This is a genomic window from Paraburkholderia sartisoli, assembly GCF_900107685.1.
GTDB classification, from domain to species: domain Bacteria; phylum Pseudomonadota; class Gammaproteobacteria; order Burkholderiales; family Burkholderiaceae; genus Paraburkholderia; species Paraburkholderia sartisoli.
Genome location: NZ_FNRQ01000011.1, coordinates 1 through 57,671, shown reverse-complemented (window position 1 = coordinate 57,671; position 57,671 = coordinate 1). Strand labels below are relative to the sequence as shown.

Annotated in this window: 50 protein-coding genes and 4 pseudogenes (1 of these 54 running past the window's edge); 20 read left to right on the top strand and 34 right to left on the bottom strand. The window is 63.0% G+C overall.

Annotation, left to right across the window (positions count from 1 at the left end; all coding sequences use genetic code 11):
* Both BLV45_RS24600 and BLV45_RS24595 read left to right on the top strand, forming a co-directional pair.
* On the top strand, positions 1–1,897 hold the 3' portion of the coding sequence (locus tag BLV45_RS24600) for an efflux RND transporter permease subunit (RefSeq protein ID WP_245753525.1). The gene continues 1,274 nt to the left of window position 1, outside the view; 1,897 of the gene's 3,171 nt are visible here — the last part of the coding sequence; its start codon lies off the left edge, out of view; its stop codon occupies positions 1,895–1,897.
* Positions 1,898–1,899: 2 nt separating this feature from the next.
* Positions 1,900–3,387 carry an efflux transporter outer membrane subunit gene (locus tag BLV45_RS24595; RefSeq protein WP_090537531.1) on the top strand — a complete coding sequence of 496 codons (1,488 nt, stop codon included), beginning with the start codon at positions 1,900–1,902 and terminating at the stop codon, positions 3,385–3,387.
* Between the two features lie 410 nt (positions 3,388–3,797).
* Here the strand turns inward: BLV45_RS24595 and BLV45_RS24590 are convergent, their stop codons facing one another.
* A complete protein-coding gene (locus tag BLV45_RS24590) occupies positions 3,798–4,676 on the bottom strand; it encodes a lipid A biosynthesis lauroyl acyltransferase (RefSeq protein WP_090537529.1) in 879 nt (292 codons plus the stop codon).
* A gap of 299 nt (positions 4,677–4,975) precedes the next feature.
* On the bottom strand, positions 4,976–7,450 hold the full coding sequence (locus BLV45_RS24585; protein WP_090537527.1) for a penicillin-binding protein 1A: 2,475 nt from the start codon (positions 7,448–7,450) through the stop codon (positions 4,976–4,978).
* A gap of 610 nt (positions 7,451–8,060) precedes the next feature.
* Here BLV45_RS24585 and BLV45_RS24580 point away from each other — a divergent pair.
* From BLV45_RS24580 to BLV45_RS24570, 3 genes are all read left to right on the top strand, one after another.
* Complete coding sequence (locus BLV45_RS24580) at positions 8,061–8,651, top strand: hypothetical protein (RefSeq protein WP_090537525.1); 591 nt, start codon at positions 8,061–8,063, stop codon at positions 8,649–8,651.
* A gap of 404 nt (positions 8,652–9,055) precedes the next feature.
* On the top strand, positions 9,056–9,739 hold the full coding sequence (locus BLV45_RS24575; protein WP_090537523.1) for a PspA/IM30 family protein: 684 nt from the start codon (positions 9,056–9,058) through the stop codon (positions 9,737–9,739).
* Between the two features lie 158 nt (positions 9,740–9,897).
* Complete coding sequence (locus BLV45_RS24570) at positions 9,898–11,109, top strand: tetratricopeptide repeat protein (protein ID WP_090537663.1); 1,212 nt, start codon at positions 9,898–9,900, stop codon at positions 11,107–11,109.
* 120 nt (positions 11,110–11,229) lie between these two features.
* On the opposite strand, the gene BLV45_RS24565 is transcribed toward BLV45_RS24570, so the two are convergent.
* Positions 11,230–12,000: a class I SAM-dependent methyltransferase gene (locus BLV45_RS24565; protein ID WP_090537661.1), complete on the bottom strand. Its 771-nt coding sequence runs from the start codon at positions 11,998–12,000 to the stop codon at positions 11,230–11,232.
* 403 nt (positions 12,001–12,403) lie between these two features.
* On the opposite strand from BLV45_RS24565, the gene BLV45_RS24560 reads away from it, so the two are divergent.
* A complete protein-coding gene (locus BLV45_RS24560; protein ID WP_090537521.1) occupies positions 12,404–13,807 on the top strand; it encodes a methyl-accepting chemotaxis protein in 1,404 nt (467 codons plus the stop codon).
* Positions 13,808–14,619: 812 nt separating this feature from the next.
* Here BLV45_RS24560 and BLV45_RS24555 read toward each other — a convergent pair.
* The 4 genes from BLV45_RS24555 to BLV45_RS24540 form a co-directional block, all read right to left on the bottom strand.
* Positions 14,620–15,438: an ABC transporter permease subunit gene (locus BLV45_RS24555; protein ID WP_090537519.1), complete on the bottom strand. Its 819-nt coding sequence runs from the start codon at positions 15,436–15,438 to the stop codon at positions 14,620–14,622.
* The gene (locus BLV45_RS24550; RefSeq protein WP_090537517.1) at positions 15,438–16,367 is read right to left on the bottom strand and encodes an ABC transporter permease subunit; all 930 of its coding nucleotides are present in this window, start codon (positions 16,365–16,367) and stop codon (positions 15,438–15,440) included. The genes BLV45_RS24555 and BLV45_RS24550 overlap by 1 nt, the downstream gene beginning before the upstream one ends.
* Positions 16,364–17,527 (bottom strand): ABC transporter ATP-binding protein, encoded by a 1,164-nt coding sequence (locus BLV45_RS24545; RefSeq protein ID WP_176954242.1) that lies wholly within the window; start codon positions 17,525–17,527, stop codon positions 16,364–16,366. The genes BLV45_RS24550 and BLV45_RS24545 overlap by 4 nt, the downstream gene beginning before the upstream one ends.
* Before the next feature lie 102 nt (positions 17,528–17,629).
* Positions 17,630–18,730 carry a polyamine ABC transporter substrate-binding protein gene (locus tag BLV45_RS24540; RefSeq protein ID WP_090537515.1) on the bottom strand — a complete coding sequence of 367 codons (1,101 nt, stop codon included), beginning with the start codon at positions 18,728–18,730 and terminating at the stop codon, positions 17,630–17,632.
* 589 nt (positions 18,731–19,319) lie between these two features.
* Between BLV45_RS24540 and BLV45_RS24535 the strand changes: the two genes are divergently transcribed.
* From BLV45_RS24535 to BLV45_RS24525, 3 genes are all read left to right on the top strand, one after another.
* Positions 19,320–20,630, top strand: a complete 1,311-nt coding sequence (locus tag BLV45_RS24535) for an Nramp family divalent metal transporter (protein ID WP_090537657.1) — start codon at positions 19,320–19,322, stop codon at positions 20,628–20,630.
* A 195-nt stretch (positions 20,631–20,825) separates the two neighbouring features.
* Entirely contained in the window at positions 20,826–22,193 is a 1,368-nt protein-coding gene (locus BLV45_RS24530) for a phospholipase A (RefSeq protein WP_090537513.1), read from the top strand.
* Between the two features lie 180 nt (positions 22,194–22,373).
* The gene (locus tag BLV45_RS24525) at positions 22,374–22,577 is read left to right on the top strand and encodes a DUF1289 domain-containing protein (RefSeq protein WP_090537655.1); all 204 of its coding nucleotides are present in this window, start codon (positions 22,374–22,376) and stop codon (positions 22,575–22,577) included.
* A gap of 76 nt (positions 22,578–22,653) precedes the next feature.
* On the opposite strand, the gene BLV45_RS24520 is transcribed toward BLV45_RS24525, so the two are convergent.
* Together BLV45_RS24520 and BLV45_RS24515 are read right to left on the bottom strand one after the other, a co-directional pair.
* Complete coding sequence (locus BLV45_RS24520; RefSeq protein ID WP_090537511.1) at positions 22,654–23,310, bottom strand: OmpW/AlkL family protein; 657 nt, start codon at positions 23,308–23,310, stop codon at positions 22,654–22,656.
* 69 nt (positions 23,311–23,379) lie between these two features.
* Positions 23,380–24,570, bottom strand: a complete 1,191-nt coding sequence (locus BLV45_RS24515) for an NAD(P)H-dependent flavin oxidoreductase (RefSeq protein ID WP_090537509.1) — start codon at positions 24,568–24,570, stop codon at positions 23,380–23,382.
* Here BLV45_RS24515 and BLV45_RS27305 point away from each other — a divergent pair.
* The gene (locus tag BLV45_RS27305) at positions 24,569–24,748 is read left to right on the top strand and encodes a hypothetical protein (RefSeq protein ID WP_143130471.1); all 180 of its coding nucleotides are present in this window, start codon (positions 24,569–24,571) and stop codon (positions 24,746–24,748) included. The two genes, BLV45_RS24515 and BLV45_RS27305, sit on opposite strands and share 2 nt — an antisense overlap.
* A gap of 35 nt (positions 24,749–24,783) precedes the next feature.
* On the opposite strand, the gene BLV45_RS24510 is transcribed toward BLV45_RS27305, so the two are convergent.
* Both BLV45_RS24510 and BLV45_RS24505 read right to left on the bottom strand, forming a co-directional pair.
* Complete coding sequence (locus tag BLV45_RS24510) at positions 24,784–26,376, bottom strand: ABC-F family ATPase (protein ID WP_090537507.1); 1,593 nt, start codon at positions 26,374–26,376, stop codon at positions 24,784–24,786.
* Positions 26,377–26,468: 92 nt separating this feature from the next.
* A complete protein-coding gene (locus BLV45_RS24505) occupies positions 26,469–27,422 on the bottom strand; it encodes an NAD(P)-dependent oxidoreductase (protein ID WP_245753523.1) in 954 nt (317 codons plus the stop codon).
* Positions 27,423–27,589: 167 nt separating this feature from the next.
* Here BLV45_RS24505 and BLV45_RS24500 point away from each other — a divergent pair, with 167 nt between their 5' ends.
* Positions 27,590–27,799 (top strand): dodecin, encoded by a 210-nt coding sequence (locus BLV45_RS24500; RefSeq protein WP_090537503.1) that lies wholly within the window; start codon positions 27,590–27,592, stop codon positions 27,797–27,799.
* 126 nt (positions 27,800–27,925) lie between these two features.
* Here BLV45_RS24500 and BLV45_RS24495 read toward each other — a convergent pair whose 3' ends face one another.
* The 4 genes from BLV45_RS24495 to BLV45_RS24480 form a co-directional block, all read right to left on the bottom strand.
* A complete protein-coding gene (locus tag BLV45_RS24495; RefSeq protein WP_090537499.1) occupies positions 27,926–29,017 on the bottom strand; it encodes a BMP family ABC transporter substrate-binding protein in 1,092 nt (363 codons plus the stop codon).
* Between the two features lie 69 nt (positions 29,018–29,086).
* Entirely contained in the window at positions 29,087–30,016 is a 930-nt protein-coding gene (locus BLV45_RS24490) for an ABC transporter permease (protein ID WP_090537497.1), read from the bottom strand.
* 26 nt (positions 30,017–30,042) lie between these two features.
* A complete protein-coding gene (locus BLV45_RS24485) occupies positions 30,043–31,149 on the bottom strand; it encodes an ABC transporter permease (RefSeq protein ID WP_090537495.1) in 1,107 nt (368 codons plus the stop codon).
* Positions 31,150–31,218: 69 nt separating this feature from the next.
* Entirely contained in the window at positions 31,219–32,841 is a 1,623-nt protein-coding gene (locus BLV45_RS24480; protein WP_090537493.1) for an ABC transporter ATP-binding protein, read from the bottom strand.
* Positions 32,842–33,095: 254 nt separating this feature from the next.
* Between BLV45_RS24480 and BLV45_RS24475 the strand changes: the two genes are divergently transcribed.
* Positions 33,096–34,028 (top strand): LysR substrate-binding domain-containing protein, encoded by a 933-nt coding sequence (locus BLV45_RS24475; protein WP_090537491.1) that lies wholly within the window; start codon positions 33,096–33,098, stop codon positions 34,026–34,028.
* Between the two features lie 80 nt (positions 34,029–34,108).
* Here BLV45_RS24475 and BLV45_RS24470 read toward each other — a convergent pair whose 3' ends face one another.
* Positions 34,109–35,458 (bottom strand): 8-oxoguanine deaminase, encoded by a 1,350-nt coding sequence (locus BLV45_RS24470; protein WP_407671056.1) that lies wholly within the window; start codon positions 35,456–35,458, stop codon positions 34,109–34,111.
* Positions 35,459–36,012: 554 nt separating this feature from the next.
* Here BLV45_RS24470 and uraH point away from each other — a divergent pair.
* From uraH to BLV45_RS27300, 4 genes and pseudogenes are all read left to right on the top strand, one after another.
* Positions 36,013–36,366: a hydroxyisourate hydrolase gene (gene uraH, locus BLV45_RS24465; protein ID WP_090537486.1), complete on the top strand. Its 354-nt coding sequence runs from the start codon at positions 36,013–36,015 to the stop codon at positions 36,364–36,366.
* A 215-nt stretch (positions 36,367–36,581) separates the two neighbouring features.
* Positions 36,582–37,775 carry a urate hydroxylase PuuD gene (locus BLV45_RS24460; protein ID WP_090537485.1) on the top strand — a complete coding sequence of 398 codons (1,194 nt, stop codon included), beginning with the start codon at positions 36,582–36,584 and terminating at the stop codon, positions 37,773–37,775.
* Positions 37,776–37,834: 59 nt separating this feature from the next.
* A pseudogene (locus BLV45_RS24455) lies at positions 37,835–38,059 on the top strand (transcriptional regulator); the annotation flags it as partial.
* A gap of 18 nt (positions 38,060–38,077) precedes the next feature.
* Positions 38,078–38,227 (top strand): annotated as a pseudogene (locus tag BLV45_RS27300) (HipA N-terminal domain-containing protein); the annotation flags it as partial.
* 98 nt (positions 38,228–38,325) lie between these two features.
* Here the strand turns inward: BLV45_RS27300 and BLV45_RS24450 are convergent.
* The 10 genes from BLV45_RS24450 to BLV45_RS24405 form a co-directional block, all read right to left on the bottom strand.
* A complete protein-coding gene (locus tag BLV45_RS24450; protein WP_090537483.1) occupies positions 38,326–38,838 on the bottom strand; it encodes an ureidoglycolate lyase in 513 nt (170 codons plus the stop codon).
* Positions 38,835–39,848, bottom strand: a complete 1,014-nt coding sequence (gene alc, locus BLV45_RS24445; protein ID WP_090537481.1) for an allantoicase — start codon at positions 39,846–39,848, stop codon at positions 38,835–38,837. Before alc ends, BLV45_RS24450 begins: the two co-directional genes overlap by 4 nt.
* A 99-nt stretch (positions 39,849–39,947) precedes the next feature.
* Positions 39,948–40,469: a 2-oxo-4-hydroxy-4-carboxy-5-ureidoimidazoline decarboxylase gene (gene uraD, locus BLV45_RS24440; protein WP_090537480.1), complete on the bottom strand. Its 522-nt coding sequence runs from the start codon at positions 40,467–40,469 to the stop codon at positions 39,948–39,950.
* Positions 40,466–41,416 (bottom strand): allantoinase PuuE, encoded by a 951-nt coding sequence (puuE, locus tag BLV45_RS24435; protein WP_090537478.1) that lies wholly within the window; start codon positions 41,414–41,416, stop codon positions 40,466–40,468. Before puuE ends, uraD begins: the two co-directional genes overlap by 4 nt.
* Positions 41,417–41,572: 156 nt before the next feature.
* Positions 41,573–42,436, bottom strand: a complete 864-nt coding sequence (locus BLV45_RS24430; RefSeq protein WP_090537477.1) for an aspartate/glutamate racemase family protein — start codon at positions 42,434–42,436, stop codon at positions 41,573–41,575.
* Between the two features lie 24 nt (positions 42,437–42,460).
* Positions 42,461–43,945, bottom strand: a complete 1,485-nt coding sequence (locus BLV45_RS24425) for an NCS1 family nucleobase:cation symporter-1 (RefSeq protein WP_090537475.1) — start codon at positions 43,943–43,945, stop codon at positions 42,461–42,463.
* Between the two features lie 296 nt (positions 43,946–44,241).
* Positions 44,242–44,952: a GntR family transcriptional regulator gene (locus BLV45_RS24420; protein ID WP_090537473.1), complete on the bottom strand. Its 711-nt coding sequence runs from the start codon at positions 44,950–44,952 to the stop codon at positions 44,242–44,244.
* Between the two features lie 319 nt (positions 44,953–45,271).
* A complete protein-coding gene (gene ldcA / locus BLV45_RS24415) occupies positions 45,272–46,198 on the bottom strand; it encodes a muramoyltetrapeptide carboxypeptidase (RefSeq protein WP_090537471.1) in 927 nt (308 codons plus the stop codon).
* 39 nt (positions 46,199–46,237) lie between these two features.
* Positions 46,238–46,801, bottom strand: coding sequence for a tRNA adenosine(34) deaminase TadA (gene tadA / locus BLV45_RS24410; protein ID WP_090537469.1), 564 nt, complete (start codon positions 46,799–46,801; stop codon positions 46,238–46,240).
* The gene (locus BLV45_RS24405; protein ID WP_090537467.1) at positions 46,798–47,199 is read right to left on the bottom strand and encodes a DnaJ family domain-containing protein; all 402 of its coding nucleotides are present in this window, start codon (positions 47,197–47,199) and stop codon (positions 46,798–46,800) included. The genes tadA and BLV45_RS24405 overlap by 4 nt, the downstream gene beginning before the upstream one ends.
* A 280-nt stretch (positions 47,200–47,479) precedes the next feature.
* Here BLV45_RS24405 and BLV45_RS27660 point away from each other — a divergent pair, with 280 nt between their 5' ends.
* Positions 47,480–47,638, top strand: a complete 159-nt coding sequence (locus BLV45_RS27660) for a hypothetical protein (protein WP_176954241.1) — start codon at positions 47,480–47,482, stop codon at positions 47,636–47,638.
* Between the two features lie 105 nt (positions 47,639–47,743).
* Here the strand turns inward: BLV45_RS27660 and BLV45_RS28015 are convergent.
* Together BLV45_RS28015 and BLV45_RS24400 are read right to left on the bottom strand one after the other, a co-directional pair.
* Positions 47,744–47,899, bottom strand: a pseudogene (locus tag BLV45_RS28015) (LysR family transcriptional regulator); the annotation flags it as partial.
* Between the two features lie 425 nt (positions 47,900–48,324).
* Positions 48,325–48,748, bottom strand: a pseudogene (locus BLV45_RS24400) (SbcC/MukB-like Walker B domain-containing protein); the annotation flags it as partial.
* A gap of 509 nt (positions 48,749–49,257) precedes the next feature.
* On the opposite strand from BLV45_RS24400, the gene BLV45_RS24395 reads away from it, so the two are divergent.
* The 3 genes from BLV45_RS24395 to BLV45_RS24385 all read left to right on the top strand — a co-directional run bounded on the left by BLV45_RS24395 (position 49,258) and on the right by BLV45_RS24385 (position 52,005).
* Positions 49,258–50,112, top strand: a complete 855-nt coding sequence (locus BLV45_RS24395; protein WP_090537466.1) for an ABC transporter permease — start codon at positions 49,258–49,260, stop codon at positions 50,110–50,112.
* Between the two features lie 123 nt (positions 50,113–50,235).
* Entirely contained in the window at positions 50,236–51,213 is a 978-nt protein-coding gene (locus tag BLV45_RS24390; protein ID WP_090537464.1) for an ABC transporter substrate-binding protein, read from the top strand.
* A gap of 90 nt (positions 51,214–51,303) precedes the next feature.
* Positions 51,304–52,005 (top strand): ABC transporter ATP-binding protein, encoded by a 702-nt coding sequence (locus BLV45_RS24385; RefSeq protein ID WP_245753521.1) that lies wholly within the window; start codon positions 51,304–51,306, stop codon positions 52,003–52,005.
* Positions 52,006–52,296: 291 nt separating this feature from the next.
* Here the strand turns inward: BLV45_RS24385 and BLV45_RS24380 are convergent, their stop codons facing one another.
* The 6 genes from BLV45_RS24380 to BLV45_RS24355 all read right to left on the bottom strand — a co-directional run.
* A complete protein-coding gene (locus tag BLV45_RS24380) occupies positions 52,297–53,079 on the bottom strand; it encodes an SDR family NAD(P)-dependent oxidoreductase (protein WP_245753519.1) in 783 nt (260 codons plus the stop codon).
* Positions 53,079–54,200, bottom strand: coding sequence for a glycerol dehydrogenase (locus BLV45_RS24375; protein WP_090537458.1), 1,122 nt, complete (start codon positions 54,198–54,200; stop codon positions 53,079–53,081). Before BLV45_RS24375 ends, BLV45_RS24380 begins: the two co-directional genes overlap by 1 nt.
* Positions 54,201–54,207: 7 nt before the next feature.
* Entirely contained in the window at positions 54,208–54,879 is a 672-nt protein-coding gene (locus BLV45_RS24370; RefSeq protein ID WP_090537457.1) for an HAD family hydrolase, read from the bottom strand.
* On the bottom strand, positions 54,876–56,381 hold the full coding sequence (locus BLV45_RS24365; protein ID WP_090537455.1) for a xylulokinase: 1,506 nt from the start codon (positions 56,379–56,381) through the stop codon (positions 54,876–54,878). Before BLV45_RS24365 ends, BLV45_RS24370 begins: the two co-directional genes overlap by 4 nt.
* A 65-nt stretch (positions 56,382–56,446) precedes the next feature.
* On the bottom strand, positions 56,447–57,394 hold the full coding sequence (locus BLV45_RS24360) for an electron transfer flavoprotein subunit alpha/FixB family protein (RefSeq protein WP_090537453.1): 948 nt from the start codon (positions 57,392–57,394) through the stop codon (positions 56,447–56,449).
* Positions 57,395–57,407: 13 nt separating this feature from the next.
* The coding region (locus tag BLV45_RS24355) for an electron transfer flavoprotein subunit beta/FixA family protein (RefSeq protein ID WP_407671055.1) at positions 57,408–57,671 on the bottom strand (264 nt) is incomplete at its 5' end.

Here is a 57,671-nt window from a genome sequence, read left to right as displayed (position 1 = left end):
CGACGACGCGATCATCGCCGTCGAAATGATGGCGGTGAAGCTCGAACAGGGATGGAACCGCACGCGTGCCGCGGCGTACGCGTACACGAACACGGCGTTTCCGATGCTGACGGGCACGCTCGTCACCGTCTCCGGCTTTCTGCCGATCGCGCTCGCGAAATCCAGCACGGGTGAATACACGCGCTCGATTTTCGAGGTGTCGGCGATTGCGCTGATCGCGTCGTGGCTCGCGGCCGTCGTGCTGATTCCAATGCTCGGCTATCACCTGCTGCCGGAGCGCAAGCGTCAGGTACACGAAGCGCACGATCATGAACACGATATTTACGACACGCGCTTCTACCGGCGCCTGCGCGGCTGGATCGGCTGGTGTGTCGAGCGGCGCTTCGTCGTGCTGATCGTGACGGTGGTGCTCTTTGTCGTCGCGATGGCCGCCTTCACGCTCGTGCCGCAGCAGTTCTTCCCGAGCTCCGACCGGCCGGAACTGCTCGTCGACGTGCGTCTGCCAGAAGGCGCTTCGTTCGAGGCGACGCTGCGTCAGGCGCAACGCCTCGAAAAAGCACTCGAAGGACGGCCGGAAATCGATCACACGGTCGACTTCGTCGGCACGGGGGCGCCGCGTTTCTATCTGCCGCTCGACCAGCAGCTGCCGCAGCCGAATTTCGCACAGTTCGTGATCACGGCGAAGTCGGTGGAAGATCGCGAGAAGCTCGCACGCTGGCTGGAACCGAAACTGCGCAACGAGTTTCCGGCGATCCGCACGCGCCTGTCGCGGCTCGAAAACGGCCCGCCTGTCGGCTACCCGGTGCAGTTCCGCGTGAGCGGCGACGACATCGCGACCGTGCGCTCGATCGCCGAGCGCGTGGCCGCGACGATGCGCGCCGATCGCCGCACGAGCAACGTCCAGTTCGACTGGGATGAACCGGCCGAGCGTTCGGTGCGCTTCGAAGTGGACCAGAAAAAGGCCCGCGAACTCGGCGTGACGTCGGAGGACATTTCGAGCTTCCTCGCGATGACGCTCTCCGGTTACACCGTCACGCAGTATCGCGAGCGCGACAAGCTGATCAGCGTCGACCTGCGCGCGCCGAAGAGCGAACGCGTCGATCCGGCGAACCTGCTTACGCTTGCGATGCCGACGCCAAACGGCGCGGTGCCGCTCGGCACACTGGGTCATCTGCGCGACGATCTCGAATACGGCGTGATCTGGGAACGCGACCGGCAACCGACGATCACCGTGCAATCCGATGTCGCGCCCGGCGCTCAGGGCATCGACGTCACGCACAGCGTCGACAAAACGCTCTCGCAGATCCGGGCCACGCTGCCCGTCGGTTATCGCATCGAGGTCGGCGGTTCCGTCGAGGAAAGCGGCAAGGGCCAGACGTCGATCAACGCGCAGATGCCGATCATGGTCATCGCCGTGCTGACGCTGCTGATGATCCAGCTGCAAAGCATCGCGCGCGTGCTGATGGTCGTGCTGACCGCCCCGCTCGGGCTGATCGGCGTGGCCGCGACGCTGCTGCTGTTCGGCAAGCCGTTCGGCTTCGTCGCGATGCTCGGCGTGATCGCGATGTTCGGCATCATCATGCGCAACTCGGTGATTCTCGTCGATCAGATCGAGCAGGATATCGCCGCCGGATACAAGCGTTTCGACGCGATCGTCGGCGCGACCGTGCGCCGTTTCCGGCCCATCACACTGACCGCCGCCGCTGCCGTGCTCGCGCTGATTCCGCTGTTGCGGTCGAACTTCTTCGGGCCGATGGCAACCGCGCTGATGGGCGGGATCACGAGCGCCACGGTGTTGACGCTCTTCTATCTGCCGGCGCTCTATGCGACGTCGTTCAGGGTACGCAACGACGAGCGCGAGCCGGAGCATCCCTCGTCCGCGCAATTGGGAGTCTGATCATGGCCCATGTTTTTTCCACGTATGGCATCACGCGGACGGCGGCCGGCGCGCTCACCCTGTTCGCGCTCGCGGCCTGCTCGTTCGGCCCCAATGGCGAACCGCCTGCGATGCCCGAGCCGGCGCATTACGGCGCCGAAGCGCAGCCAACCCAGACCGTGCCCGCCCAGGGCATCACGCAGCAGTTCGTGGTCGGCGCGAAGGCCGTGCCCGAATGGTGGAAGCAGTTTCAGTCGGACGATCTGAACGCGCTCGTCGACGAAGGCCTGCGCAACAGTCCGACGCTCGCCGCCACGGACCGCAGTCTGGCCGCCGCGCGCGAGCAGTTGCGCGCGCAGATCGGCAGCTCGCTGCTGCCGTCCATCGACGCTGGCGGCCAGGCGACGCGTCAACGCGCGCTGGCGATTCCCGAAGCCGGCCCGAACACGTTTCTGTACAACACGTTTGTCGGCCAGGTTCAGGCGCATTACACGTTCGATATTTTCGGCGCCGCACGGCTCGAAAACGCGGCGCTCGCCGCGCGCGTGGACGTGCAGGCGTACCAGTTCGACGCGGCGCGGCGGGCGCTGGCGGCCAATATCGTGTCCGCGGCGATTGCATCGGCGACGCTGCACGCACAGATCGACGCCACGGTGCGGCTCGTGACGCTCGCCAACGAACAGGCACGCGATACCGTGCGCCGCTACGATCTCGGCGCGGTGTCGCACAGCGATGCGCTCGGTGCGCAGCAAAGCGCGGCGTCGCTCGCGGCGAGCCTTCCGGGCCTGCGCCAGCAATGGACGACGACGCGTCACGCGCTCGCCGTGCTGCTCGGCCGCACGCCCGATGCCGCGCCACCCGATCTCGACCTCGCGCGTATTCACGTGCCCGAACAGGTGCCGGTTTCGGTGCCGTCGGATCTGCTGAAGTCGCGGCCGGACATCCAGGCCGCGGATGCCACGTTGAAGGCCGCCGCTGCCGATGTCGGCGTGGCCACCGCGCAGATGTTCCCGAGTTTGTCGCTTACGGCGTCCATGGGCCAGGGCGGGTTCAGCTGGCCGGTGGCGCTGTCGGGCGCGGGCGCGATCTGGAGCATCGGCGCGTCGCTGTCGCAACCGATCTTCCACGGTGGCGCATTGCTCGCGCAGCGTCGCGCGGCGGTCGATTCTTACGACGCCGCGACCGCGCAATACAAGCAGACGGTGCTCGCCGCATTCCAGAACGTCGCTGATACGCTCGCAGCGCTCGAACACGACGCGCAGGCACTCGATGCGGCGAATTTCGCGGCGCGCTCGGCTCGTGGGATCTTCGATGAAACGTCGGCGCGTTACTGGCTGGGCGCCGTGCCGGTGACATCGACACGATCGAGCGAGCAGCAGTATCGCAACGCGCAACTCGACGAGATCCGTTATACGGGCGCACGGCTCGGCGACACGGCGGCGCTCTTTCAGGCGATGGGCAATCCGGTGCAGGACGTGAAACCCGCCGCTGAAGGTGTGGCGCGGAATTGACCGGCTACGGGTGGTGTTATCCCCAGATTATGTTGATGAGCCTGTGGAGAACGTTCTGACAGAAGGGGTAACACGTTGAGCGCGCAACGAATTTGTCTGGCGGCGAGAAATGCATCGCGACGATGATTTGCGTGTGTGCGACGCACGATCGGGCCGCGCAGGTTATCCCCAGTTTCTGTTGACAGGGCTGTTGATAAGCGTCGGGCGAACGCGGTAAGTCATTGAACAGAATCAGCTTGATCGCAGTGGATCAGGTTCGTGCAGCGCACGGCATTCGGGGATGCACGCCCGCCGCGCGTCGGCTTATCCACAGATCGTGTTGAAAGGGCTGTTGATAACGTTCTGACAGCACACCTAACCCGCTGATCGCAGAACACTTTTCCCTGCTGCAACGAAATCGCGCCTGCGCTTCAGTAGACCGCGGGCTCGCCCTCAGGGCGATGTTTGAACCGCTTGTGGACCCAGTAGTACTGGTCCGGAATCCGCCGCACCTGCGCCTCCAGAAACTCGGTGATGCGACGCGCATCGACCGCCGGATCTTCGGATGGAAAGTCGCTCAGCGCGTCGAATATCTTCAACCGGTAGCCGCGATATTCGGGCAGCACTTCGGTCACGAACGGCACCACGCGCGCATTGCCCGCCTTCGCGAGTCGCGAGACCGACGTCAACGTGCAGGCCTCGACGCCAAAGAACGGCACGAACACCGAATCGCGCAAGCCAAAATCCATGTCGGCCGCGAGCATCACCGGTTTGCCCGCACGCAGCGCGCGCAACGCCTGACGCACACTGTTGCTGCGCGGAATCATTTCCGTGCCGAAGCGGCCGCGCTGGCGCAGCGCCATCGCGTCGAACATCGCGTTCGACATCGGCGTGTACAGCGAGGCGACCGGATGGCGCGTCGAGTACATCATGCAGCCCGCTTCGATGCCGACAAAATGAAAGCCCACGAAGATCGTCGGATGCTCGTGCGCCTGGGCGAGGTCGATCGCACTTTCCACTTCGACGAGGCGCGCCAGCGATTTCGCATTGCCGAACCATTGCGTGCCGCGCTCCACGAAACTGCGGATCACGTGCCGGAAGTGCGCGCGCGCCAGATTTTCGCGCTCAAGCTCGGTCATGTCAGGAAAACATAGCCGCAGATTCGTATGGACGACACGGCGGCGGGAACTGGGGATCCGGTACAGCAGCGAGCCGAGCCCGACTCCGAAACGCGCGACGACTCCATAAGGCAGGAACGCGAGCAGGCGCAGCAGTCCTGTGGCAAGACAGAGGAGAATGCGGTTCTTCAAAGGAGGACCCGGTAAGTGAGGCGTTTGGGGCGATCGCGTCGTGCCCGGGCCGGAAACACCGGACACCCGAAACGCTGACCGTCTTGGCCGGCGGGCATGCGCACGCCGTAACCGGGGTGAGACGCTGCGCCTGGTGCGCAAAATTATCCTGCGGTATTCACAGCAAAGGCAATAGTTACTTACCAGTGCAGATTACAGTATGTGTCGCGCACCGGACCCCGGCATCCGGGGTCCGGTACACGCATTTCGCCGTGTTTCCACGTGCTTCGGCGTGCTTTGACGTGTTGCACCGTTATACATCAGGGCTTGTTCGATTCGAACAGGTCCATGATCTGTTTCTTTTCGCTCGACGAAACATCGGGCGGCGTCAGGCCAGCGGGCCCCACGCCCCCCACCGCGCTCGTGCCGCCCGCAAGCGGATTGGCGGTATCCATGCCGATGCTCGCGACAAAGCCGTTACCCGGCGTCTCGTTGGAATAGAACAGTTCACCATCGACCTGCGTGACCGTATCGGGCATCGGCGGCTCTTCCTGCGGCACGCCACGCAGCGCGCGCTGCATGTACTCGACCCAGATCGGCAATGCGAGCTGCGCGCCGAATTCACGGCTGCCGAGCGACCTGGGCTGGTCGTAGCCCATCCACGCCACCGCCACGAGCGACTTCTGGTAGCCGGCGAACCAGCCGTCCTTGGCGTCGTTCGTCGTGCCCGTCTTGCCCTGCAGGTCCGAACGATGCAGCACGTTCGTGCCGGCGCCGGTGCCCGCGGTGGCCACGGAGTGCAGCAGGCTGTTCATGATGTACGCGTTACGCGGCTCGATCGTGCGCGGCGCATCGCGGCCGGCGGTCAACGGCTGCGCACGCGAAATCAGCTGGCCGCGTGCATCGGTGACTTCGGCGATCAGATACGGATTGATCCGGTAGCCGCCGTTCGCGAACACCGCGTACGCGCCCGCCGACTGCAACGGCGTCACGAGACCCGCGCCGAGCGCCAGCGGCAGATACGGCGGCGTCTTGTCGACATCGAAGCCGAAGCGCTGCGTCACGAAATCCTGCGCGTACTTCGTGCCGATGAACGACAGGATGCGGATCGACACCAGGTTCTTCGATTTTTCGAGCGCGAGACGCATCGACATCGGACCTTCCGGCTGGTCGTCGTCCTTGGGCTCCCACGCCTCGCCGCCCGGCGTGGTCGGCGGAAACGACAGCGGCGCGTCGTTGATGATCGTCGCCGGTCCGAGGCCCTTGTCGAGCGAGGCCGAATAGATGAACGGCTTGAAGCTCGACCCCGGCTGGCGCCATGCCTGCGTCACGTGGTTGAACTTGTTCTTGTTGAAGTCGAAACCGCCGACGAGCGAGCGGATCGCGCCGTCCTGCGGCTCAAGCGCGACGAGCGCGCCTTCGACCTGCGGCAACTGCGTGATCTGCCAGTTGCCCTTCGCATCGGCGATCAGGCGCACGATCGAGCCCGGCTTGATGCGTTGGGCCTGCGCGGCACGCGGGCTCAACGCCGCGGCGGCGAACTTCAGGCCCTCGCCGCTGACCGTCGCGACCGTACCGTCGACGAACTGCGCCTTCACTTCCTTCGGCGTCGCGGCAATCACGACAGCCGCGACGATTTCTCCGTTGTCGGGATGATCGGCGAGCGCGTCGTCGATGGCCTGGTCGCGGTCGTCGCTGTCCGACGGCAACTCGATAAACCCTTCAGGGCCGTGATAGCCGTGACGCCGCTCATAATCCATCACGCCCTTGCGCACGGCCTGGTAGGCCGCGTCCTGATCGGCGGAATCGATCGTCGTCGTGACGTTCAGCCCGCGCGTGTAGGTTTCGTCGCGATACTGCGCGTACATCATCTGACGCACCATTTCCGCGACATACTCGGCGTGTACGCTGTATTCGTTGCCCGACACCTTCACGTGAATCTGTTCCTTCACGGCCTGGTCGTACTGCGGCTGCGTGATGTAGTTCAGATCGAGCATGCGCTTCAGGATGTATTCCTGACGGATTTTCGCGCGCTTCAGATTCACGACCGGGTTATACGCGGAAGGCGCTTTCGGCAGGCCCGCGAGCATGGCGGCCTCGGCCAGCGTGATGTCTTTCAGGTCCTTGCCGAAGTACACGCGCGCGGCGGCCGCGAAGCCGTAAGCGCGCTCGCCCAGATAGATCTGGTTCATGTACACCTCGAGGATCTGATCTTTCGTCAGCGCGCGCTCGATCTTGTACGCAAGCATCATTTCGTAGATCTTGCGCGTGTAGGTCTTCTCGCTCGACAGGAAGAAGTTGCGCGCGACCTGCATCGTGATCGTGCTCGCGCCCTGCGCGCTGCCGCCGTGCATCAGGTCGGCCAGGCCGGCACGCAGGATACCGACGAAGTCGACGCCGCCATGTTCGTAAAAGCGGTAGTCCTCGATCGCGAGCACCGCTTTTTTCATCTGGTCAGGGATATCGGCGAAACGCACGATACTGCGGCGCTCTTCGCCGAACTCGCCGATCAGCACGTGATCGGCTGTGTAGACGCGCAACGGCACCTTCGGCCGGTAATCGGTCAGCGCATCGAGCGGCGGCAGTTGCGGCCCCATCACGACGAGCGCGTAACCGGCGATCAGCGCACCCACGACGGCAACGGTAGCGATCAGGCCGGTAAACCAGAGGGCGATCGTCACGCCGATCGAACGGCCGCGCGGTTCGTCACGATCTCGATGGGAGCCGGCGTCGCGGCGGTCTGGATTCCGGTCGTGGGCCGGATGATTTGAAGGCGGTCGTTTGATAATTGGCATGACTTGTAGGGTTAGCGCCTGAACTGCACGCCTTCTGCGCACGCGTCGCGCGCGCGGATCATCGTCGTGGCAGGCCGCGCATCGCGCAGGCCACACCGACGGGGTTACATGCTGTCGAAAAAGCGCCGCATTGCCCGGACAAATGAACGGCAAACCCGCTGACGCCCCCATGCGGCCCAACACCCCCGGCGGCCGCACAGCGCACGGCCCCCAACGGCGGCCGCAACTTGACAGCGCATTTTAAAGAATTCGGACAGAGGTCTACCCGATTTTTTTGTAAGAATTCCCTGCGGATGGTACCCCGCAAGTCGATTCAGGTCTTTTGTCGGGGAACGAGGGGTTATCCACACAAAATGTGCAAAGGCCTGTGGACAATAGCGCGGGAAAGGCTACAACTCATTGAAGTCACGGCTTTTTCCCGCGACGCCCGATTTTGTCACGTTCTTCGTGACGGGTGCCGCCGTTGCCCCGGAGCGCAGTTCGTGCGATGCCCGTTTCGCATCCGCACGAGTCGCCTTATGATGATCCTGTCACGCCGGTTCGCCGGGGTGAGCGCCCGCAATAACCAGCTGCAAGCCGCAAAAACGGGTAAAACCCACGCGAGCCGATCATGAACAAGCCTAGCGAACGCATCGTCGTATTCGTCACGCCCGCGCAGAAACGCGCGATTGCCTCGACCGCCGAGGGGCTCGGCATCAGTGTCAGCGAACTGATACGGCGCGCCGTACTGAGCTTCGGCGCGACCAGCGAGCAGGTCAAGGCGGCCAGCATCGTCGACCGGCTACGGGCGCCACGCGAGCCAGACGCGCTCAACGAGGCGCTGCGCAAGGCCGCACGCGGCACGCGGCACACGCATGCGGCGCAAGCCCAACCCGTACTGCTGCCGTCGGAATCCGTGCGCGTACAGCCCGTACAGCCCGGTCTCGCCGCGCAGGCGGACCACGCGCCGTCCCGTGTCGCCCCGCTGGCTTTCGAGCCGGCCGAGGATCTGCCGTCCGATACACCCGCGTTCGACCCCGCGACCGCAACCGAAGAGGAAATGCGCAACGCCGCTGAAGCGGTCGCGCGCGTGGCGGCAGCGAAAGCGGCGTCGCTGGCGGCGCATCCGGCGGACACAACCGATGTCCTGCGCTCGCCCGCACGAGTGGGCGACGAACACGACGCCGACAGCGATCCCACCACCGGTGGCCGCTTCGCGTGACATAACCGGCCTCGCGCTGACAAAAAACCACCCTGCATCGGGCCACCGGCCGTGGCCCGATTTCAATCGAATCCGCTCCCGAATCGTCTTTTCATACACCACTGAGACACGGGCATGCATCCGCGGTAATCACTGCGTTTTGAAACCTTTTTGAAACATGTCTTTAAGTCCGCTTTAAGACATGCCGTGGTGTAATATCCGCGAGCGACTGGACCCGGGCCCGTGCACTTTTCATGACAGTGAATCCGCGGCAATGGCGCGATCGAAAACCGCACCCATTGCAATTCGCGGAATCGGCCCGATGTGGGGACCGGCCGCCTGCGCAATGAAGCGCGCAGCGGCGTAAGCTGTCGGTTAAATGCGCCCGGATTTTCCAGCGCCGAATTCAATCTACGGAGGTATTCATGTCGCTATTTGACACCGTCTCGCGCACGCTCAAAGGTCTCCTGAACGACGCGGCTGATTCCGTGCAGGATCCTTCGCGCGATTCGCGCCAGATCGTGCGCGAACTCGACGACAGCATCGCGAAAGCGGAAAACTCGCTGATCGAAATCCAGGCGCAGGTCGCGACGCAGCAAAGCAAGCGCGACGTCGCCGCCGACAAGGCAAAAAAATACGAGGACGGCGCAAAGCGCGCGCTGCAGGGCGGCGACGAAGCGCTGGCCCGCGAAGCACTCGGCGCGCAGGCAACGGCCGAAGCCGAACGCAACGCGCTGGCTTCCGAACTGTCCACGCTCGAACCCTCGGTCGATCAACTGAAACAGCAGATCGACGAAATGCGCCAGCGTCGTAACGACCTGAATGCACGCTCGAACATCCTGCAGGCGAAGCAGCAGATCGCGCAGGCCAAGGATGTCGCCGCAACGGCGCTCGGCGGTATCGGCGGCAAGAACCTGTCGGAAGATTTCCAGAAGCTCGAAGACAAGGTGGCGCTGTCGAACGCGCGTTCCGACGCGCGCCTGAATTCCGCCGACGTGAAAAGCGGCAAGGCGCTCGACGACAAGCTCGCGGACCTGGATCGCGGCCCGTCCGTGGAAGACCGCCTCGAAGCATTGAAGAAGCAGTTGAACACACCGGCGCAGCAGTAACCCGCCGGACCGGTGCGGTGCCGCGCGCGTCAGGTCCGGTTCGACCGTCGTGGCCACGGTGGTGGTCGTGGCCTCGTCGTTCGAACCTGGCGTGACGCGCGGCGTCGCATCTGATATCGATTGCCATGGAGACGGGCGTGAAGTCGCCTGGTCGCATCATGAAAAGATTTTTCGCAGCGGCGTTCGTGTCGTTGATGCTGGTGTCAGGCGCCGCGTTTGCGCTGCCCACCGCGACGCAGATCGAAACCGCCATGCAGCAGGGCAACTGGCAGCAGGCTGACGCTGGCCTGACGCAGGTGCTGCAGGCGCATCCGAACAATGCGCGGGCGCATTATCTGTACGCGCAGGTGCTCGACCGCGAAGGCCGTCACGCCGACGCGCTCGCGCAGATCCAGCAGGCGAAGACGCTCGATCCGCAGGTCCGCTTCACCGATCCGTCGCGCTTCGCTCAGACAGAGGCGCGCATTCGCAACAACGCGGCCCGCGCCGGCGCCATCCAGACAAACCGTACACCCACGCCCTTCGCGCAGCAGGCCACACCGGCCGCGCAGATCCAGCAGCAAGCGGCGATGCAGCCGGTCGTGCCGCAACGTCATGGACCTTCGATGGGCCTGTGGCTCGGCCTCGTGTTTGTCGTTGTCGTGATCGCATTCGTGCTGCGCTGGACGCTAAAGCGCGCGCGCTCGAAAGACGATTCCCGTGTCGACGACGATCGCCGTGCGCAACTGAAACGCGCGACGGAACTGCTCAACGCCGTGCGTTCGCTAAAGCTCGACGTGAAAATCTCGACGGTACCCGGACACGAGGCGCTGGAAAAGGAAGTGGAAGGTGCCGAAACGCAGTTGCGGCAGCTCGTCGAAACATTGTCGGGCAGCCCGAACCCGGTGCCGCCGTATCAGCTCGACGATCTCGAACGCCAGGTCGAAAGCCTGAAGGCACGTGCCGAGGGGCGTCCCGACCCGAATGCGTCCGGCGCGGCGGCGTACGGCCCGGGTCCGCTCGGCAGCGGCGACTCGGCGTATGCGCGTGAGGCCGACGAGCGCTTCGGCCGTCAGCAGCCGCCCTACCCGTATCCGCAACAACCGGTGCCACAACAACAACCGCCCGTCATCGTCCAGCAAGGCGGCGGATTTGGCGGTGGCATGGGCGGTCTGCTGACCGGCGTGCTGCTTGGTCAGGTGCTGAATTCCGGCGGCCGCGATCGCATCATCGAACGTGACGTGCTGGTCGATCCCGACGAGGCGCGCCGGCGTGCCGGCGGCGGCGACGTCGATTTCGGCCAGGGCTCGAACGACTGGAGCGACGGCGGTGGCGGTGGCGGCATCGACATGGGCAGCAGCGACGACTCCGGCGGCTGGAGCGATACCTGAGCATCGCTGCCAGTCCACGCGCACGGCAGAACGGGAACAGGCTCCATTTCGGAGCCTGTTTTTTTGCCTGACGTTTCCGCTTCTTTCAGTTTCCATTTCGATGAATGCGCCGGCCTGCCTCTAGACGTTCGCCGGACCGCCGACGTACAGACGCGTTTCGTAAGCAAAGTCGACCGTGCCGTTTGTCGCGGTGTGGTCGAACAGTTCGCGTAACGCGACGAGCATGGGTTCGTGATCCGGATGCCCCGCCCCGGGTGCGAACGACGACGACATCAGCCGTCCTTTCAGTCCATCGAAATCCAGCTGCTGTGCGTTCGAAAACGTTGCCTTGTGCGCGAAGCCGTTGTCGAACCAGGCGGCCATCGCCGCGTCGTCGCCGTAGCGCTCCGACACCTCCGTGTAGTCGACGCCATAGCGCTTGAGCAATGCCTCAAAGCCGACAAGAAACGTCGTGCCGCTGAGCAGACGACTGTTCCAGAAAAGCGCGACGAGACCGCCTGGTCTCACGATGCGCGCGAATTCGCGGCGGGCCGTCGCTGGATCGAACCAGTGGACGGCCTGCGCGGCGATGACGAGGTCGACGCTGGCGTCACCCAACGTGGTGGCTTCGGCCGTGCCCGCCCTGCTGCTGAAACCGTCGAAACCCGACAACCATGCATCGGCCGCGTTGCGCATCGCCTCGTTCGGTTCGACGGCGACGACCGGGTGGCCCGCATCGAGAAAGAGCTTCGCGGAGATGCCCGTTCCCGCGCCGATATCGGCAACCCGCGCGCCGTTCGCGAGACCGCAGACGTCGTGCAGGAACGTGACCACTTCGCGTGGATAGCCTGGACGGTACTTCACATAATCGGCGACGCGGTTCGTGAAGCGCCGGGTGGAATCCAGATTCATCGACATATCCTGTGCATGGTGTGGTGCGGCGTCCAACGTTACCCGGAAACGCGCGCGCCTGCCTGACGCGAAACGTTCAGCCCCCGCCGAGCAGCAGCAGGAGGCCCCACAAAAACTTGCAGACCAGCACGATCAGCGCCCATAGCTGCTCGAGCTGCTGCCAGCCTGCGATGCTGAATAAAACCTCGAACATAAAGTGGCGGGCGAAAAGTTGAGTGGGGGTGAAAACCGTAGCGCCGACGGGAACGATGCCGAAGCCTCCATGATATCGACCGAGGGATAGTCCGTATCAAGTCGTGTGAAAGCGCGCCGTAAACGCAGGGAAGAAAACGCGGCGTCCGCGCGGGCGAACCCGGGAGCATATCGATTCGCCGATGCGGTTTGCGACAACAAGGAGACATCCATGACGGGCTTCAGCTTTCGCCGGAAGGACCGATCGAACTCAGTGGTCGGCGATATTGCGACGCAGGCGGGCAAACTGGGCATCGAGATCTGCGACGTGTCGGGGCACGTCGACGAAGTCGCCGCGCGCGTTCAGCGCCAGGCGCAGGTGTGCCGGGCGTTACGCGAATCCGCGGCTCTGACGATGCAGGGCAACGAGCGCATCGCCACGGCTGCGCGCGAGATGCGCACCGTCACCGCCGACGCCGCGAGTGGCGTGCAGGAATCGCAGCAGACGCTGCAGGCTTCGCTGGCGGACATACATGGGCTGGTTGAGGGCGTGACCGTCATCGAGAGCCAGATTGGCGCGTTGCGCTCCGCGCTGGCCCACGTGAGCCGCGTCTCCGAGGAGATTTCGCTGATTGCGCGACAGACGCATCTGCTTGCGCTGAACGCCGCGATCGAAGCCGCTCGCGCCGGCGATTCCGGCAAGAGCTTCGCGGTGGTTGCCGCCGAGGTGAAGAATCTGTCGGCGAAGACTGCGCAGGCCACCGGTCAGATCGAGACGACGCTTGCGCAGTTGACCCAGCAGACCGAGCAGCTGATTTCGGAGGGATCGGTGAACACGGCGCGTGCGCATCGGGTGCGGGAAGGCACGCGCAAAATTGGCGACGTCGTGCATTCGACGGGCGAAGCGATCACGCAGCTGAACGCCGAAGCGAGCCAGATTGCGACGTTGACGGGCGAGATCGAGACGCAGTGCCACGGGCTGGAGGCGCAGGTCGTGGAGATGGCGAGCGACGTCGAGAATTCGAGCGAGAACTTCGTGCAGGCGAAGGACCGGCTGGGCAATCTGCTGGGCGTATCCGAGACGCTGATCGAGTTGACGGCCGCGACGGGCGTGGAGACGGCCGACACGCGGTTTATCGAGGCCATCGAGGACGCTGCGGCGAAGGTGGGCAAGGTGTTCGAGGCGGCGCTTGCGCGTGGTGATATTACGCTGGCCGATCTGTTCGATACGGCTTATGTTCCGGTGCCCGGAACGAATCCACCGCAGTTCATGACGCGGTTCACCGCGTTTACCGATCGCGTGTTGCCGGCGATACAGGAGCCTTTGCTGAAGCTCGACGAGCGCGTTGCGTTTTGTGCTGCTATCGATGCGAGGGGATATTTGCCGACGCATAACCTGAAGTTTTCGCGGCCGCAGGGGGAGGATCCTGTGTGGAATGCGGCGAATTGCCGGAACCGGCGGATGTTCAATGACCGGACAGGGTTGGCCGCTGGCGCGAATACGAAGCGGTTTCTTCTGCAGACGTATCGGCGGGATATGGGGGGCGGGGAGTTTGTGTTGATGAAAGATGCGTCGGCGCCCGTTGTTGTCGCCGGGCGGCATTGGGGTGGGGTTCGGGTTGGATATCGGGTTTAGGTTTTTTCGTTTTTCTGTTTTTTTTGTTTTTCTGTTTTTCTGTTGTTTTGGGTTTTTGGCCTTTCCTTGTATTCATGTCGGCCTATTAGCGTTGCCCCTGTGCGGGGCGGCACCTACTTTTCTTTGTCTTCCAAAGAAAAGTAGGCAAAAGAAAGGCGCTCCGACAGCTCATTTCTTCAAGGCGGATCTTTAGCGGGGAATGGCAACCCGTGAGGTGTCGCCCTCGCGCTTCAACCGGTATCGGTCCCCGCGCGATTCCATTCCGCGTGCGTTCAACGCCCGTGACAAAGGGCTCATCCACCCCACTCCGCACTACGTGCGTCGCGGATGGGTGTAGTCCTACCGCCGCTCGCGCATTAACACGAGCACGCCCCGGCAAACATATCCGTCTCGCCCGAAATCAAAATCGGAAAGTCGCCTCCCCTCAGTCCCGCGGTTCGGTGGCTCGGTGGCCTGGTGGCGAAGACCTATCAGTTACGCCGATCGAAGGCAGCGGGGCGATTATGCCGATCGACGACGCGCGAAGCGCGGAGTCGGGTGGATGAGCCCTTTGTCACGGGCGGTGCTGTGCGGGAGATCAGATCGCGCGCGGACCAGCGCGGCTTGGAGCGCGAGGGCGACACCTCACGGGTTGCCATTCCCGATGAATGACGCACCGAGAAAAGATCGCATTTCGGAGCGCCTTTCTTTTGCCTACTTTTCTTTGGAAGACAAAGAAAAGTAGGTGCCGCCCCGCACAGGGGCAACACTAATAGACCGACATGAACACAAGGAAAGGCCAAAAACCCAGAACAACAAAAAAACAAAAAAAACTACATCGCCATAGCAAGCCGCCTCCTCTCAGCATTCTGCATAAACCGGTTAGCCACAACAACCCCAACCGTGACAACGGAAATAAACAACGTGGCAAGCGCATTCATCTCGGGGTTCAACCCGAGCCTCACACGTGAAAAAACAACCAGCGGCAAAGTAGTCGATCCAGGCCCGGACAAAAACGCCGACAACACAAGATCATCGATCGAAAGCGTAAACGACAGCAGCCACCCGGCAACAAGCGCCTGGGAAATCAACGGCAACGTAACCGCAAAGAACACCCTGAACGGCGTAGCCCCGAGATCCAGCGCGGCCTCTTCAAGCGACGGGTTCAAATCCCTCACCCGCGACTGCACAATAATCGCGACATACGAAATGCACAGCATCACATGCCCGATCCAGATCGTGAAAATCCCCCGCTCGGCAGGCCACCCCAGCCACTTGCCCATTTCGACGAAAAGCAGCAACAACGAAATCCCCTGGATGACCTCTGGAATCACCAGCGGCGCATTGATCATCCCGGTATAAAGCGTAAAACCACGAAACCGCCCCATCCGCGCAAGCACAAACCCCGCCCACGTGCCAATGAACACCGACGCAAACGCAGTCAGCAACCCAATCCGCAAGGAAAGCCACGCAGCAGCAATCAGCTCGTCATCCTCAAGCAACGCCTGATACCAGCGCACGGAAAATTTCGTCCACACGGTCACCAGTTGCGATTCGTTGAACGAATACACCACCAGGCTCACAATCGGTATGTACAGAAACAGAAACCCAATGCCAAGCGCGACGATCTGCAAATAACGATTCGGCTTCATCAGCGGCTATCCTCCAGCTCCTTCGCCTGCGCATACTGAAAGAGCGCCATCGGCACCAGCAGCAGCACAACCATCGCACACGTCACCGCGGACGCCATCGGCCAGTCGGCATTGTCGAAGAACTCATTCCACATCACGCGACCGATCATCAACGTATTCGCGCCACCCAGCAGCTCCGGAATCACATACTCGCCAACCGCCGGAATGAACACCAGCAGGCATCCCGCGATAATCCCGTTCTTCGACAGCGGCAGCGTGATCTGCACAAACGCCTTCCACGGTTTCGCGCCAAGGTCGTATGCGGCCTCGAGCAGCGTCAGGTCCATCTTCACCAGATGCGCGTACAACGGCATCACGAGGAACGGCAGGTATGAATACACCATGCCGATGTAGACAGCCGTGTTCGTGTGATAAAGCTCGATCGGCGCGTGAATCACGCCGATCGACATCAGGAAGTTATTCAGCAGCCCGTTGTTCTTCAGAATCCCGATCCACGCGTACACGCGAATCAGAAACGACGTCCAGAACGGCAACATCACGGCCATCAGCAGGATATTGCGCGTCGACGGATTCGAACGCGCAATGTAATACGCCATCGGATAACCCAGCAGCAGGCACAACAGCGTCGAAATCGCCGCCACCACCACCGAATTCACGTAAGTCGCGAAATACAGGCTGTCAGTGACGAGAAACGCGTAGTGCGACAGGTCCAGCGCGATATGCAGCACGCCGTCCTTCATCGACGTCAGTTCGGTATACGGCGGAATGCTCATCTGAAGATCGGCAAAACTGATCTTCACCACCAGCACGAACGGCACGAGGAAAAACAGCAGCAGCCACAGGAACGGCCCGGCCACGACCGCGGTGCGCCCGGTCAGCCCAAAGCGCCGCACGGGCCACGATGCGAACGAACTCATCGACCGCTTCATGACGTCAGCACCACGCCGGCAGACGCGCTCCAGCGCACATAGATCTCGTCGCCCCACGTCGGCGTCTCGATCTCGGAGATCGCGAGGCTCGACACGTTCGCGATCACGGTCTTGCCGCCGTCGAGTTTGACGTGATACAGCGAATAGCCGCCCATGTACGCAATATTCGTGATGACGCCCCTGCCCCAGTTGTACGCGCCTTCAGGTGGCTTGCGCGTGAGCGCGATGCGCTCGGGCCGCACGGAAATGGTCACCGGCATGCCGAGCGGACCGGTGATGCCATGGTTCACGTACATACGGCACGGCAGGTCCGGCGTTTCGATGAACACGTGATCCGGCTCGTCCTCGACGACGTTGCCGTCGAACAGGTTCGTCGAGCCAATGAATTCCGCCGAGAACCGGCTGTTCGGATATTCGTAGACTTCATGCGGCGTGCCGAGCTGCACGATCTCGCCCTCGCTCATCACGGCAAGACGCCCCGCCATCGTCATCGCTTCTTCCTGATCGTGCGTCACCATGATGCACGTCACGCCAACGGTGTCGAGAATGTTGACGAGTTCGATCTGCGTGCGCTGACGGATCTGCTTGTCGAGTGCCGACATCGGTTCGTCGAGCAGCAGGAGCTTCGGGCGTTTGACGAGGCTGCGCGCCAGCGCGACGCGCTGCTGCTGGCCGCCCGACAGTTGATGCGGCTTGCGCTTCGCGAAGCGGCCCATCTGCACGAGTTCGAGCACGGTCTGCACCCGGTCGCGCAGTTCGGCCTTCGGCACGCCTTCCTGCTTCAGGCCAAACGCGATGTTCGATTCGACAGTCATGTGCGGAAAAAGCGCATACGACTGGAACATCATGTTCACCGGCCGGCGATACGGCGGCATCTGCGCGAGGTCTTCGCCGTCGATCAGGATCCTGCCCGACGTTACGGTTTCGAGGCCGGCCAGCATGCGCAGGAGCGTCGACTTTCCGCAACCGGAACTGCCGAGCAACGCAAACAGCTCGCCTTTTTCGACGTTCAGGTTCACGCCCTTGACCGCGACGGTTTCGCCGAACTTCTTGACGACGTCGACGATCTGCACGAAGTTTTCCGCCGCTTCGCCTGCGACGAAGGAATTGCCCGGGGGCAGCGCGCCGGCCCCTGCCGGCGCGCCTGACTGGTCACTCATGATCTGCTGCTTCGCTCCTGCGTTTGACGAACAAAGCCCCCGGTGAACACCGGGGGCTTCTTGATGTGCATCGTGGCCTGCGCCTGCTTGTGCCTGCCGGCATCAGCGGCCGGACTTGAACTCGGTCCACAGCCGCGTCTGCAGACGCTGGATTTCCGGCGGCAACGGCTTCAGCAGGAACAGCGTCTTGATGACGTCAGGCGGGGGGTACACGGCGGGATCGTTCGCGACGTCCTTGTCCACATACTTGCGCGACTCGGTGTTCGCGTTCGGATAGTAGACCTCGTTCGTGATCGCGGCGTGAACCTGCGGCGTCTCGATGTAGTTGATCCATTCGAGCGCGGCTTCCTTGTTCTTCGCGTCCTTCGGAATCACCATCACGTCGAACCACACGGGCGCACCGCCCTTCGGAATGTAATACTCGATCTTGTAGGGCTTCTTCGCTTCGATGGCGCGATGCCTGGCAATGACCACGTCGCCCGAGAAACCGTACGCGAAGCACACGTCGCCGCCCACCAGGTCGTTGATATAGCCCGACGAGTTGAACTGCGTGATGTACGGACGGATCTTCTTCATCATCGCGAGTGCGGCGCGGTAGTCGTCCGGGTTCGTGCTCACCGGATCCTTGCCGATGTAATGCAGCGCGGCGGCGAACATCTGGTCGGGCGCGTCGAGCACCGAGACGCCGCACGCTTTCAGCTTCGAAATGTTCTCCGGCTTGAAGAGCACGTCCCAGCTGTCGAGCGGCACGGACTTGCCGAGAATCTGCTGGACCTTCGTGACGTTGTAGGCCAGGCCCGTCGTGCCGTACGCCCAGGGCACCGCGTACTTGTTGCCCGGATCGGCGCCGGCGACGAGCGCCATCAGCGCCGGGTCGAGATACTTGAGATTGGGGAGCTTCGATTTGTCGAGCGGCGCGAAGATGCCTGCGGCGATCTGCTTGCCAGCGTAGTTGGTGGTCGGCACGACGATGTCATAGCCCGAATTGCCCGTGAGGAGCTTGGCCTGAAGCGTGTCGTCGCTGTCGTAGTTGTCGTACCTGACCTTGATGCCGGTCTGCTTCGTGAAGTTCGGGATCGTGTCCTTGGCAATGTAATCCGACCAGTTATACACGTTCAACTGCGTATCTTTCGCCGCGGCCGCGACCCACGGCGCCGCACAAAGCACAAGCGCCGCCAGCCGGCCCATTACCCGTTTATTCATCCTGTTCTCCGATCCTGACCGGCTCTGTCCGGCCATCGCCTCGCCCACACCGCTCACACCACGACACGTCGCGTGCGGCTCCCCTGAAAAACCCCAAAAACTACCACTAAATACCGCATGCTCCAAAATAAACGGCTCCCTGTCGCGCAAAGGGTACAGCCAGAAAGCCGCCCTGCACGCGGCCCTGCCCTCGTGGAGGCGATACCGGCATTGCAAAATTGGGCGCAATTTTATCGGGTTATCGGCACATGTCCACCCGAAAAAAAGCGGATCGCCTATGTTTTAACGAGGGGCGCTCATTTCAGAATATGACGGCCCGCGAACTGGCGACGAAGCGCGCAAGGCGATTGACAGGAAAGCGGCTGCGCGCTGCCCGCCGGCATGAGGCGACCCTGTCCGCTTCGCGCGAGTTGCCCGGCCGCGCTGGATGCTGCGTACCCTCGCCCCAGGCTGGGCGACGGCCCCGGGCACGGCGTTTGCGCCCGGTTCACCCTTTGCCTGTGCATCACATGCGATGGATGCGTCGTTTGCCTGTTGTGCCAGCGGCCATATGCGTGCGCACCCTGCCTTGATTTGCCCGATGATCGCGATGAACTCAAATCCGTTCACCACCCGTTACCGCCGACGCCGCCCGCGCACCACCGCCGGCGGCGAACCGCGACGCCCCGCGCACTGGTCTTCGTTCGTCGGTCCCGGCGCGCTGATCGCGGTCGGCTACATGGATCCCGGTAACTGGGCAACGGCGCTCGCGGGCGGCGCAAGCTTCGGCTACCGGTTGCTCAGCGTCGTGCTCATGTCGAGCCTGATGGCGATGTTGCTGCAATGGGTGTCGTCGCGGCTGGGCGTCGTCACGGGGCGCGATCTCGCGCAGCTGTGCCGCGAGCACTTCAGCCGGCGCGTCACGTACGTCCTGTGGCTCACGAGCGAGGTCGCCATTGTTGCCTGCGACGTCGCGGAGGTCGTCGGCAGTGCGGTCGCGCTGCAATTGCTGCTCGGCGTGTCGCTGACGCCCGGCGTGCTGCTCTCCGCCGTCGGCACGCTGGCGATACTCGCGCTCCAGCGACGCGGGCGGCGCACGCTCGAAGCGAGCGTCGTCGCGCTGATCGTGTTCGTGGGATTGTGCTTCGTCGTCGAACTGGCGCTCGCGCGGCCCGACTGGCATGCGGCGCTCGCCGGCGTCGCACCGGGCGCCGACCTGCTGCGCAATGCCGGCATGGTGTGGCTCGCGGCCGGCATCCTCGGCGCGACGGTGATGCCGCACAACCTGTACCTGCACTCGGCGCTCGTCAGAAACCACGCACCCGAGCGCGACGACGCAGCGATCGCGAACGCGTTGCGCGGCGTGAATTACGACACCTTCGGCTCGCTGTCGTTTGCGTTCGTCATCAACGCAGCGCTCCTGATCGTGGCAGCGGCCGTGTTTCACGCGAGCGGCCATCGCGACGTCACCGATCTCGCCGATGCCCATCGGCTGATCGCGCCGATCGTCGGCTCGCACTGGGCCGCCATCCTTTTCGCGGCAGCCCTGCTCGCCTGCGGCCTGAGCGCAACCGTGACGGGCACGCTCGCCGGCCAGGCGGTCATGGAAGGTTTCCTCGCGCTGCGCCTGCCGCGCTGGCAACGCGCGCTCCTGACGCGTTCGCTCGCGATGGGACCGGCGCTTCTCGCCGTCTCGATGTTCGGGCAGCACGGTTCCAACCAGTTGCTCGTTGCAAGCCAGGTGGTGCTCAGCCTGCAACTGCCGCTCGCGGTCGTGCCGTTGATCCGTTTCGCGTCGAGCCGGCCGCTGATGGGCCACTGGCGAGTGCATGGCGTGCCGCTCGTGCTGGCGTGGCTGTCGGCGGCGGCCATTCTGACGCTCAACGGCGTGCTGCTCTGGCAATTCGTATCGACGATCTGAGGCGATCCGGGCCGCCGTGAATTGCCGTGCGGTGTTCCCGCCTGCCTTACTGTTTATTAAACTGTCTTTTACAATGTGGATACACTTTGCCTGACGCGCCTGAAAACCGGTGTGCTGTGACTGTGCCGTGTGTCTGTGTTTCGCGGCTCTGTATCAAAGCTCTTTATCCCGGCCTTCTATCTGGACGACCCGCCCATGCGCTTCGATGCTTCGCCTGTCCGTCACGCTTCTACCCGCCATACCGCGTTTGCTGATGATCCACCGCCGCTGTCCCGCTTCGGCCTGCGTCTGTTCTCATCCCGTGCCGCCCTTCGGCTCCGGGCGTCGCGTACCGGGTGGCTGGCACTCCTTGCCGTCGCCGGTCAGGCACACGCGACCGTCGCGATGCTGCAGCCACCGCGCGAGGCGGCAGTGCGCGATCCGCTGCGGATCACGCTCCTCTATTCCGACGACGACACCACGCCGCTCACCTTCACGGTGCCACCGACCCTCCGCGTCACGCTGACGAATGGCGACCTCGCGCCGCAGCCGGTCGATCTCGTGCGCGATCCCGGCGTGCAGGACACCTTGAAGCTGCAGCCCGGCCAGTATCGCAAGGTGACGTTTTCAGCGCCGTGGCCGAAATCGGCGCGCGGCGTGGTACAGATCAATCCAGTCGGGTTCGACGCTTCGCCGGCGCTCGTCGCCATCAACCGCGGCGCGGATCAGGAGGCGATCGCCACGGCCGAACGCAGCGAAGCGCAGGCGACGACACCCGCCCAGGTCGCAGCGGCGTCCACGGTCGTCAACACGCCGGAAGACGCGATCAACGCGCCGCTCGATTCGCTCGCCACGACAGGCCGCAGCGCGCTCGCGCGGCTCTCGTATTTCGAGCCGATGTATATCGGCCTCGGCAAGAACGGCGATGCGTCGGCGCGCTTCCAGCTGAGTTTCAAGTACCGCATCATGATGCCCGACGACCTGCGCTCGAAGGCCCTTCTCGACAACCTGTATTTCGCCTACACGCAGACCGTGCTGTGGGACCTGAGCGCCGATTCGCGGCCGTTCCGCGATTCGAGCTACATGCCGCAACTGTTCTACTACGTCGCCGACACGGGCTGGCGCAGTTCGTGGTTCACGCGCATGGGATTCTCGGGCGGTATCGGACACGAATCGAACGGCAAGAGCGGCGACGATTCGCGGGCCATCAACATCGTGTTCGTGCGCCCGACGTGGGAATTCGGCAATCTCAGCGGCAACCACCTGACGGTGTCGCCGAAGATCTACTACTACCTCAGCAAGAGCGGCAACGAAGATATCGCCGACTATCGCGGCTACGTCGACCTGCTCGTGAAGTACGGCAGCCCCGACGGCTGGCAACTCGCCACCACGCTGCGCAAGGGCACGAAACACTGGTATGGCAGCATCGATTCACAGCTGACTTACCCGCTGTCAAAACTGCTGGGCAGCGCGTGGGGCGGTTATGTGTGGGTGGGCTACTTCAACGGCTATGGCGAGGACATTCTCGATTACAACAATCGCCAGCACTGGGTCGCGCGCATCGGGTACAGCATCTCGCGATGAGAGGCACATTCGCATGCGCACGGCGAGGTCGGCGCTCGCATGCGGGTAGCTCGGTCATGACCGCCATCCGTTCATGGCCGCTGTCGCATTCGACCCGTCAGACGCCCGGATCGGGAATCCGGCGGATCGGTTAACATGTCGAACGGTTTCCGTTCACCCTTCCTCCGCCCGGGCGTTTTCATGGCTTCAAATCTTCACGACCTTCCCGACAGCCCCTGCATTGGCGTCTGCTCAACGCTTTTCGATGAAGTCTGCAAGGGCTGTGGCCGCACCGCCGGCGAAGTGTCGAACTGGGTGTTCCTGAGCGACGAAGAAAAGCTTGCGATCTGGGAGCGCATCAAACGCGAGGGCACCGCGATGCGATTCCAGAACGACCATCTCTGAGCCGCCACGCCCGCGCGCGGACGTTCGCGGCGCCACCTGACACAGCGCCAGACGCGCCCGCGAACGACAGCAAACGTCAGAACTTCATTCCGACGCCGATGCCGACCACCAGCGGGTCGATATGCAGCGTGCCGAGCGAGGCGCCGCCAAGCGACGCGTCGGTGTGCATCCAGATCTTCTTGATGTCCGCGTTGACGAAGAGATTCTTCGCCACCTGCACATCGACGCCCGCCTGCAACGCCGGCCCGAAACTGTGATTGCTGATCGAGACCGGCTGGCCGCCTGCATTCAGGCCATTGTTGTAGAACAGCGTGTAGTTGAGACCGGCGCCGACATAAGGCCGCACCGTCCCCTGATGGTTGAAGTGATATTGCAGCAGCAGCGTGGGCGGCAACACGTTCACGCCACCCAGGCCGCCCAGATTCGACGTCAGTTGATGCCGTGACGTACCCAGAATCAGCTCGACGCCGATGCTGTCGCGAATCATGTACGTGAAGTCGAGTTCCGGCACCGTGGCGTTGTTAACGTCCACATTGAGCGCCGACAGCGTACTGTTTGTGCCGACCTGCGGCAGGATGCTGATGGCGCGCAGACGCACCAGTACGTCACCTGCATGAATGCCGCCCATGGACGTCGTCTGAAAAGCTTCGTCTGCCGCGGCAGCCTGGCTGGCCGGCATGCCCATGCTCAGCGCGCATGCCGCGACGCCTACCCCGTTGATCCATCGGTTCATTTTTCTTTCCTCGTTGTCGTAAAGCCCCTACATTTTCTAGGGGATTACGACCGGTCGCGTTGACCGGTATCAACGAAGCGAAAACGCGCCGTGACGCGCGACGGCCGGGCGCGCCGTGCCTGTCAGCAGCAGTTCGAGCAGGTCGCGCACACTGCGGATCGCATGGCCGAACGGCAGCGTTTCACGACCGCGAAAGAACAGGCCGTTCGCGATGTCGCCGCGCAGCGCAGCCGCGAGGCGCGTGTCGATGCAGAAGTGACCGAACTTCTCGATGCCGTCACGCAACCCGCATGCGCTCAGACACTCGAGCGCCGTCGGGCATGCCTGCCTGAGCGCGCCGATCTTGGTGCGGATACGTTCCTCATGGCGCAGATAGCGCGTGAGCCACGGCGTGCGGACGGCACGTGCCGGCAGCCCCGTCACGCTGACGAATTCGACGATGTCTTCGGGTGTCGCTTCAGCCAGCACGCGCTTGAAATCCGGATGCGCATCGCCCTCCTCGGTGACGGCGAACGGCGTACCGAGCTGCACGCCGCTCGCGCCCGCCGCAAGGCACGCGCGCACCGCGTCGTGACTGTTGATGCCGCCCGCGACGATCAACGGCACCTCGTCGCGGCTTAAGCCCAGCGACGCGAACACCGCGTGCATCTCGTCGAGCACGCGCGCGAATTCGAAGCGACCGTCGTGCATTTCCGCCAGGTTCGTCACGCCGAGGTGGCCGCCCGCATGCGCGGGATGCTCGATCACGATGGCGTCCGGCAGGCGTCCTTTCTTCATCCACTTCTTCAGGACGAGCGTCGCGCCGCGGCTATCCGACAGGATGGGAATGAGCGCGACATCGAACGCGTGCGTCATGTCAGGCAGGTCAAGCGGCAAGCCCGCGCCCATGACGATCGCGTCGGCGCCGTTTTCGCACGCGACCCGAACGTAATCGGCGTGTGCGCTGACGGCTTTCATCACGTTGACGGCGATCATGCCGCGACCTTCCGACAGCGCACGCGCGGCCCTGATTTCGCGCGCGAGCGCCGTGAGATTCGCGCGTTCGAGCGTCTCGCGATCAGGATGCGCACGACATGCGTCGACGAGATCCGCGTGGTGGTGCCGCAGGTCGATGCTGGCGATCGTGCCCATCGCGCCTTCGCGGGCGACACTGCCAGCAAGCCGGTGCGCCGATATGCCGACGCCCATCCCACCCTGCACGACCGGCAACAGCGAACGGCCGCGAATCACGAGTGGAGGAAAAGAATGCGCTGGAAACATGAGAGGCCCGCTTCGTCGACATGAAACGTCCATCGTCGCGAATGGGCCAGACCTCGCATTGCGCGAGAACAAACAAAAGGCGTGTGGAGCGGTGTCGGCGAACTGTTTCGTGATTCAGGTCAGCGGCGATGAAAATAGCTTCATCGCCCACGCCATGAAAAAAGCCCGCTTCGAATGAAGCGGGCTCATGTACCCCGAACCTGCATCGAAGCGTTACTGCACGCCCTGACTCAGCAGGAAGTCCTCGTAATTGCCGCCGAAGTCGTTCAGCGTGCCGTTCGTCCGCACTTCGATGATCCGGTTAGCCAGACCGCTCACGAACTCGCGGTCGTGCGAGACAAAAATCAGCGTGCCCTCGTATTTCTCCAGCGCGATCTGCAGCGACTCGATCGATTCCATGTCCATGTGGTTCGTCGGCTCGTCCATCAGCAGCACGTTGTGGCGGCCGAGCATCAGCTTGCCCCAGATCATGCGGCCTTTCTCGCCACCCGAAAGCACCTTCACCGACTTGCGGATGTCGTCCGCGTTGAACAGCAGCCGGCCGAGCGTGCCCCGCACCGACTGCTCGTCGTCGCCTTCCTGACGATAGTTGTCGATCCAGTCCATCAGCGTGATGTCGTCCGGAAACTCTTCGTACGTGTCCTGCGGCATGTAACCGATGTTCGCGTTTTCCGCCCACTTCACCGTGCCGTGATCGAGTTTGATGTTGCCGCGCAGCGAACGCAGCAGCGTGGTCTTGCCCGCGCCGTTCTCGCCGATGATCGCGATACGCTCGCCTGGCTGCACGCTCAGGTTGAAGTTCTGGAAGATCGTGCGGTCGTACTTCTTCGTGATCGTGTCCGCCACCACCGCGATGTTGTGCAGTTTCTTTTCGTACTCGAAGCGGATAAACGGATTCTGTCGCGACGACGGCTTGAATTCCTCGATCTTGATCTTCTCGATCTGCTTCGCGCGACTCGTGGCCTGGCGCGCCTTCGACTTGTTCGCCGAGAAGCGGCGCACGAAATCCTGCAGGTCGGCGACTCGTTCCTTCGCCTTCGCGTTGGCGGCCTGCTGACGCTCGCGCGCCTGCGTGCTGGCGAGCATGTAGTCGTCGTAGTTGCCCGGATAGACCTTCAGCGTGCCGTAATCCATGTCGGCCATGTGCGTGCAGACCTGGTTCAGGAAGTGTCGATCGTGCGAGATGATGATCATCGTCGAGTTGTACTGGTTGAGCACGTCTTCCAGCCAGCGGATCGAGTTGATGTCCAGGTTGTTGGTCGGTTCGTCGAGCAGCAGCACGTCCGGCTTCGAGAACAGCGCCTGCGCGAGCAGCACGCGCAGCTTCCAGCCCGGCGCCACGTTGCTCATCGGGCCGTTGTGGTCGGCGATCGCGATGCCGATGCCCAGCAGCAGTTCGCCCGCGCGCGCTTCGGCCGTGTAGCCGTCGTACTCGGCGAACTTCGCCTCGAGTTCCGCGGCGTGCATGTAGTCGTCGTCGGTGGCGTCGGGGTTCGCGTAGATTGCGTCGCGCTCGGTCATCGCGCCCCACATCTCCGTGTGGCCCATCATGACGACATCGAGCACGCGCACGTCTTCGTACGCGAACTGGTCCTGCCGCAATTTGCCGAGGCGCACGTTCGGTTCGAGCATCACGTTACCCGAACTCGCCTCGAGATCGCCGCCGAGGATCTTCATGAACGTCGACTTGCCGCAACCGTTCGCTCCGATCAGGCCATAGCGGTTGCCTTCCCCGAATTTGACCGAGATGTTCTCGAAGAGGGGCTTCGGCCCGAATTGCATGGTGATGTTGGCGGTAGACAGCACGGCGCGTCCTTTGAATGTGTTAACTGCGAAAAACCCGATATTTTAGCAGGTTATTGAAACAGGGCGCCCTGCCTGGCGCGCCCTCAGCGCTCTTACGATCCGGCCCGTTTTGTTCCGCGCGTTGTTTCGGTGTTGTCGCGCGATGCCTGGCGGCGTTCGGGCTGCAATACGTCGATAAATGCCGTGAAATCGGCGTCCGCGAGACCCGCGGCGACCGCCAGCCGCAGCAGTTGCTGGACGGTGCCCGAGACCGGCATCGGCGTGCCGGTCTCGGCAGCCGTGGCGGCAACTGTCTCGACGTCTTTCTGGAAGGTCCTGAGGGCGCCGAGCGGCGCGAACCCGGTTTGCGTCATGCGCGGCACGAACGTCTGCAGCAGCACGGAATCGGCCCAGCCGCCGGCGAGCGCCTCCGTCAGGCGCGAGGCGTCGATGCCGCTGCGTTCGGCAAGCGTGACCGCCTCGGCGATGGCCGCGATGGTCGACGTAACGATCGCCTGGTTGCAGAGCTTGGTGGTCTGCCCCGCGCCGGCCGCCCCCATGTGCGTGACGCGCGACGCGTACGCCCTGATCAGCGGCGTGACGGCTTCAACGTCGGCGGCCTCGCCGCCCGCCATCACGGCCAGCGTGCCGGCCACGGCGCCCGTCGTGCCGCCCGAAACCGGCGCGTCGATCCAGCCCACGCCGGCCGCCGCAGCGCGCGCCGCGAAGCTTCGTGTCGCGTCCGGCGGAATGCTCGAATGATCGACGATCCAGCGCAGCTTGCCTGTTGCGCGACGCTGGCCATCGGCGTGTACATCCGGACCCAGCACGCCCTCCTCGCCGAACACGACCGCTTCGACGGCGGCGGCATCGGCGACGCACAGCACGACGGCTTCGGCGCATGCCGCGAGCTCACGCGGCGTATCGGCGACGGTTGCGCCATCGACCTGCAACGCCTCGGATTTCGCACGCGTGCGGTTCCAGACATGCACGGCATGGCCTGCGCGCAGCAGATGCCTGATCATCGGCGCGCCCATCAGCCCGGGGCCACAGAATCCGGTTTCCACGTTGTTTTCCTTACGGGTGTTGAAGTCCTGGCCATGATACCGCCCGCCTGTCGCTGCCGGACGCGCGGCGCCGCGCCGTATGCGCTCCATGCGCGCCTGAACGCGGGGCATACGGGCCGCCAATGACCGTGCCATTGCCTATACTTTCTTCAACCCAAGGAGGGCTCATGAAAGACCACGTCTACAAGCAGATCGAACTGACGGGATCGTCGACGAAATCGAGCGATGACGCCGTACGCACGGCCATCGAAAAAGCGTCGAAGACGCTGCGGAACCTGCACTGGTTCCAGGTCACGGAGACACGCGGACAGATCGAGGACAACAAGATCGTCCACTGGCAGGTGACGCTCAAGGTCGGCCTGCGTATCGACGACTAACGTGCGGTGGCGCAGCAAAAAAGGGCCGTGCCCGGTCGGACACAGCCCCTGAAAGCGACGATCCTCGCAAGATCGCCACCTGGTCGAACGTGACCCGCCCGCGCACGTCGCGGGCTGTTGTCCGCGTTATTTCGGCAGCGAGCCGTCGACGCCCTCGACATACCAGTTGAGGCGTTGCAGTTCAGGATCGGACAGCGTCTTGCCGGCCGGCACCTTCACGCTGCCTGACTGATCCCTGATCGGACCGGTGAACACATCCCACTTGCCGCTGGCGAGTTCGGTGCGCTTCGCCTCGACATCCTTCTGTGCATCAGCCGGAATCGCGCCCGTGTTCAGGTCCTCGAGGTTGACGGCCTTTTGCGGGATGCCCCACCACACCGGATCGTTCTTCCACTTGCCGTCCAGCACCTGCTGGATCGCCGCGTTGTAATACACGCCCCAGTGCGCGACCACCGAACCGAGGTGTGCGTCAGGACCGAACTTCTTCATGTCCGAATCCCAGCCGAACGCATGCACGTGCTTTTCCGAAGCGGTCGCGAGCGTCGCGCTCGAATCGGTGTTCTGCAGCAGCACGTCGGCGCCCTGCCCGATCAGCGTTTCCGCCGCCTGCTTTTCCTTGCCCGGATCGAACCAGCTGTTGATCCAGATGACCTTCGTGTGGATCTTCGGGTTCACCGACCGCGCGCCGAGTGTGTACGCGTTGATGTTGCGCACCACTTCCGGAATCGGCACCGACGCCACGAAGCCGAGCGTGTTCGTCTTCGTCACGTGGCCCGCGACGACGCCCGCCAGATACGCGCCCTGGTACATCCGCACGTCGTACGTGCCGAAGTTCGCGGCCTTCTTGTAGCCGGTCGCGTGCAGGAACACGGTGTCAGGGAAGTCCCTGGCGACCTTCAGTTCGAAGTCCTGGAAGCCGAAGCTCGACCCGATGATGATCTTGTTGCCCTTGTTCGCCAGATCGCGGAACACGCGTTCCGAGTCGGCCGATTCCGGCACGTTTTCGACGCGCGTGATCTTGATCCGGTTGCCGAACTTCGCCTCGACTTCCTTCGAACCCTGATCGTGCGCGAACGTCCAGCCGGCGTCGCCCGGGTTGCCGAGATAGACAAACGCGACGCCCGGCGCATCGGCCGCGCGGGCGGGCTGGGTCAGCGTGGCGCCGAAGCCCAGTGTGGCGGCTGCCAGCGCGAGCGCAGTGAGTAGTTTTCTTCTCATCGTGGTTTCTCCTGTCGTGTGATCGGAATGCTCAAATGGTTTTGTGATGCGCGGGCGCGCGCCGCGCCGTCAGCCCGCGGCGAAGAACGGCTTGCCGAGCGAAGCCGGCGCGTTCAGCCGGATCGTGTTCGGATTGCGCGAAATCAGCACCAGCACGACGACGGTCGCGATATAAGGCGTCATCGCGAGAAACTGCGTCGGCACCGGCACGCCGATCGCCTGCGCGTAGAACTGCAGGCCCGTCACCGCGCCAAACAGCAGCGCGCCGATCAGCAGGCGCCCCGGACGCCACGTCGCGAACACGACGAGCGCAAGCGCGATCCAGCCGCGGCCCGACGTCAGCTGCTCCTGCCACAGGTGCAGGTTGACGATCGAGTAATAACCGCCCGCGAGCCCCGCCATGCCGCCGCCGAAGAGCGTCGCGCCGTAGCGCACGCCGATCACCGGAAAGCCGACCGAGTGCGCGACCGCGGGCGATTCGCCGACCGAGCGCAGCACGAGCCCGGCGCGCGTGCGATACAGAAACCAGCCGATCACGGCGAACATCGCGAACGCGAGGTAATCGAGTGGTGTGAGGCTGAAAAACGCGGGCCCGATGACGGGAATCTTCGACAGGCCGGGAATCGTCCACGTGTCGATCGTCGCGCGCACGGCGGCCGACGTGTACGGCTTGCCGACATACGCCGACAGGCCGATGCCGAAGATCGTCAGCGAGAGGCCGGTGGCGACCTGGTTGGCGAGCATCGTCAGCGTGAGGAACGCGAACAGCAGCGCCATCGCGAGGCCGGCGCCGATGGCCGCCACGACGCCGAGCCACGGGCTGCCGGTGATGGCGGTCACGGCATAGCCGGTGACGGCGCCCATCAGCATCATGCCTTCGACGCCCAGGTTGAGTACGCCCGACTTCTCGGTGACGAGTTCGCCCGCGCCCGCGAACATCAGCGGAATGGCGGCGGTCACGGCGCTCGAGGTCAGCGCGCTGGCTTGTTGAATGTCCATGGGGTTCGCCGGGAAATCAGTGGGTCTTAATGCGTCTGCGAGGCCACGGTGTGGCGGCGCACGCGGTAGTTCACAAACACGTCGGCACCCAGCAGGCAGAACAGCAGCAGCCCCTGGAACACGCCGGAAAGCGCCTGCGGCAGTTGCATCGAGGTCTGCACCGCCTCGCCGCCGAGGTACAGCAGCGCCATCAGCAGGCTCGCGAGCACGATGCCGACCGGATGCAGCCGCCCGACGAACACGACGATGATCGCGGTGAAGCCGTAGCCGGGCGACCACGTCGCCTGCAACTGGCCGATCGGGCCGGCGATCTCACCCATCCCGGCGAGACCGGCAAGCGCGCCGCTGATCAGAAGCGACGTCCAGATCGCCTTCTTTTCGGAGAACCCGGCGTAGCGCGCGGCGAGCGGCGCGAGACCGCCGACGTTCATCCGGTAGCCCGCGAAGCTCTTCTTCATGAACACCCACACCAGCGGAATCGCGATCAGCGTGACGATGACCGATGCGTTCAGACGCGTGCCGCGCAGGAATTTCCAGTGCCAGTCGCCGGCGAACGTCGGATAGAGCGCGTCGCCGCTGAACATCTCGGAGAGCGGAAAGTTCATGCCCTGCGGATCGCGCCACGGGCCGCTCACGAGCCAGATCAGCAACTGCGTCGCGACGTACGTGAGCATCAGGCTCGTCAGGATTTCGTTGGTGTTGAAGCGGCTTTTCAGGAGCGCCGGGATGGCCGCCCATGCCATGCCGGCCAGCGTGCCGGCGATCATCATCAGGAACAGGATCCACCAGCCGGAGGCCTGGTCGAAGTAGATCGCCACACCGCTCGCGCCGATGCCGCCTAGAATCATCTGCCCTTCGGCGCCGATGTTCCACACGTTCGCGCGATAGCCGACCGCGAGCCCAAGGCCGATCAGGCATAGCGGCGAGGCTTTCAGCAGCAGCTCCGACCAGCCGTTGACGCTCGACAGCGGTTCGATGAAGAACGCGTGCATCGCCTCCAGCGGATCACGGCCGACGAGACTGAAAATGAGGAAGCCAATCGCGAGCGTGAGCAGCGCGGCGATCAGCGGCACGGCGAGCCGCATCGTGCGAGACGGCGTCGTGCGCGCTTCGAGTCGGTACGGAAAAATCATGGGTAGCCGTGGTTAGCGTGTTGTTATGTGTTCGATCGCAGGGTTCGGTCTCGGACGGCGGCCTTGCGTTCAGGCGGGTGCCGGCTCGCCGGCCGGTGGCGACGGGCCGCCGTCGGCGCTGCCGTTGCGCTCGCCGAAGAGGCCCGCCATCCAGCGGCCGATTTCCTCCGCGTTGGTATCGCCCGTCGCGCGAACCGGCGACAGGCGGCCGCGCGCGAGCACCGCGATGCGGTCGCAGATGTCGAACAGTTCCTCGAGCTCCTCGGAGATCACCAGTATCGCGACGCCGCTCGCCGACAGGTCGAGCAGCTGCTGACGGATGAACGCGGCCGCGCCGACGTCGACGCCCCACGTGGGTTGCGCGACCACCAGCACCTTCGGCGCCTGGAGAATTTCCCGCCCGACGATGTACTTCTGCAGGTTGCCTCCCGACAGGCTCTGCGCGAGCGCGTCGGGGCCGCCGCAGCGTACGTCGAACGATGCGATGCAGCGGTCCGCGAACGCGCGCATCGCCTTCGTGCTGATCCAGCCGGAACTCACCATCTTCTGCCGGTGCGCGGTCAGGAGCGCGTTGTCGGAGAGCGACATCGCCGGCACCGCCCCCCGCCCGAGCCGCTCTTCCGGCACGAACGCAAAGCCGAGCGAGCGACGGCCGCCCGCCCCGAGTTTCCCCGCGGCCTTGCCGCAGATCGTGACCGCGTCGGCGCGGTTGCCGCGCTGCTCGCCCGAGAGCGCCGCCAGCAGTTCCGCCTGGCCGTTGCCAGAGACGCCCGCAATGCCGAACACTTCGCCCGCGTGAACCGCGAACGACACATCGTCGAGCGACGTGCCGAACGGATCCCCGCTCACCACCGAGAGATGCTTCACGTCGAGCAGCACGTTGCCCGGCGTATGCGTGCGGCGCTCGTAGTCCGGCAGCGAATGCCCGACCATCAGCTGCGCGAGCGACGCGTGCGTTTCCTCGCGCGGCTTCACGTGGCCCGTCACGCGACCGCCGCGCATCACCGTCGCGGTGTCGCAGAGCTCCTGGATTTCGTCGAGCTTGTGGCTGATGTAGAGAATGCTGCAACCTTCGGACGCGAGGCGCTTAAGCGTCGCGAAGAGCTTGCGCACGGCCTGCGGCGTGAGCACCGAGGTCGGCTCGTCCATGATGAGCAGACGCGGGTTCTGCAGCAGGCAACGCACGATCTCGACGCGTTGCCGCTCGCCCACGGTCAGGCTGTGTACGTGGCGTTGCGGGTCGATGTCGAGGCCGTAATCGGCCGACACCTCGCGGATGCGCCGGGAGAGTGTCTTGAGATCGAACGGATCGTCGAGCGCGAGCGCGATGTTTTCGCCGACAGTCAGCGTCTCGAACAGGGAAAAGTGCTGGAACACCATGCCGATGCCGAGCTTGCGCGCGGCGGCCGGGCTCGCGATCTCGACGCTTTGCCCTTCCCAGCGGATTTCGCCCGCGTCGGGGCGCACCGAACCGTAGATGATCTTCATCAACGTGCTCTTGCCCGCGCCGTTCTCGCCGAGGACAGCGTGGATTTCGCCGGGCTCGACGACAAGCGTCACGTCGTCGTTGGCGCGCACGGCCGGATATTGTTTGCTGATGCCCGACAGCGCGAGACGCGGCGCGGCCCTGGCCGTCGATGTACTCGCGGGCCGTTCGGCGGCGTCGCCGCCAGAGGTGGAAATGTCGACCATGTGATTCCGTAGTACGCAGTGACTGCCATCTGCAACGTGGCCGTCCGACGCCGTGCGAAGCGCGCTGGACGGCGTTGCAGCCGGGTGACAATACCTAATTCGATACAGCCCGTCGAGCCATCAAAATTCCCGCAAACCCGCGTCGCAACAAGGTGTTGCGGGTAAGCCACCCTTGACGGCCTTTTCTGTCCATACTAAAACGCATATACCCCAGCGCCCACTCGATCAGCCAGAACATATAACCCGGAGAAGTCATGAGCCAGCAACGCGAGGCGATCGATACTTACTTACTACGCGTCTTGCACACACTGTTGATGGAACGCAGCGTGACCCGCGCGGCGGTCAAGCTCAACCAGTCACAGCCCGCCATCAGCGCGGCGCTGCGCCGCCTGCGCGACATCACGGGCGACCCGCTGCTGGTGCGCGGCAAGTCCGGCATGGTGCCAACCGAGTATGGGCTGCGTCTGCTCGAACCCGTGCAGAACGCACTGCGCGAAATCGAGCGAATCAAGTTCCAGCAGCACAACTTCGATCCTGCCACGTCCATTCGTTGCTATCGCATCGGTTGCCCGGATTACCTGAACGTGCTGTTCGTGCCGACGGTTGTCGAACGCTTCCGCCAGGCTGCGCCGAACGCGACGCTCGAGTTTCATTCGCTCGGCCCGTCCTTTGACTACGAACTCGCGCTCGAGGACGGCAAGCTCGATATCGTCGTCGGCAACTGGCCGGAACCGCCGGAGCAACTGCATCTGTCGAATCTGTTCGTCGACCAGATCGTGTGCCTGATGAGCAGCGCGCATCCGTTCGCCAAACGCGGCGGACTGACGCTCGACCAGTACCTGAATGCCCCGCATCTCGCGCCGACGCCGTATTCGGTGGGCCAGCGCGGCGCGATCGACGTTCACCTTGCGCGTGAACGGCTGAAACGCCACGTCGTCGTGACACTGCCTTACTTCAACCTCGCGCCGTATGTGCTGGTCAAGTCCGATCTGATCTTCACGACGACGCGTCTTTTCGCCGATCACTACTCGAAGTTCCTGCCGCTCACCGTCGTGCCCGCGCCGCTCGATTTTCCGCCGATGCAGTATTACCAGCTGTGGCACGAGCGCTGCCATTACTCCGATGAAGTGCGCTGGCTCAGAAGCCTCGTCGCCGAAGCGACCCGCACGCTGATCGACAAGCCTTAAGCGTTTGCCTTCATGTTCACACCGGCGCGCGTGGCCGGTGTGAATGTCCTGCGTCTTGCGTTTTTCGTCTTGCGCGCGGCTCAGGCCGCGGCTTCGTACAGATTTTTCGCCAGACGGTTGTGCCGCTCGATCACCGTGCCCAGCTCGACCGTCGTCAAAACGCCGTCCTTCACCACGACCTTCCCGCCAATCACGCTGTACGCCACCTGTGACGGCGCGCAGAACACCAGCGCGGCAACCGGGTCGTGCAAGGCGCCGGCGAACAGCGGCTGATGCAGGTCGAACGCGACGAAATCCGCCGCCATGCCGGGCGCCAGCGCGCCGATATCGTCGCGATTGAGCACCTTCGCGCCACCGAGCGTCGCGATTTCGAGCGCTTCGCGCGCGGTCATCGCATCGGGACCAAACCCGACGCGCTGAAGCAGCAGCGCCTGACGCACTTCGGCGACCATCTGCGCGCCATCGTTCGACGCGGAGCCGTCGACACCGAGACCCACCGGCACGCCTGCGAGCCGCATCTTTTTCACCGGCGCGATACCGGACGCAAGCCGCATGTTCGAACACGGACAATGCGCGACGCCGGTTCCGGTCCGCGCGAAAAGCGCGATGCCTTCGTCGTCGAGCTGCACGCAGTGCGCGTGCCACACATCGTGCCCGACCCAGCCAAGATCTTCCGCGTACTGTGCTGGCGTCATGCCGAACTTCTCGCGGCTGTACGCGATGTCGTTGACGTTTTCCGCCAGATGCGTGTGCAGCGACACGCCATATTGCCGCGCGAGCGCCGCCGATTCACGCATCAGGTCGCGGCTCACCGAAAACGGCGAACACGGCGCGACGACCATCCGCAACATCGCATAGCGGCCGTCGTCGTGATACGTCTCGATCAGCCGCTGCGTGTCCTTCAGGATGTCCGCTTCCTTTTCGACGACCGAATCCGGCGGCAATCCACCGTCCTTCTGCCCGACGCTCATGCTGCCGCGGCTCGCGTGAAAGCGCATGCCGATGCGCCGCGCGGCCGCGATGCTGTCGTCGAGCCGGCTGCCGTTCGGATAGATGTACAGATGGTCGCTCGACGTCGTGCAGCCGGAGAGCAGCAGTTCGGCCATCGCGGTCAGCGTCGAGACCTCGATCATCTCCGGCGTGAGGTTCGCCCACACCTTGTACAGATTCGTCAGCCAGCCGAAGAGCTCGGCATCCTGCGCGGCGGGAATGGCCCGCGTCAGGCTTTGATACATATGGTGATGCGTGTTGACGAGCCCCGGAATCACGAGGTGCCCGCGCATGTCGAGCACTTCGTCGGCGGTTTCCGGCAGTTCGTGGGTCGGGCCCGCCGCGACGATCCGGTTGTCTTCGATATAGAGGCCGCCGTCGCGTATTTCGCGCCGCGTGGCATCCATGGTGACCAGCACGTCGGCGTGCTTCACCAGCATCGTGCGGCCGCGCTTCTGTGTCTGTGATGTCTGTGATATCTGCGTTTGCATCGTCATTCGTGTCTCCCGGTTCCCGCGAGGTTGATACCGTCCGAACGCGATGCGGCGTGTACGCTCCGGCGCCGCCGCGTCCGTTCGAACGCCGTTGGCCCGGTTACCCAGCGTACAGCGCCGTCTTCGGGACGCGCAGCACGCTGCGCATAGCCGTAACCTTCAGCGGCCAAAATTGCGCTGGCAATTCACCCAGTCGCCATACTTGTATTCACAAACCTGATATGTCGGTCCTTTTTTGACGTCGGCAGAATCGGTTCGGGCTTCGGCATTCGCGGGAAAACCCTTATCCAGCGGGCGTGAAACGCGTGTGCACATGCGCCAGGTATTATCTTTCCTATCGGGCACGCGCGGACGCGACATCCTTTTTACAATGGCTCCCACGGCGCTCGCTTCAATTCGCCGACGGGTATGTAGCCACTGACGTGGAGCCTCGATCCGCCGCAACGTATTCTGGATCGGGTCGCCGCTGAAACTCGCAATTTACACAAGGAAAACTGCGAATGGGCAAGCTCACTACCCACGTGCTCGACACCGCGAACGGCCGTCCTGGCGCCGGCATCAAGGTCGAACTCTTCGCGCTCTCCGGCGACACGCGCCGCGCGATCAAAACCACCACCACCAATCACGACGGCCGTTGCGACGCGCCGCTGCTCGAAGGCGACGCACTCGTCACCGGCGAATACGAACTCGTGTTCCATGCCGGCGATTACTTTGCCGCGGCTGGCACGCAGGCACCTGAACCGCGCTTCGTCGATCGTGTCGTGCTGCGTTTCGGCGTCGCGGATGCGGGCGCGCACTGGCATGTGCCGCTGCTGGTGTCGCCATGGTCATGGAGCACGTATCGCGGCAGTTAGGGCGGCAGCGGTTGTCTCGACGCATGCAGGTGGATCTGAACCGGGCCCCGGTGAAAACCGCACGGTCGCGCACCGCGTCACGAAACAACCAGACTGGATAGCAGCGACCCGCAATACCGCCGCGTTTTGCAGATGCCAGGAGACGCACCTGCAAAACGCCGTCGAATCGAATAGCAAGGCGCTACGCGCCAACGAATGAGAAGTGGAGGCGTTTCATGGAAGGCTTTATCACCGACTGGCTGAATCTCGCGATTCGCTGGTTTCACGTTATCGCTGCGATCGCCTGGATTGGCGAATCGTTTTATTTCGTTGCGCTCGACAACAGCCTGAAACCACCGACCGACCCGAACCAGCGCCGTCGCGGTGTCTTCGGCGAGCTGTGGCATGTGCATGGCGGCGGCTTCTACAACATGCAGAAGTACACCGTCGCGCCGCCGGAAATGCCGGAAGACCTGCACTGGTCCAAGTGGCCGTCGTACACGACGTGGCTCTCCGGCTTCGGTCTTTTCACCGTGCTGTACCTGTTCGCGCCGAACACCTACCTGATCGACAAAAACGTGCTCGACATGGGCCCGGTCGTCGCGATCTTTTCGGCGCTCGGTTTCCTGATGGCCGGCTGGATCGTCTATGACTCGCTGTGCCGTCTGCTGGGCAACAGGGACCGCGTGCTCGGCATCTGCGTCGGCATCTATGTGCTGATCGCGGCATGGCTTGCCTGCCACATCTTCGCCGGCCGCGCCGCGTATCTGATCATGGGCGCGATGCTCGCGACGATCATGTCGGCTAACGTGTTCTTCGTGATCATCCCGGGTCAGCGCAAGATGGTCGACGCGATGCTCAAGGGCGAAGTGCCGAACCCGATCTATGGCAAGCGCGGCAAGCAGCGCTCGGTACACAACACGTATGTGACGTTGCCCGTGGTGTTCGCGATGCTGTCGAACCACTACGCGATGACGTACACGCATCCGTACAACTGGGCCGTGCTCGTCGTGATCATGCTGGCGGGCGCGCTGATCCGCCAGTTCTTCGTGATGCGCCATCGCGGACAGGTGCTGTGGTATCTGCCGCTGGTCGGCGTTGCGCTGATGTTCGTCGCGCTGGCCTGGACGATGCCGAAGCCCGTGGTCGCGCAGGCGCAGGCCGCGAACGCGCCCGTCCTCAAGATCGCCGACATCCAGCCGGTGTTGCAGCAACGGTGCGTCGCCTGCCACTCCGCGCACCCGACGATGATGGGCAGCGCGCCGGCCGGCGTGCTGTTCGATACGCCCGACGAAATCTCACGGAACGCGCAGCGGATCTACCAGCAGGCGGTGACGCTGAAAGCGATGCCGCTTGGCAACGTCACGCACATGACCGACGATGAGCGGCAGAAAATCGCCGCGTGGTTCCAGGATGGTGCGGTGAAGTAACGCGCTTGCGTATATCGGCGCCGCGAGACCTCGGGCTCGCGGCGTCTGCGTTGTACGGCATCAGATCGGGCCCTTGCGGAAAAGCAAGGGCTTTTTTATGTGAGGACGAACCGACGCGCCGTGCGGGTGTTGCACGTACGACAGCCGCCCGTATGGAAACGCTGGCGAGAAGCGACATGAGCGTGTCGGTTCTTGTCCGTTTGCTGGAGGCCGCCGGTTATGACCTGAAAGTTGTCGCTCACGGGCACGGGCGCACGCTTGAGGACATCCTCGCCGGGCAGCGCATCGACCGGGCCGGCGCAATGAGGCTCGATGTTCATGTGCAAGGCCGAAAAGTCGCGTCGCTCTTTCGCGAGCGCGACGACTATGTGCTCAAGTACGAGCGCGACGTCGCGACAACCGACTTCATCAGCCTCGCGATGCCAGTGCGCGAAGAAGCGTGGCGCTGGCCGCTGCCTGGAAAACGCGGCGGAATTTAAACCCGGCGGCCCCTGACAAACAAAAAACCCACGGACTTGCCGTGGGTTTTCGCATCGAGCCATCTACGCAGTCAGGCCGACACCGCGCTCAATGCATCCTCAGTGAGCCAGAGCGATTCGGCCAGATCCTGCTCGTTGAGATTCAGCCCGTCGCCGCCACGATCGACAACGACAAAATCGCTGACCTCGCCGAGCGCAATCAGCGGATGGTGCCAGACGCCTTTCGCGTAGTTCACGCCCTGCCAGCCGCTCGTGACGAACGCGCGAACCTCCGAAGCATCCAGCTCGCCAGCCGGCGCCACGACCACCAGATACGGCTTGTCGTTCAGCGGAATAAACGCCTGGCTTCCGAGCGGATGCCGCTCGAGCATTTTCACCTCGAACGGCAGCACGCGCGGCTGTCCGCGAAACAGGTTGACGAGCGTGCGGCCGCCCTCGTCCTCTACGTCGACTTTCGCAAGATCGTGAAAGCGGATCGTCGTGCCGAGATTGATCGGAATCTGCTTCGCGCCTTCGAGTTCGATCACGTCGCCGAACGGGGCGAACGCTTCGCGCGTCAACGGTTCGATGGCGAGCGTTTTCATGATTCGAGCGTACCCCACAGGCGCAGACGCGACACACCGCCGTCCGGAATGATGTTAAAGCGCACGTGCGTGACCGGCCCGAGCGCCGCAACCTCGCTTTCGAAGTAATGCTGCTTGTCCATCTGCAGTTTCTGTTCGCCGAGCAGCACCGGCCAGAACATCGCCTGCGTAACGAGCGAGCTGTCCGTGCCGCCCGTCACGTATGCAGCCTGGATCGAGCAGCGGTCCGGGAAGTTGCCCTTGAAGTGGGCCGTGTCGACTTCGATCTTCCTGATGACGCCCGGCTGCGCCAGCGCCACGATCGCCCAGTCGTTACCCGGCTCGCGGCGACGGCGTGTTTCCCAGCCGTCACCCATGTTCACGCCACGGCCCGGCATCAGGATCGTCGATGCAGCGCCGAAGTGCTGGTTGTTCGCCGCCACGAGATAGGCGCCGTTTTCCATCGCGGCCAGATCGAACTGTTCAGTGCGGCTCGCGCCCGCCCAGTCGACCTGCGGCTGACCGTACACGCGCAGACGCGCAATGCCACCGTCCGGATAGATGTTGATGCGCAGATGCGTGAACGCGCTTGCATCGGTGACGTCGACGTAGTGATGGCTGTTGCCCTGCAGCGTCATCGAAGGAACGATTTCGGTCCATTGCGTCGACGGGTTCGGCGCGCCGTCCACTACGCGCGCCGCTTCAACCGAAGCCGCCGGCGGGAAGTTACCGGTGAAGTGGCTCGTGTCGATGTCGAGACCCTTGATCACGCCCGGGCGCGCGAGCTTCACGATGCACCAGTCGTAGCCGCTGACACGCTTGCGACGCGTCTCCCAGCCGTCCATCCACTTGCCGTGATCGTCGTACTTGCCTGGAATGAAAACGGCCGGCTCGGGATTCAGCATGCGTTCTTTCGGCGCGAAAAAATCGTCGCTGGTTTCGAGCGCCTGCGCGCCCAGACGCGGATCCGCCAGGTTCACATAGCGGCGCGTGAAGTCGGGGGCGTTGGGGTCGAGAATCGGGAGTGCCATCGTTGTCTTCCTTTGTGTCTGTTAGTGCAAAAAGCGCTTCGCTTCGATTTCGTTCCGGCCTGCGTGGTACGTCTGACGCGCCCGGTGCGCCTGACGCGCTTACGCGTTGATCAGGTCGTCGAGTCTGAAGCGTGCGATGCGATAGATCTGGTCGAGACTCGCGCGTAACTCGTCCGCACGGCTGTTGTTCACGCGCGCCTCGAAGTTCGCGATGATGCCGTGGCGGTCATAGCCGCGCACCGCGAGAATGAACGGAAAGCCGAACTTCTCGCGATAGGCCTGGTTCAGGTGCAACAGGTTGTCGAACTCTTCCTGCGTACACTGCGAGAGGCCAGCCCCGCTCTGCTCGCGCGTCGACTCGGCGGTCAGTTCACCGCGCACCGCGGCTTTACCGGCGAGCTCCGGGTGAGCGTTGATGAGCGCGAGCTGTTTTGCTTCGCCAGCCGTTTCGACCGCGTGCGACATCGTGCGATGCAACGCGTCGATATCGGCGTAAGGCCGTTGTGAAGCAGCGATTTCGGCGACCCACGGCGAGTGTTCGAAAATGCCCGACAGCGCCGCGACGAACGCGTCGGTCGAGATGTGATTGAGCTGGTCGAGGGAATATTGCATGGCCTTCATACCGCTGCCCCGAGGTTGTTGTGCTGGTAAGGATGATGTTCGCGCCAGTGACGCGCGATATCGACGCGCCGTGTTACCCAGACGCGATCGTGCTGCTCGACATGATCGAGAAAACGCTGCAACGCACGGAAGCGGCCCGGACGACCCAGCAGCCGGCAATGCATGCCGATCGACAGCATCTTCGGTGCTTCGTCGCCCTCTTCGTAGAGCACGTCGAACGCGTCGCGCAGATACGTGAAAAAGTGATCGGCGGTGTTAAAGCCCTGCGGGCTCGCGAAACGCATGTCGTTGGTGTCGAGCGTGTACGGCACGATCAGTTGCGGTTTCGTTTCGCCGCCCGTCACTTCGATGTCCATCCAGAACGGCAGGTCGTCGCCGTAATAATCCGAGTCGTACAGAAAGCCGCCGTATTCCGCGACGAGACGGTGGGTGTTCGGACTGTCGCGGCCGGTGTACCAGCCAAGCGGACGCTCGCCCGTGACGCGTTCGATCGCCTCCATGCCAAGACGCATGTGCTCCGCCTCTTTCTCCGGCGACATGTCCTGATAGTGAATCCAGCGATACCCGTGGCATGCGATCTCGTGACCGAGTTCGACAAATGCGCGCGCGAGTTCCGGGTTACGTTCGATCGCCATGCCCACGCCGAACACGGTCAGCGGCAGCCCGCGTTTTTCGAATTCGCGCAGGATGCGCCACACGCCGGCACGCGAGCCATATTCGTAGATCGACTCCATGCTCATGTGCCGGGACGGATAGGCCGCCGCGCCGACGATTTCCGACAGGAACTGCTCCGAGCCAGGATCGCCGTGCAGCACGCAGTTCTCACCGCCTTCTTCATAGTTGAGCACGAACTGCACGGCGACGCGGGCGCGACCGGGCCAGTTCGCCTGCACCGGATGGCGGCCGTAGCCGATCAGATCGCGTGGATAGTTCGAATCGGATGACATGATTTGACGAAAACCGGGTAATGACGTTGCGACGGGAATCCGCGGGGGCGACAGGCGCGAAACGGCGGAAAACCGCGTCGCCGTCCTGCCGCCAGGACGAAGCCAGTGTAGCGAAAACACCCGGATGCGCCCATACATCCGGACAGATAGTGCGGGTCAGACGGAATGTATGTGCGCCGGCGCCGTGAACGCGGTTTCGCCAGTCGAACTGCTCGCGTTTACCCCTACTGCCGCTACACCTGTCACACCCGAAACGCCGGGGGCGCGAGTCGCACCCACGGCGTCACCCGTCGGGCTGAAACGCGCGAACTCGCCGTCGTAGCGTTTTGCCAGCGGCCGCGCATAGTCGCCGCGCTTCGCTGTACCCAGACGCAACGACACCAGTGCCTCGACCCATTTGACCGCCGCCGTGACGCCCTCGACAACCGGCGCCCCCAGCGCATCCTCGATTTCCGCGCACAGTTCGGCCATGCCCGCGCAACCGAGCACGATTGCGTCCGAACCGTCTTCGTCGAGCGCCCGACGGCATTCGTCGAGAATGATGCGACGCGCCGCCGACCCCGGACGGTCGAGTTCGAGCACGGCGACGTCGGTCGCGCGGACGTTGCGGCAAAAGCGCTTCATGCCGTAGCGCTCGGCGAGATGCCACGCCATGCCGCAGGTGCGCGACAGCGTCGTCACGACGGAAAAGCCTGGCGCCAGCACGCTCGCCGCGTGCATCGCGGCTTCGGCGATGCCGATCACCGGTCCGCGCGCCAGCTCGCGTGCCGCGTACAACCCCGGATCGCCGAAACACGCGATCACGTAGCCGTCGAAGCCCTCGCGCTCGCCCGCCGCGATCTCGGCCAGCAGGCCCGGCGTGGCAAGCGCCTCGTCGTAATAGCCTTCGATGGACGGCGGCCCCATCGTCGGGCTGACCGCAACGAGTTCGGTGCCGGGCGCGACGACGTCACGGGCACAGCGGCCCATCGCGTCCGTCATCCGTTGCGTCGTGTTGGGATTGATGAGCTTGATACGCATGTCGACTCCTTGCCGCAACGTCGCTTACTTGTGCGCGAGCGCGCGATAGAACACGGCGCCGAGGAGCGCCCCAATGAACCACGAGAAATTCGCCATGCCGTTCATGCCTGGCACGAGCACGCAGGCAACCGCGATCGCGGCCGCCGGCAGCAGCGCCATGACAGCCGTGTAGTTCACGCCGTTGCGATACCAGTACGCGCCCTTTTCCGACATCGAGTACAGATCGTGCAGTTCGATCTTCTGACGCTTCACGAGGTAGAAGTCGACGATCAGCACACCGTACAGCGGACCAATAAAGCTGCCGAGCACATCGAGCGTGTAGTGAATCACCGTCGGGTTGTTGAAGAGGTTCCACGGCGTGATGAAAATCGACGCCACCGCCGCCAGCATCCCTCCCGCGCGCCAGCTGATGAGACGCGGCGCCACGTTCGAGAAGTCGAACGCCGGCGAGACGAAATTCGCCACGATGTTGATGCCGATCGTCGCGATCGTGAAGGTCAGCGCGCCCAGCACGACGGCCATCGGATAATCGATGCGGCCCACCGTTTCGACCGGATCGGTAATCAGCTGGCCGAACACCGGCAGCGTGGCGGCCGTCGTGATCACCGTGACCAGCGAGAACGCGAGGAAGTTGACCGGCAAGCCCCAGAAATTGCCGCGTTTCACGCTGCGAAAGCTCTTGCCGTAGCGCGAGAAGTCGCCGAAATTCAGCATCGGCCCGGAGAAGTACGACACGACCAGCGAGATCGCCGTGATCATCACCGGCACGACTTCCATGCCGTGATACTTCACGCCGCCCAGGTTGATGCCGATGTTCTGCCAGCCCGCGCGCCACACCATGTAGCCGGCCAGAATGAACATCACGATATACACGGCCGGTCCGGCGAAGTCGATGAACTTCTTGATCGTCTCCATGCCGTTCCAGAACACGAATGCCTGAAGCACCCAGAGCACCATTAAGCCCGCCCAGCCCACCGTCGACAGCCCCATGAAGCCGTGATGGTGTACGTCGGCATAAGGCAGCATTTGCGGGAAGAACTTGAGCACGACGATCACGAGCGCGCTCGACGCGAGATACGTCTGGATGCCATACCACGCCACCGCGATCAGGCCGCGAATCACAGCCGGCACGTTCGCGCCGAGCACGCCGAACGTCGAGCGGCACGCGACCGGATACGGCACGCCGTTGAGCTGGCTCGGCTTTGCGATCAGGTTGCACAGCAGGTTGACGATCGCGATGCCGACGAGCAGCGCGATCAGCACCTGCCAGCTTGTCAGGCCGAGTGCGAAGAGACTTCCCGCGAACACATAACCGCCGACGCTATGCACGTCCGACATCCAGAACGCGAAGATGTTGTATGCGCTCCACGTCTGGTGTTTCAGCGGCGCAAGATCTTCGTTGTACAAACGTTCGCTGTAGCCCGCGGGCATGGATGGATCGCCTTCAACGGCACCCGCTTCGAACGTGGGAATGGCGGGGTTACCCGATGCTGCACTGAACTGAGCCATGACTCCTCCTTGGAATGAGACCAGTCGAACACTGATCGTGGGGCACTCTCGTCCGCCTGCGTTGCGCGCCGTTTTTCATTCCGGCAAGTCGCGTGTGCATGCGGGCGCCGCGGTTGTCTCCGTACTTACGTACTTGTTTTCATGGCTTGAAACGGGCCGCGGACCCGTATCCAGCGTCTTCGTCAGCACGGTGCGCTGCGTATCAGCGCAGCCGGGTCACCGTGCATTCATTCGATCTTCGGTTCACGTTCAGTGCAGCGCAGCCGCTGCGGGCGCGCCGTTGTCATGCCAGTGGCTTACACGTGCCGGCCCGCGCGCGCGCCAAATATTTCGTGCAGATCCGCCGCGCTGTTCGCCGGGCGGTCGAGCATCTTCAGTTCCACGCTTTGCAGATGGCGCGACATCAGCGCCGCGGCTTCTGTTGCATTGCCGGCGTCGAGCGCGGCGAGAATCGCTTCGTGATCCTCGAACGAACACGGGCTGCGACCCAGCGATTCGTACAGTGCCGAGATCAGTGTCGAACGCGCGACGAGGCCGTTCAGGCAGTCACACAGCACCGTGTTGCCCGTCAGCGACGCAAGCTCGGTATGGAACTCGCCGGACAGACGGATCCACGCGGGAAAATCACGCGTTTCGAACGCCTTGCGTTCGCGGCCGATCGTGCCGCCGATGCCTTTCAGCCGGCGCACCCCGTGCCCGGCGCAAATCTTTTCAACGACCGCGAGTTCGACGATGCGACGCATCTCGAAGACCTCATGCACTTCCTGCAGCGACGGGCTTGCGACGAACGCACCGCGATTCGGCTCGAGATCGACGAGGTGGTCGGTCGCGAGCAGCGCAAGCGCCTGACGGATCGGTCCACGCTTCACGTTGAACACTTCGCAGAGCTGCGCTTCGGTTAGCTTGGCGCCTGGCGAAAGCCGATGCTCGAGGATCGCGGCGCGAATGCGCTCGGCGATCACTTCGGGTTTCGTGCCTGCGGAAGCTGCGGATATGTTCTCGGACATGATGTGTGTCTCGGTATGTTGGTCATCTTAGGATGGACATTAAAATTGTCAACAATTTTACGTGCAAATTAGTGACAATCCCTGGGGCGAACAATCGCTGCCGAATTGGATCTGCCAGACAGATGCGCTCTATCAAGGCGTCCATGGCGATTCTACGGTGAAATTGCCAGCCATTTTCTGGCCGACATTTTGTCAACAAATTTTCTCTTCGCCAACATCGCGCGTGCGTGCGGTGGCGTTGAAATAACTGACGGTTAGTTGCGTTTAAAGATGAAAATAAAGCGGGCAACGCCCGCTCTCCTTCCGGATAAAACGAATCTCAGGTGAGGTATGGATATCCGGAGACCGTCAACGTAAAGCCGTGTCCGTCCGCCTTGAGTTGCGCGTCAGCGCCGACAGGCAGCGTCACCATATCCTCGATGTGGCCAAACTGAAGGCCGGTGATCACCGGAATACCAATCACCGAGCGGATCTGCGCGATCATCGCATTCAGGTCGTAGCCATTGTCGTAATCGAACGGTCTGCCGCCGGAAAAATCGCCGAGCACGAGCGCCTGCTGTCGCGCAAGAATTCCTGACAGATGCAGCTGGTAGATCATCCGTTCGATCCGGAACGGCTGCTCGTTGATGTCTTCGAGAAAAAGAATGCCGTGTTCGACGGGCGGCATATACGGCGTGCCGACGAGCGACGCCAGCACCGCCAGATTGCCCCCCCACAGCATGCCGCTGACATCGACGGGCTGAACCTGAGGAATGCGGCTCGTGACCGTGAAAGACGGTTTCGACAGCGTTTCCCAGAAATGCTGCATCGTGAAGTTGCTGACTTTCTCGGCGCCGAAATCGCTCATCAGCATCGGACCGCCGAAAGTCGTCAGACCGGCGCGCGACAGCAGCGCCATCTGGATGGCCGTGAAATCGCTATGGCCGACGAATGCAATGGGCTGATCCGTGAGGCGCCGCTGCAGGCCCTCGTAGTCGAGGCCGTGCAGGATGCGCACCGCGCCGTAGCCGCCACGCACGGTCAGCACGATGTCGGGCAGCTTGCGTGACGCATCCGCGAGGCGGTTGAGTTCCGCGGCGCGCTCGCCATCCGTACCCGCGAACCGCTGAAAGCGCCGCTCGGTTGCCGGCACGCCCACGACGTGATGCCCTTCCTGACGAAGCCGGCCGAGCGCGCGGTGAACGACAGCCGGATCATGCGGATAGCCCGAGGGTGCGATCAGTTCGATGGTGCGATGCGCGGTCATAGGTGAAATGAGTACACGTTCTGATGGGGACGGTTCAGATTAACGCGTTTCGGCCGGCGTGGATGCATCGCTGGCCACAGACGCGGATTCTGTCGTGCGGGCCGAACGCGCTTCACGGCTCGCCCGACGCCGGTCTGCGAAGAAAGACTTGAGCGCCTCGCCGCACGCGTCCTCGAGCACACCGCCGACGACCGTCGTGTGATGATTGAGCTGCGGATTCGCGAACGCATCGACGACACTGCCGCACGCACCTGTTTTCGGGTCACGCGCGCCGAACACGACGCGCGCGATGCGCGCATGCATGATGGCGCCGGCACACATCAGACACGGTTCGAGCGTGACGAACAGCTCGCAGCCGGGCAGCCGGTAGTTCTGGAGCGCTTCTGCCGCGGCGCGCAGCGCGGCCATTTCGGCATGTGCGGACGGATCGTGTCCGCCGATCGGGTGATTGAAGCCCGTCGCGATGACTTCGTCGCCCCGCACGATGACCGCGCCGACCGGCACCTCGCCCGCCGCCCGCGCCGCCTCGGCCGCTACCTGAGCGAGTGACATGAAATGGCGGTCGCGTTCGTTCGAGGCGGAATCCGGCGCATGCTCGCTCACGACGAGACCACCTCGCCGGACCCATCGATCAGGGCGCGCTCCGACAGCCTCTCGGCGATACGCCGGCAGTATTCGTGCGGCACGACCATCGGGCCACCACGCAGGGATTCGAGCGCCATGTCGAGCGCGAGCATTTTTGCCTGAAGACGGCCGCGCGTGGTGTTGTCGCTGACCGCTTTCAGTTCGCTCTGAAGATCGCACAGCGCCCGCAGCTGTTCGACAGCCGGCGGCGCGAAGCCCGCGTTCTTCAGGATCCGGTTTGCGACGCGCACTTCCTCGGGGACGAGGGCGTCGTCATCGAGCGTCAGCGGCAGGCCGGCGCCGGGTAAATCGTCGAACTCGCCCCGCGCGGCTGCGGCGGCAATACGTTGTTCGACCAGTGCATCAAGCAATCTCATCAGCAATCCAGCACGTTGAGGCTCTGGCATTCTATCAGGCTGCTCAAAGGAAGTTCTGGCGCTGATCTGACAGATTTCCCGATTATTGCGTGGCCACGGCTGGCGCCCGATGTCCCCACGATCCTGTTCTGGTCGGACCCCACCGCGCGGCTCACAGCAAAAAGACATGCGACGGACGACCACACCGGGGACGCGATTTTTTTCTGGCTTTTTATTAGGGAAAACCCTATTATTGCCTCTAAGGGAAAACCCTCTATCCAGCATTCAACAAGGAATCGCCATGAGCTATCTTTTCGCACTCTTTCAAAAGGTTAGCGATCTTTTTGCATCGCACCATCTGCCCCTGGATTCGGACTACTCGTACGCCGCGCGCCATCGCGAAGCGCAGCGCATTCGTCAGTCGCAGGCAACGTTGTTCGGTATTCGTCTGACGGATTAATCCGCGTTACTTTATATCGTCGGCATCTCTGTGTGCATGGCGATAACGGTGCCGTTCGGTGTCAGCGCGCCACCGGGTTCGGATCACATCGAACCGGCAACTGTCGTTCCGAACGAGGCGCGACGGGAGCATCGCCACAGGGTCAGTACTCGCAGGTACTGAAACCGCATGCAGGAAGTGCGGAACGGAACGCGCCGCCAGGCGCGCCAGCCCCGCCTTCGCGAGCGTTTCATCTTTTACGCCGTGAAATCTCCCGCCATCGGCGACACGGCCCTCCTTTCGAGCTCGCCCGCCGGCAGCAACAAACGTCTGTAGCTCGGGTAAAACGGTAGCACCGGGAGCCGCAAGCCCTTGATCTTCAAGGACTCAAAAACCGGCAGTGGCTGATCAAAGGTAGCCGTTTTGCTGCCGGGCCATGGTCTCTCATACCGCATCGACGGACACGACCTGGAGGCAGGTCGAGGTTCAACGACGTCGATGGGGTGAACTGCGCGAAATCAGCGAGCAATTCGAATTGCTCTGGTGGCCGCGGAAAACGACACTAATCTATTGCGACGGTACATTCCCGGTATATCCGTCTGGGGCAGTGGAAAGGCTATTTCACTGTCTTGCAAGAGTTGCAAGCGCGGTTTCAACCCACCGGAAGCCGATATGCTCTTGCTCAAGCCGCAAATTTTTACGAAACCGGATTCGTCCGAGCCGCGTCCGAACGCCTCGTCGATAACCACGAACCGGAACGCGCGTGACCGTACCGCGCCCCGTTCCAGGCCAAACTGATACGCGAGGCTGGCCGCGCGAATCGCCCGAGCCTTCTTTTCCTTCTGCCCACCCGACTTGCCGCCCGAATCCGGATAGCGCCCGTACTTCGGGTCATCTTCGCGTCAGCGCTCGCTCGCGGCAAACAGGAACCCGTTGCGCACGTCAGTGACCTTCGGCATCCATCGATGATCCTGGATCCGACAGCCCTTCATGGCCGCGAAACCGGTAGATAGTCACCTTGATCTACGGAAACCTGGCTTTCGGATACTGCACGTCGCCTGAACCCGTCGGCGTACCCTCCGCGCAGGCTCGCAGCTCGACCTGAAAATCGCGGATGTTTGCGTCGGTGCTCCCTCGGTGAGAAGAGGCGGGTATGCAATCGAATGATCGACGTGTAATTCAGGCTGGGCATGCAAACGAGAGTGCCATGCAAGAGTCGCTCGTAGAGACAAAACACAAAGCATTACTGATGTTTTGACAGCGGCTCCACCTCCCCTTTCTCAGACTTTTTTGCGGATATACCCGGAACGAACACTCCAGACTGAACAGTAAGTTCGCGATTCCGCTGTGCAGCGCCTTCCCGGCTCCTACATACCGCACACCCACGACCACGCCGTCCAGCGGCGCATGGCCGGGCTCCCCTGCCATAGCCGCAACACTCGAATGCACATTCCGGATTACCCCGGATATCGGCAAGTGTTTAGACCATATTTTGCTAAGCACTTTTAAGCCTGTTCTATCAAGAATTCAATCTATCACGGCGTGATGGTTGTTCGGTAAAGTTGCGGTGCTGCGCATCTACCGCAAGTGTTTTGAATAACGGATTCACGTCTACGTAATTAGATTACCTGGAGAACCGCATGGCCGAAAGACAGCTGGAACAGACAGGCCATTTTGCTGCAAGACCGACCTTCAAAGCGTTTGATCCTGCAATTGAAAAAGTCCGCAATCTGAAGATCTGGGCCTTTCTCAATCGATACGGCGTGCTGATCCTGTTCTTCGCGCTATGGCAGATTGCCAGCTCGCGCGGATGGCTCAATCCAGCGGTGATTCCGCCTGTCGATGCCGTCGTGCGCGCGCTGTTTGCCGCGCTGGTCAATGGCGTGCTGCTCGGCGACCTGCTTGTCAGCCTGCAGCGGGCGGGCATCGCGTTCGGCGCGGCCGTCGTCGTGTCAATCCCGCTAGGTCTGGTAATGGGTACGTATACACGGTTCGAGAACGCGATTGATCCGGTCTTGCAGATGTTCCGTCAAACGTCCGCGCTCGCGGTCTACCCGATTTTCATTCTGCTGATGGGTCTCGGGGAAACGTCGAAGGTGTTCGTGATTTTCTGGGCAACGGTGTTTCCGTTGCTGATGAATACGATGACTGGCGTCAAGCAGGTCGACCGGCGTCTGATCGAGATGGCGAGCATGTTTGGCGCGTCGAAACTGCAGACTTTCCGTCGCGTGACGCTGCCCGGTGCGATTCCCTCGATTTTCGTCGGGCTGCGGTTAAGCGCCGGGATGGCTTTGCTGATGCTGGTGGCGTCGGAAATGATCGGGGCCAATCAGGGGCTCGGGTTCAAGATCATGCAGGCCCAATACAACTTTCAGATCCCGCTCATGTTTGGCGCGATCGTCCTGCTGGCCGGCCTCGGTTTGCTCAGCAACTACTCGTTGATCTTCCTGCAAAGAAGAATCTGCAAATGGGCCGATCCGAGGGACATCGGATGAATCCGGTACCAGCAGCACCATTGCCTCATCACGTTTTTCATAACTTCATCCGCACAAAAATACTGGAGTGGCAGACCGATGGTCCATGGGTTCAGAAATCTGGTTTTGAATAAGGTGGGACTATTGGCAGCGGGACTGGCCATTCTCGCCAGTGCCCACGCTGCGGAGACAGCGCCCGCGGCAGGCACGCAGAAAGTCACCGTGATCCGCTATCTGAGCAATGCCGGCTCGATCAATGCCAGCGAGATCGCCGCGGCGAAGGGATGGCTTCAGGCCGATGGCGTCGCGCTGGAATCGAAAGGCTTTTCGCAAGGCGGCCCGGAGAGTCTCTTCGCGATAGCGTCGGGTTCGGTCGATGTGGCGGGAGCCGCGACCGCGGCGGTGCTCAATGCGATCTCCAACGGCAACGACGTGATCGCCGTCAAGCCGGGCGGCGGCCTCAGCAAGACGGTGAAGAGCAACTTCTACGTGCTGGCGAAAAGCCCGATTACCAAACCCAGTGACCTGATCGGCAAAACCATCGCCGTGAATACGCTGGGCGCCCATCTCGACTATACGGTGCGCGAGTATCTGCGGATTCACAAGATTCCGCAGAATGCAGTGAGGCTCATCGTGGTTCCCGGGCCGCAACTGGAACAGACGCTTCGCTCGGGCCAGGTTGACGTGGCCGCTGTCGGAGCATGGCAGGCGGTATTTGCCGGCAAGCTCGAGGCCGATGGCGGGGTGCGCGTGCTGTTCGACGATTATCAGATTCTCGGCGACATCATATTGGGCTACGACGTCATGCGTAAAACGTTTGTCGAGGCCCACCCCGCAGCCGCGCGCGCATTCGTGACCGATTCCGCGAGAGCGGCAGACTGGGCCGCCGAACATCCGGACGACGCGAGAAAGCTGATCGCGCAACTGCTTGCGAAACGCGGTGAAAATCCGGCGCTCGTGGGCTACTGGCCCGGTTTCGGACTCAGGCCGCATGCCCTCTTCACCGATCACGATGCGCAGTTCTGGCTCGACGTTTTTGAGCGGGAAGGAAAGTTGCACAAGGGACAACTGTCGGTCAACGCCGTGCAGACGAACCGGTATAACAGTTACGCGTCTCAATAGGAGAATGTCGGTATGGTGTCGGTTAGCGGGTCACCGCACAAGCTGCAGATCAACCGTCTGAGCAAGTCGTTCAGGATCAATGGGTCCGTCGTGCCGGTTCTGAAGGACGTCGAGCTCGATATCGCGGCGGGCGAATTCGTCGTCATCGTGGGCGCCAGCGGTTCTGGCAAGACGACCCTGTTGCGCATCCTCGCCGGACTGGAAAAGGGCGATCGCGGAACCGTGAAAGTGGACGGCGAGATCGTGACCGGCGTCAGCAGCGAGCGGGCGATGGTCTTTCAGGAGCCGCGCCTGCTGCCGTGGCTGACGGTCGAAGCGAATATCGCTTTCGGGCTGGAATTGCAGAAGTACGCCGGTGAAGCGCTGCGCCAGAGAATCGGCGAATATCTGCGCCTCGTTGGACTGGAGAATTTCCGTACCGCGTACCCAGGCCAGTTATCGGGCGGCATGGCGCAGCGTGTGGGTATCGCGCGGGCATTGGCCATCAACCCTGACATTCTGCTGCTCGACGAACCGCTCGGCGCGCTGGATGCGATGAAGAAGATGGCAATGCAGCAGGAGCTGGAGCGCATCTGGCTGGAAGAACAGGTCACCATGGTGATGGTGACGCACGATATCGAAGAAGCAGTCTACCTGGCCGACAAGATCGTGGTGATGTCGGGCGCCGGGGCGGATACTCCGTTCAGGATCGTCCCCGTGGATTTGCCGCGTCCGCGCGATCGGGGCAGTCCAGCGTTCGTTCGCTTGCGGGAATCGTTGCTGCAGGAATTCAGGTTCGATATTCGCAATTGAGAGGATCTTGTCGGGCGGGCGCGGTCCGCGCGCGGTTGCGCGGGCGGACGCGCAGTTCTGAAGACGATGGGTCTCGTGCCCTGGTCTTACCGGGTCACGCATTTCGCGAACGCGCGTTCAACGAAGTTTTTATTACCGGTACTCCTTTGAACGAAACCAGCCGACTGACTTGACGGTATCGGACAAGCCCATCCGGGGATGGAAATCCCGATACCGGCAAGCTACCGCGTCTTTGGCGAGATCTTGACCGCAGCGAACATCCTGCGGTCCGGACAAGCGACCTGCCGGGATTCAAACGCCGGTGGCGTAACCTCCATCAACCGGCAGTGTCGTGCCCGTGATAAACGCGGAGGCCGGCGAAGCCAGGAACAGTACCGCGCCCACCAGATCGTCGACCTCGCCCCAGCGTTTCAACGCGCTGCGCGCCGCAATCTTGCTGGCGCTCGGTGGATCTTCCCAGAGCGGCCGCGTCATGTTGGTCCGGTGATAACCTGGTGCAATGGCATTGACCCGCACACCGGCCATGCCGAAGGCGTGCGCCAGTGAACGCGTCAAACCCAGGATGCCCGTCTTGCTCGCGCAATAAGCCGGCACTTCCACGTCGGCGATATAGCTGAGCATCGACGCGACGTTGATCACCGTGCCCTTCGACTTCTCCAGCCGGCTGCGCGCCGCCATCGAAAGCCGCATCGCCGCCGTGAGATTCACGTCAATCACCTCGCGAAACACGTCATCGCGGTATTCGTCCGCGGGACGGGCGACGCCCGCAGCGTTCACCAGCACGTCGAGCGCGTCCATTTCCGCGACGAAACGCAGGATGTCATCGTGATTGCGCACGTCCAGCCGCGCAAAACGAATGCCTTTGAGCGTCCGATCCGCATTCAGCGCATCCAGCTTGGCCTGCGAACTACCGGTCGCGACCACGTGCGCATCCAGTGCGGCGAATCCTTGCGCAATCGCGAGACCGATCCCGCTCGTCGCACCGGATACCAGCACCGTCCTGCCTTGAAACAAGCCGGGCCGGAAGGCGTTAACTTCCTGCCCACGCACCTGCACGCTTTCCATTGCTGTCATCAGGTTGTCTCCTGTTCACGTTGTTCGGGTTCGTTCATGCTGTCCAGCAAACGCGCGTAGTGGTCCATCGCCTTCAAGGCGGCCACGACCATCGCAGCGTCAACCGGATACGGCTCGTTATGGATGATTTCGCCGGTGCGGCATGCACGCTGCGCCACGGCTTCCAGGGCGGTTTCATCTTCGACATCGACGTTGACGTCAGCGAGGCGCGTCGGCAAACCGACCGCGCGGCAGAAGCGGAACACGCGTTGACGCTCTTCCCCGGACACCGGCCATAGAAACAGCGAGGCAAGCGTGCCGATTGCGACTTTCTCGCCGTGCAACAGCGTGTGCGACGACGGCAGATCTGCGAGTCCATGATGAATGGCGTGCGCCGCCGCGACGCCGCCCGATTCAAAGCCGATGCCGGACAGCAAGACGGTTGCTTCGAGCGTGGCGTCGAAATCGGCCGTGACGGTTTGATTGCGGCAGTCCGCTACCGCCTGCACCGCGTGTGCGAATAGCGTATCGCGACACAACCGTGCGGCTTCGAATGCGAACGCCGTGCCGCGTCCCCCGCACAGGTTCGATGCCCCCGAACGACGGCAGGCGTCGGCTTCGTAGAACGTCGCCAGCGCATCGCCTATGCCTGCGATAAAGAACCGTACCGGCGCCCGCACGATCAGGCTGGAATCGAGCAGCACCAGATCCGGGTTGCGTCGGACGAAGCGGTCACGCACCACGCGCCCCGCGTCGTCATAGATCACCGCCAGCGACGAGCACGGCGCATCCGATGCCGCAATGGTCGGCACGCACACGAATGGCAAACGGAGATCGTCAGCGGCGGCACGTCCTGTGTCGACTACCTTGCCGCCGCCGAACGACACCACGATATCCGCGCCGGACGCGTTGATCCATGCCGCCGTGGCGGCGATGGATTGCTCGGTGCAGGCAGCCTGCACCGCACGCACCTTCAGCGCGACATGGGTCGCGCGTGCCAAAGCCGGTTCGAGCAGCGCGGCCACGTTGCTGTCGACAAGACACGCCGCGGTCGTGCCGAGGCGCGCGAGTTCGACGTCGAGTGAATCGAGCGCGCCGGCGCCCTGCACGTAGCGCGATGGAAAAACACTGGTTCTTAACATGATCGTGTCAGCTCGTGGTGAATAAAGGAAGATCGAGCGCGGCGGCCAGCTCCTGCGCGGAGCGCACGATTTGCGCGGCTGGATGAAACAGTGCGGCACCCGCCTCGTCCTGCGGCCATGCGAGCAATCGCATGCCAGCAGCAATGGCCGCAAGCGCACCCGTCGGACTGTCTTCTATGGCAATCGTTTCTTCCGGATTCACGCGCAGCAACCACGCTGCGCGTTGATACGGCTCGGGATCGGGTTTGCCGGCTCTTACGTCGTTGGCGCTCACCGTCACTAGCTGCGGCTCCTGCAAACCAAGCGCGGCAAGATTCGCTTCGAGCAGCATGCGCGACGAGTTCGATACGATGGCCTGCGCGATGCCCGCGCTTTTTGCCGCGTGATAGACGTCGAGCGCACCCGCACGCGGCCTGATTGACGGTGCGGCTTCGAGGTAGCAACGCGCACGAAACGCGGACCATGCGCCGAAATCCGTCGACAGTCCAAAACGCTCGCAGCACAGCGTGTGTACTTGCTGACCGGTTTTGCCGAAGATCAGCGGATGCAGTTCGTCGCCAGCCTCAATGCCGTGATACGCGAGCGCCCTCACCAACGTATGCAGATGCAGCGCTTCGCTTTCGGCGAGCGTGCCGTCCATGTCCCAGAGAATGGCCTTGATGTTTCGAGTGAGGGTCATGCGTCATCCTGGGAGAGACAATCGAGATCGTCGTAAAACTGCTGCGAATGCAGGTACAAACGCTCGAAGATGGGCATCATGCGGTCGTAGGTATCGCTTGCGTAAGGGTCCGGCTGAACTTCGCGCTCAAAACGGACAAACGCGTTGACCGCGGCGCCCAGGTTCGCGAACTGACCGTGCGCGGTAGCCGCGAGGATCGCGCAGCCCATCACGCCGCACTCCACCTCAGCGGGCACGAGAATCGGTGTGCGGTACATGCTCGCCTTGATCTCGAGCCACAGCGCCGCCTTCGCGCCACCGCTCGCGGCAACGAGCCGCTCGATGGTCGCTCCCGGCGACTGAAGCAGCGCGATGTGCCGGCGCACGCCAAACGCCACGCCCTCAAGCACCGCGCGATGCAGATGCGCGAGCCCGTGCTTCGCTGCGATTCCGAAGAACTGCGCGCGCGAATTGGAATGCTCGCCTAACCGCTCGCCCGTCAGATACGGCAGGAAAAACAACCCTTCCGATCCGACCGGCGCACTCGCCGCCTTTTGAGCGACGGTGTCATAAGAGAGCGTGTTTTCGTGGAACGCGCGACGTGCCCAGCGCATCGCGTCGCCGCCCGAATCGAGGAGCATGAAGCGGCCCCATAGCCCTTCGCAGGTCGCAAGGTTAGACACTTCGGGATGGAGCATGGGCTTGTCTGCAATCACCGTGATGATGGAAGACGTCCCGGTGATATCCGACGCAAGTCCGGGTGCGTACACACCGGAGCCGAGCACGGACACCGGGTAATCGGCCCCGCCGACCAGCACGGGTGTTCCTTCGCGCAACCCCGTCGCCGCTGCGGCACCTGCGGTCACGCTGCCGAGCAGATCGAGCGGCGCGCGGATGGCGGGCATCTTGCGCCCGTCGAGTCCAAGCGCATCCAGCATCGTCTGCGACCATGTGCGCGTGACGGGATCCATCAGGAAAGTAGTGGATGCATCCGTCCAGTCGCAGGCGCGCTCCCCGGTCAGACGAAAATTCACATAGTCTTTCGGCATGAACACGGTGCTGGCACGTTCATAGGCGTCCGGTTCGTGCGCCTTGATCCACTGCAGCTTGAAACCCGGCCACGCGGGTGTGGCGGGATTCGCAGTCCGCGCGAGACACGATGCTGCGTCATGGCGTTTGCGGAAGGCTTCGACCTGAGCGAGCGTGCGCTTGTCGTTCCAGAGCGGCGCGGTTTCGCGGGTCAGGTGGCCGTCGGCATCAATGAGCACCGTGCCGTGCATCTGGCCGCACGCGCATACCGCTGCAATGTTGTTCGCCGCACCAGGTGTGCTGCCGAGCACTTCGCGGATGGCATGCACGGCGCCGTCCCACCAGTCCGCGGGCCGTTGCTCCGACCAGCCATAGCGCGGCACGATCTGCTCGTGCTCGCGCGCGGCGAGACTGCGTATTGCGCCACGCGCATCGACCAGAGCTGCGCGTACGCTGCCGGTGCCGACGTCAATGGCAAGATAAAACGTCTCCATTCCTGTTTCGCCCATGCTCGGGGTTATTGGTCAGTGCCACCCGGTTCCCTTTAACTCACGTCAGCTTATGTCAGCTCATCGAAGAGTTCGGGAACGGATTGAAAAAGATCGCCCACCAGACCATAGTCGGCGACGCTGAAGATCGGCGCTTCCGGATCCTTGTTGATCGCGACGATCACCTTCGAGTCCTTCATGCCCGCCAGATGCTGGATCGCCCCCGAGATGCCCACCGCCACGTACAGTTGGGGCGCCACGATCTTGCCCGTCTGGCCCACCTGGTAGTCGTTCGGCACGAACCCCGCGTCGACCGCCGCGCGCGATGCGCCCAGCGCCGCGTTCAGCCTGTCGGCCAGCGGCTCCAGCACCTTCGTGTAGTTCTCGCCGCTGCCAAGCCCCCTCCCGCCCGATACGATGATCTTCGCCGAGGTCAATTCCGGGCGGTCCAGTTTCGTCACTTCACGGCTCACGAACTGCGACAGGCCCGTGTCGGCGGCGGCTTCGATCTTCTCCACCGTTGCGTTGCCGCCCTCTGCTGCAACCGGGTCGAAGCCGGTCGTGCGCACCGTGATCACCTTGATCGCGTCCTGCGACTGGACCGTGGCGATCGCGTTGCCCGCGTAGATCGGGCGCTCGAACGTGTCGGCGCTGTCCACCGCGGTGATGTCGCTGATCTGCGCGACATCGAGCTTCGCCGCGATGCGCGGCGCGATGTTCTTGCCGTACGCGGTGGCCGGCGCGAGGATGTGCGAATAATGCTTCGCCGGGTCTTGCACAAGCGCCAGCACCGTCGCCTCGACGTTTTCTGCCAGGCCTGCTTCGAGTTGTGCGGCGTCGGCCAGCAGCACCTTGCTCACGCCTGCGATCTTCGCCGCCGCGTCCGCCGCGCCCTGTGCGTTGTGGCCCGCCACCAGCACGTGAATGTCGCCGCCGATCTTCTGCGCCGCCGCGATCGTGTTCAACGTCGCTGCCTTGATCGAAGCGCCGTCGTGTTCTGCTATTACAAGATTCGTCATTTCGTCCGTCTCCTTACAGCACCCTGGCTTCGGTCTTCAGCTTCTCGACCAGCGTCTTCACATCCGCCACCTTCACGCCGGCGCTGCGCTTCGGCGGCTCGACCACCTTCAGCGTCTTCAGACGCGGCGTGACGTCCACCCCGAGATCCTCGGGCTTGAGCGTCTCCAGCGGCTTCTTCTTCGCCTTCATGATGTTGGGCAGCGTCACGTAGCGCGGCTCGTTCAGGCGCAGATCGGTGGTGACCACCGCCGGCAGCGTCAACGACAGCGTTTCCGC

Bases quoted from the DNA above. Each gene is read 5' to 3' on its own strand.
- BLV45_RS24595 (WP_090537531.1), top strand. From the start codon at position 1,900: ATGGCCCATGTTTTTTCCACGTATGGCATCACGCGGACGGCGGCCGGC.
- BLV45_RS24585 (WP_090537527.1), bottom strand. From the start codon at position 7,450: ATGCCAATTATCAAACGACCGCCTTCAAATCATCCGGCCCACGACCGG.
- BLV45_RS24580 (WP_090537525.1), top strand. From the start codon at position 8,061: ATGAACAAGCCTAGCGAACGCATCGTCGTATTCGTCACGCCCGCGCAG.
- BLV45_RS24575 (WP_090537523.1), top strand. From the start codon at position 9,056: ATGTCGCTATTTGACACCGTCTCGCGCACGCTCAAAGGTCTCCTGAAC.
- BLV45_RS24570 (WP_090537663.1), top strand. From the start codon at position 9,898: ATGAAAAGATTTTTCGCAGCGGCGTTCGTGTCGTTGATGCTGGTGTCA.
- BLV45_RS24565 (WP_090537661.1), bottom strand. From the start codon at position 12,000: ATGAATCTGGATTCCACCCGGCGCTTCACGAACCGCGTCGCCGATTAT.
- BLV45_RS24560 (WP_090537521.1), top strand. From the start codon at position 12,404: ATGACGGGCTTCAGCTTTCGCCGGAAGGACCGATCGAACTCAGTGGTC.
- BLV45_RS24555 (WP_090537519.1), bottom strand. From the start codon at position 15,438: ATGAAGCCGAATCGTTATTTGCAGATCGTCGCGCTTGGCATTGGGTTT.
- BLV45_RS24550 (WP_090537517.1), bottom strand. From the start codon at position 16,367: ATGAAGCGGTCGATGAGTTCGTTCGCATCGTGGCCCGTGCGGCGCTTT.
- BLV45_RS24545 (WP_176954242.1), bottom strand. From the start codon at position 17,527: ATGAGTGACCAGTCAGGCGCGCCGGCAGGGGCCGGCGCGCTGCCCCCG.
- BLV45_RS24540 (WP_090537515.1), bottom strand. From the start codon at position 18,730: ATGAATAAACGGGTAATGGGCCGGCTGGCGGCGCTTGTGCTTTGTGCG.
- BLV45_RS24535 (WP_090537657.1), top strand. From the start codon at position 19,320: ATGAACTCAAATCCGTTCACCACCCGTTACCGCCGACGCCGCCCGCGC.
- BLV45_RS24530 (WP_090537513.1), top strand. From the start codon at position 20,826: ATGCGCTTCGATGCTTCGCCTGTCCGTCACGCTTCTACCCGCCATACC.
- BLV45_RS24525 (WP_090537655.1), top strand. From the start codon at position 22,374: ATGGCTTCAAATCTTCACGACCTTCCCGACAGCCCCTGCATTGGCGTC.
- BLV45_RS24520 (WP_090537511.1), bottom strand. From the start codon at position 23,310: ATGAACCGATGGATCAACGGGGTAGGCGTCGCGGCATGCGCGCTGAGC.
- BLV45_RS27305 (WP_143130471.1), top strand. From the start codon at position 24,569: ATGAGAGGCCCGCTTCGTCGACATGAAACGTCCATCGTCGCGAATGGG.
- BLV45_RS24515 (WP_090537509.1), bottom strand. From the start codon at position 24,570: ATGTTTCCAGCGCATTCTTTTCCTCCACTCGTGATTCGCGGCCGTTCG.
- BLV45_RS24500 (WP_090537503.1), top strand. From the start codon at position 27,590: ATGAAAGACCACGTCTACAAGCAGATCGAACTGACGGGATCGTCGACG.
- BLV45_RS24495 (WP_090537499.1), bottom strand. From the start codon at position 29,017: ATGAGAAGAAAACTACTCACTGCGCTCGCGCTGGCAGCCGCCACACTG.
- BLV45_RS24490 (WP_090537497.1), bottom strand. From the start codon at position 30,016: ATGGACATTCAACAAGCCAGCGCGCTGACCTCGAGCGCCGTGACCGCC.
- BLV45_RS24485 (WP_090537495.1), bottom strand. From the start codon at position 31,149: ATGATTTTTCCGTACCGACTCGAAGCGCGCACGACGCCGTCTCGCACG.
- BLV45_RS24480 (WP_090537493.1), bottom strand. From the start codon at position 32,841: ATGGTCGACATTTCCACCTCTGGCGGCGACGCCGCCGAACGGCCCGCG.
- BLV45_RS24475 (WP_090537491.1), top strand. From the start codon at position 33,096: ATGAGCCAGCAACGCGAGGCGATCGATACTTACTTACTACGCGTCTTG.
- BLV45_RS24470 (WP_407671056.1), bottom strand. From the start codon at position 35,458: ATGCTGGTGAAGCACGCCGACGTGCTGGTCACCATGGATGCCACGCGG.
- uraH (WP_090537486.1), top strand. From the start codon at position 36,013: ATGGGCAAGCTCACTACCCACGTGCTCGACACCGCGAACGGCCGTCCT.
- BLV45_RS24460 (WP_090537485.1), top strand. From the start codon at position 36,582: ATGGAAGGCTTTATCACCGACTGGCTGAATCTCGCGATTCGCTGGTTT.
- BLV45_RS24450 (WP_090537483.1), bottom strand. From the start codon at position 38,838: ATGAAAACGCTCGCCATCGAACCGTTGACGCGCGAAGCGTTCGCCCCG.
- alc (WP_090537481.1), bottom strand. From the start codon at position 39,848: ATGGCACTCCCGATTCTCGACCCCAACGCCCCCGACTTCACGCGCCGC.
- uraD (WP_090537480.1), bottom strand. From the start codon at position 40,469: ATGAAGGCCATGCAATATTCCCTCGACCAGCTCAATCACATCTCGACC.
- puuE (WP_090537478.1), bottom strand. From the start codon at position 41,416: ATGTCATCCGATTCGAACTATCCACGCGATCTGATCGGCTACGGCCGC.
- BLV45_RS24430 (WP_090537477.1), bottom strand. From the start codon at position 42,436: ATGCGTATCAAGCTCATCAATCCCAACACGACGCAACGGATGACGGAC.
- BLV45_RS24425 (WP_090537475.1), bottom strand. From the start codon at position 43,945: ATGGCTCAGTTCAGTGCAGCATCGGGTAACCCCGCCATTCCCACGTTC.
- BLV45_RS24420 (WP_090537473.1), bottom strand. From the start codon at position 44,952: ATGTCCGAGAACATATCCGCAGCTTCCGCAGGCACGAAACCCGAAGTG.
- ldcA (WP_090537471.1), bottom strand. From the start codon at position 46,198: ATGACCGCGCATCGCACCATCGAACTGATCGCACCCTCGGGCTATCCG.
- BLV45_RS24405 (WP_090537467.1), bottom strand. From the start codon at position 47,199: ATGAGATTGCTTGATGCACTGGTCGAACAACGTATTGCCGCCGCAGCC.
- BLV45_RS27660 (WP_176954241.1), top strand. From the start codon at position 47,480: ATGAGCTATCTTTTCGCACTCTTTCAAAAGGTTAGCGATCTTTTTGCA.
- BLV45_RS24395 (WP_090537466.1), top strand. From the start codon at position 49,258: ATGGCCGAAAGACAGCTGGAACAGACAGGCCATTTTGCTGCAAGACCG.
- BLV45_RS24380 (WP_245753519.1), bottom strand. From the start codon at position 53,079: ATGACAGCAATGGAAAGCGTGCAGGTGCGTGGGCAGGAAGTTAACGCC.
- BLV45_RS24375 (WP_090537458.1), bottom strand. From the start codon at position 54,200: ATGTTAAGAACCAGTGTTTTTCCATCGCGCTACGTGCAGGGCGCCGGC.
- BLV45_RS24370 (WP_090537457.1), bottom strand. From the start codon at position 54,879: ATGACCCTCACTCGAAACATCAAGGCCATTCTCTGGGACATGGACGGC.
- BLV45_RS24365 (WP_090537455.1), bottom strand. From the start codon at position 56,381: ATGGAGACGTTTTATCTTGCCATTGACGTCGGCACCGGCAGCGTACGC.
- BLV45_RS24360 (WP_090537453.1), bottom strand. From the start codon at position 57,394: ATGACGAATCTTGTAATAGCAGAACACGACGGCGCTTCGATCAAGGCA.